The organism is Streptosporangium sp. NPDC050284 (assembly GCF_044459525.1).
Classification (GTDB): Bacteria; Actinomycetota; Actinomycetes; order Streptosporangiales; family Streptosporangiaceae; genus Streptosporangium.
In genome coordinates this window covers 1-55,085 of sequence record NZ_JBITIZ010000025.1, presented here as the reverse complement: position 1 = coordinate 55,085, position 55,085 = coordinate 1, and the positions used below count along the sequence as shown (strand labels likewise).

Genomic DNA, 55,085 nt, shown 5'->3' with positions numbered 1-55,085 from the left:
GCGAACCCCAACCCGAACCCCACCCCGACGGTGACCCCGACGGTCACGCCCCCGCCGGGCACCTCGTTCCGGCTGCGTAACGAAGCGGCAGGAAGGTGTGTGGACTCGCCGAACAGCGCCACCGCCAACGGCACCCAGCTGCAGATCTACGACTGCCACACCAACCCCAACCAGCAGTTCACCTACACCTCCGGCAGGCAGCTTCAGATCCTCGGCAAGTGCCTGGACTCCCCGACCGGTGCGGGCTCCGGCGCCCGCGTCCAGCTGTACGACTGCCACAGCGGCAACAACCAGCAGTGGAACCGTAACTCCAACGGCACCGTCACCAGTGTCGCCAACAACCTGTGCCTCAGCGTCACCGGCACCGGCAACACCTCCGGTGTGACCATCGCGAGCTGCAACGGCCAGTCCACCCAGAGGTGGAGCAGCTAGGACGCGATGCTCGGGAGACCCTGACACCACCCGGCACGTGAGCTCCTCGGAACCGGGGGAGCGGCGTCACGGCACGTGAGCAGGACCCGATGAAGTCGGCGCGGCGGGCTCGGTACAAGACCGAGCCCGCCGTGTCGCATGGAGGGCGTTCACGTCCGGAGAGGTGCGGCTCGCCTTCTCGGTGCGGGTCTGGGCGTCGTGGTCGACATGGACGAACCTCTCGGCCACCGAGGCGGCCCGTGTACGGAAGGGCGCCGGTGACGCTACGCTGCCGTGTCGTGCAGGAGACCCGTCTCGACACCGCTCGGATTCGGGCGGCTCGCCAGGTGATCGACCCGGTTTTTCTCGACACCCCGCTGTACCGCTGCGAGGCGCTGGAGCCCGGCCTCGGATGCGCGGTGAGCGTCAAGCTGGAAACGGCGAACCCGGTCCGCAGCTTCAAGGCCCGCGGCACCGAGGTGATCGCGAGCCGGCTCGCCGACGACGGCCCGCGGGCGGCGGTGTGCGCCAGCGCGGGCAACCTCGGCCAGGCCCTCGCCTGGTCCGGGCGCGGCAGAGGGCTCGACGTCACCGTCGTGGCCTCCCGTTTCGCGCCCGCGGTCAAGCTGGATCGCATCCGCGCGTTGGGCGCGAGACTGGAGCTGGTGGACGGCGACTTCGACATGGCGCGCGAGCGGGCCGTGGCCATCGCGCGCCACGACGGCATCCGGCTGGTCGAGGACAGCCTGGACGTCGAGACCTGTGAGGGCGCGGCGACAATCGGCCTGGAACTGGTGAACACCGCGCCGTCGTTCGACGCCGTCCTGATCGCTCTCGGCGGCGGGGCGCTGGCGACCGGTGTGGGGCATGTGATGAAAGCCCTCGCACCCGGAGTCGAGGTGATCTGCGTCCAGCCGCTGGGCGCACCGGCGATGACACACTCGTGGCGCCAACGGCGCGTCGTCACCACCGACTCGACCGACACCATCGCCGACGGCGTCGCCGGTCGGCGTCCCATCCCCGAGGTCCTGGACGACCTCCTCCTCGTCGCCGACGACGCCGTCCTCGTCCGGGAGTCGTCGATCATCGCCGGTATGCGGATGCTCCTCGACCACGCCGGCCTGGTCGTCGAACCGTCGGCCGCGCTCGGCGTCGCGGCGATCCTCGAAGACCGTGACCGTTTCGCGGGCCGGCACGTGGCCACCATCGTGTGCGGCGGCAACGTCGACATGCACGCCTATCACCGCTGGATCGGCGCGGCTCCCATCCGCAGACCTTGACGATCGCTCGTACGTCCTCGCGGATGGCCACCGCGACGGCCGGACCGCCTCCCCCGTGCCCTGCCGCACCTGGGATCACGAATGTCCCGGGCATGGGTCACCTCGACGCCTCGGTCAGTTCCGGGGACGTCTGCGGCGCGTCGGTCCTGCCCAGGCGGCTGGGCCACCAGGCCCGCGCGCCCAGCTCACGTACCAGCGCGGGGACGAGCAGGGAGCGCACCACCAGGGTGTCGAGCAGGACGCCGAAGGCGACGATGAAGGCGAGCTGTACGAGGAAGGTGAGGGGGATCACCACGAGCGCGGCGAAGGTGGCGGCGAGCACGACGCCCGCCGAAGTGATCACTCCGCCGGTGGTGACGAGCCCGCGCAGCAAACCCTCTCGCGCCCCGTGGTGCACGGTCTCCTCGCGCACCCTGGACATGAGGAAGATGTTGTAGTCCACCCCCAGCGCGACCAGGAAGACGAAGCCGTACAGCGGCACGGACGCGTCGCCGTCGGTGAATCCGAACACGTGCGTGAAGACCAGCGTGGAGACGCCGAGGGTGGCGAGGAAGTTCAGTGCGACGGTGGCCACCAGGAGCACGGGGGTCATCAGCGAGCGCAGCAGGACGACGAGGATGAGCAGGATGATCACCAGGACGACCGGGATGATGAGCAGCGTGTCGTTCTTCGCGGTCTCCGTCGTGTCGTACCGCTGGGCGCTGAAACCGCCGATCAGGACGTCGTTCTCGGAGGCGAAGGCGGCGCGCAGGCGCTTGACCGTGTCCTGGGCGGCGTCGCTGTCCGGGGCGTCGTTCAACGTCGCCTCCACCAGCACGAGCCCGTCGACGGTCTTGGGCGCGTCACCCGGCCGTCCGCTCTGGGACACCGCCGCGGCCTCGGACACGCCCTCGACGCCGCGTGCCGTCTCCTCCACGGCCGAGGCACGCTCCGCGGGGGCGACGATGACCGCGGGCTGCCCGGAGCCTCCGGGGAAGTGCTCGCTCAGCGCCGCCTGTGCCGCCACCGACGGGGCGTCGTTCACGAAGGTCTCGTCCAGCGGCACACCCCTCGCGCTCAGCTGCGGCGCGAAGAGGGCGAGGGCGATGAGAGGCAGGATGGTGGCGATCCAGAGCCGGCGCGGATGGCGGTCGACCACGGCGGCCACCCGGTGCCAGATCCCGTGTGCCGCGCTGTCGGCCGTACGCGGCTTCGACGGCCACAGGGCGGCGCGGCCCAGCAGGACGAGGGCCGCGGGCAGGAAGGTGAGCGCGCTGAGGGCGGCGCACGCGATGCCGATGGCGCCCACCGGGCCGAGCGCGCGGTTGTTGGTCAGGCCGCTGAGCAGCAGCGCGAGCAGGGCGAGGGCCACCGTGGCGGCACTGGCGACGATCGGCTCGAACGAGCGCCGCAGCGCGACGCGGCCCGCGGTGAAGCGGTCGCCGGTCGCGGCCAGTTCCTCGCTGAAGCGGGCGGTGAGCAGCAACGCGTAGTCGGTGGCCGCGCCGATGACCAGGATGAACAGGATGCCCTGCACCTGACCGTCGACCCGGACGATGTCGCGGTCGGCGAGGAAGTACACCACGGCGCATGCCAGGCCGAGCGCGAAGATCGCGCCGCCGATGATGACGAGAGGTAGCAGAACGCTGCGGTACACCGCGAGCAGGATGATCAGAACGGTGGTGAGCGCCACTCCGAGAAGCAGGCCGTCGATCCCGGCGAAGGCGTCGGACAGGTCGGCCCGGCTCGCCGCGGGTCCCGCGAGCTGAGCCCGCAGGCCGTCGACGGCCACCGCCGAGCCCACTTGGTCCAGGACCTCTCTGAGCGAGGTGTCGAGGTCGGGGCTGAGCTGGACCACGCCCTGCAGCGCCTGGCCGTCCTCGGAGGGGATGGAGGGCGTGGGCGTCCCGACGACGCCGTCCGTGCCGCGCAGCGAGGCGAGCGCCTGGGTCGCCGCGGTGTTCTGCTCGGGGGTGATGTCGCCGCCGTTCGCGGTCCACACCACGATGAGCGGCTGCGTCTCGTCCTGACGGAACCTCTCCTGCGCTTCCAGGACGCGTGTCGACTCCGCGCTCTCGGGCAGGAAAGCGGCCTGGTCGTTGGTGGACACCTCGGTGAGCTTGCCGGCGAACGGCCCCAGCCCTCCGCCGATGGCCAGCCAGACCAGCACCAGCAGCGCCGGCACAAGCCAGCGGATCGGTCGCCGCCCCATGACATCACCTTTCCGTGACATACTATAACTCAATCATCGAGTATCTCAATAGTTGAGTTAATGTAGCATGGCGTCATGAGCGGCGACAGCGGGGAGGGCATCGACCGGCTGGCCTTCGCGATGCGACTGCGAAGGATGACCGCCGAGTTCAACCGCATCGCCCACGAGTTCGCCCACCAGCACGGGCTGCACCCCACCGACGTCCAGGCCCTGATGAAGATCTTCGACGCTTCGTCGCCGATCACCCCGAGCCGGCTGGCGGAGCAGCTGAACCTCACCTCGGGGGCCGTCACCGCGTGCCTCGACAGGCTGGAACGGGCCGGGCACATCCGCAGGGTTCGCGACGTGCACGACCGGCGCGTGGTTCATCTGCACTACCTCGACGCGGCGCAGGAGTTCGCCGCGGTCTTCTTCCGCCCGCTCGGCCACAGCACGGACAAGGTCCTGCGGCGTTTCAGCCCGGAGGAACTGCGCACCGTGGCCGCCTTCCTTGACGCGATGAACGAGGAGCTTGACGTGTTGCGAGCCGCGCCGGGTTCTCGCTGACCCACTCTTCGAGCGCGCGGGCCTCACGGTTGCGTACGGCGTCGGTCTTCTCGGTCTTCTCGTTCGTCGTGGGCGTCGTGGGCGTCGTGGGCGTCGTGGGCGTCGTGGGCGACGGGGGCGGGCGGCGGGTTTCCTCCCCGTTCTCCGGACACCTGGCCCGAGGTCGTCCCTGGACGGGGACATCGGCCGGGGCGGCGCCCACGTGCCGGAATCCGGGCTCATGACCTGGCTCATGGTCTGGCTCATGGTCTGAGGTCATGCCTTCGGGGCATGGTCCGGGCTCATGACCCGGATGAGCCAGTCGTCGCGCGTCCGGCGTGCCGCGGCCGAGAGGCGTACCTGCGGATACAGCGCGTCGAAGCCGTGGAAGCCTCCCGCCCAGATGTGGAGTTCCGCCTGGCCCCCGGCCGCCCAGATCCTGGTGGCGTAGTCGACGTCCTCGTCGCGGAAGACCTCGGCGGTGCCGGCGTCGATGTAGGTGGGCAGGCCCGAGAGGTCGTCGGCCATCGCGGGTGAGACGTAACCGGGCACCTCCTGGCCGGTGAGGTCGCCGAGAACCGACCGCCACCCGTACTCGTTCATCTCGCGGGTCCAGACGCCGTGCCCGCCGGAGTACTGACGGCTGGAGGTGGTGACGTTGCGGTGGTCGAGCATGGGACAGATCAGCACCTGGGCGGCGATCGCCGGGGCACCGCGATGAGCCCCATCCAGTTCCAGAAGCAGATCCGGTTGCAGGAGGCCAGGCTCCTGCTCGCCACACGTCCCAACGACGTCACCGGCGTCGGTCACAGCGTCGGTTACGACAGCCCGTCACAGTTCAGCCGTGAGTACCGCCGCCAGTTCGGCGTGCCGCCGAGCGAGGACGCCGCCCGCCTGCGCGGTTCGACGCCCCGCCTGTCGCCGGCCCCCGCGTAGCCGCCGTCCGCGAGGTGGTCGGCCGTGAGCATGACGAAGGACCGGCCGCCGATGACGGGACCGGTCCGCTCGTCGCCCCGACCTGGGGGCCTCTATGTCGCCGGGAGTGGCGTCGTCCATGATGCGTGCCCCGGTACCCGTACCGTGGCGGGCCGTACCCCCTGGCAGGTGGGCATGGTCACGGTGGCCGTGACCATGCCCGGGTATTCGTACCGCGGCGGGGTTTACGGGTGCTTGCGCAGGTGTGCGCGCAGCAGGTTGGGGTCGGTGGCCGTGGTGTAGGCGGCGCTGAGGACGTATACGTCATTGCCGCGCAGTGCGACGGAGGTGGGGTTTTGGAGTCCGTCGCCGGTGTCCAGAACGGTGGTGCTGGTGCCGTCGGGCTGGATGCGCACGACCGTGCTGGGGGCGTTGAGAGCCGCGAGGATCTCGTCGCCGCGACCGGTGAAGGCGAAATCATCGATACCGGCCAGGCCCGATGCCTTGACCTGTGGCTTTCCCGCCCGGTTTCCTGGGCGGATCGGAATGCGCAGGAGGGTGCCCCGGTCGAGGTTGGTCACCCACAGGGCGCCGCCGCGTACCTTCACGCCGTTTGCCCCGAGGAAACCGGTGGAGGCGAGTTCGGGAGCGGTGGACCAGGCGGTGGGTGTGCCGCCGGTGACGGGGACGGTCCACACGGTGCCGAGCACCGAGTCGGTGATGTAGAGCCGCTCGCCCTTCCCGTCCAGTGCCAGCCCGTTGGGCAGGCCGTTCGCGGGCAGCGCGGCGATACGCCGAGGGGTCTGGCCGTGGCGCAGCCGCCACAGCCCCGTCAGGTCGGCCGTGCCAGTCGCGTACAGCACGTACACGGTGCCGTCCGAGGTGTGGGCGATGCCGGTGGCCAGGGGGAAGCCGAGGATCGGCGTGTTGATCCCGCCGTCGGCGGGCGCGGGCAGTGTCGCCAGGATGCGCGTCTTGCCCCGGGGGGTGACCTGGGCCACCTGGCGGCTGGCGGCGAAGGTGATGTTCGCCGTGCCGTCGGGCAGCAGGGCGATGTTCTCCGGCATCTGGCCCGCCGACAGGTCGAAGTGGGTGGCGATCCGCACGTCCGTCAGCGGTCCCTTGGGAGACGTCGCGTTGGCCGGCGCGGTCGCGGTCATGGTGGCCGCGGCCATGAGAAGGGCCGACATGGTGATCTTGATGCTTCGCTTGGACATGGTTCCTTCACTGTTTTCCGGCATGCGGCAGCCGCGGCGCGGCGCCGTGGTCGAGAGGGGGTTCGGATGGAGGTCGTGATCGTGCCGCCGACCGGCGGGCACGGGGGCGGCCGGAGACAGGGGCGGCAGGGAGGCGCTACGGATCGTGCCACCGGGTCGTCGAGCGCGAGGCCGGCCCTCGACGGGGGCGGCACGGTGGAGGGAGGGCGTGGTGGACACGCGCTGCGACCGGACGCACCCGGACGCCCACAGACACACCCGGACGCGCCCGGCCTCCTCGGCCGATGGAGGGGCTCGGGTCAGATGGTACGGGTCTCCGCGCCGAGGCGCGGCCGGGTCGCTTCCGGTGTCGTTTCCTGTGTCGTCTCTCGCGGTGCGATGGCCTGGGAGAGCAGGGTCAGAGCCGTCGCCGAGGGGGAGCCGGGGTCGGCTGTGGCCACCACCAGGGCCGGGCCGTTTCCCTGCGGGCTCTGCAGCGTCTGCTGGGTGACCGTCAACGTCCCGACCAGCGGATGGCGCATCTCGTAGTCGGCGACATCACAGGCCAGGACCCGGTGGTCGGCCCACATCGCGGCGAACTCAGGACTGCGCATGGTCAGCTCGCCGATCAGCTCGGCCAGCAGCGGATCGTCTGGATATCGCCCGGCCGTCAGGCGCAGGTTGCCCACCACGGCCCTGGCCTTGGCGGGCCAGTCGGCGTACAGGTCACGGGTGTGCGCGTCGAGGAACACCAGCCTGGCCATGTTCGGCCGCCGGCCGGGGACGTTCGGGCCGTCCCGGTCGAGATGGCCGGCGAACAGCCCGTGGCCCTCGCGGTTCCAGGCCAGGACATCACTGCGGCGGCCGATCACGATCGCGGGTGTGCTCCCGAGGGCCGCCAGCAGAGCGCCGGTCGCCGGGGTGACGCGTTCGGTACGCGGCCGGCCCGAGAGTCCGCCCCGTCTCGGTACGCGGGCCAGGGCGTGCAGATGGGCACGTTCGGACTCGTCCAGTCGCAGGGCGTTCGCTATGGCGTCGAGCACCTCGCGCGAGGCGTTGTGTGACTGGCCCTGCTCCAGACGCGTGTAGTAGGGCGCGCTGATGCCCGCGAGCATCGCGAGCTCCTCCCGCCGCAGCCCGGGAACCCGGCGCCGCTCGCCGTAGGTCCGCAGCCCGACGTCCTCTGGCCGCAGTTGGCCCCGGCGTGTCTGCAGGAAGTCGGCGAGATGGCCGTGCTTGTTCATGCAACCGAGTATGCGCGCGGCCGGCGACCCGCGCCTCACCCCGCCGGGGTAGGGATCGGCGGGGTCTGGCTCGCGCGAGCCCCGGCCTCCAGGATGAGCGCGTCCTCCTTCGACGATCCGGTTCTTCGCTTCGGGGAGAGCCCGTGAGCGTCGCTTCCGGTTCGCCGTCACCGGCTCCCGCGAGCGGACCGGTCGGCGACGGCGGCGTCATGGCGAGATGGCCGGCGGCGGAGCGGGGGTCAGCGCAGCCCGTCGTAGAAGGTGCGCAGGTCTTCGGCGAGTACGTCGGGCACGATGTGAGCGGCGTAGTGGCCGCCGCGGTCGTACGACTTCCAGTGCACGATGTTCGTGTGGTCGCGCTCGGCGAACGTGCGCATGGACACGAAGTCACCGTCGAACATCGCGAGGCCGGTCGGCGCCTTCGTGGGCTCGGTGGGGTGTTCGGCGCGCGCGTCCTCGTAGTAGAGCCGGGTGGCCGACGTCGCGGTGCCGGTCAGCCAGTAGAGCATCGTGTTGGTCAGGACGAAGTCGGCGTCGACGCTGTCGCCCAACAGCTGTGAGTTCCAGCCGAGCAGCCCGGCGGGCGAATCGAAGATCGCGTATGACAGGGTCTGCGGCTGCTGCGAGTGCAGGGTGTTGAACGACATCTTGGTGTCGTAGAACTCCTGCAGCACCTCCAGGGCCTTCTGGTCCTCCGGGGTGATCCTCTCGAACTCGGCCGGATCACCGGAGGGGAAGGAGAAGAGCTGGGTGACGTGCACGCCGACGACGTGTTCGGGGTCGATCCGCCCGACCTCGGGGGAGATGAGCGAGCCGCCGTCGTTGCCGACGGCGCCGTAGCGGTCGTAGCCCAGTCGCCGCATCAGCTCCGCCCACGCCCTGGCGATGCGGTACCGGTTCCAGCCCTTCTCCCTGGTGGGGCCGGAGAAGCCGAAGCCGGGCAGCGAGGGGATGACCACGTGGAACGCCTGCGCCGGGTCCTCGGGGTCGGTGAGCGGCTCGATGAGCTTCAGGTACTCCACGATCGAGCCGGGCCAGCCGTGCGTGAGGATCAGCGGCAGGGCGTTCTCGTGTCGCGAGCGGACGTGCAGGAAGTGGATGTTCTGCCCGTCGATCTCGGTGGTGAACTGCGGGTGCCGGTTGATCTCGGCCTCGCGGGCTCGCCAGTCGTACTCGTGGCGCCAGTATTCGGCCAGATTCCTCACGTACTCCACGGGGACGCCGTAGTCCCAGCCGGCGCCCGGCAGCTCGTCGGGCCAGAGGGTGCGATCGAGCCGGTCGTGGAGATCGTCCAGCCTGGCCTGCGGGACGTCGATGCGGAAGGGCTTGATCTCGGCGTTTTCGCTCATGATCGGAACACTACGGACCCTTCCGGTCAGCTTCTGTCCTGAAGTGCTGGCAGGGTTGGGGACATGCTGGAAACCTCGGCGCGGTTGCTGCGCCTGCTGTCGTTGTTGCAGGCCAGGAAGGACTGGCCCGGCGCGGCCCTCGCCGAGCGGCTGGGCGTGAGCGAGCGGACCGTGCGCCGCGACGTCGACCGGCTGCGCGAGCTCGGATATCCCGTGAACGCGACGCGGGGCACCGACGGGGGCTACCGCCTGGGCGCGGGGACCGTCATGCCGCCGCTCCTGCTCGACGACGAGGAGGTGGTCGCCGTGGCGGTCGGGCTGCGGACCGCCGCCGGTGGCACCGTCGCCGGCATCGAGGAGACGTCGGTGCGCGCTCTCGCCAAGCTTGAGCAGGTGCTCCCCTCCCGGCTGCGCCACCGGGTCAACGCGTTGCAGACCTACGTCGAACCCGTGCCCGCGGACAGCCCGGGCCCGGTGGTCGATCCGGAGGTGCTGACCGTGCTCGCCGCCGCCTGCCGCGACGGGGAACGGGTGCGGTTCGACTACCGCGCCCACGACGGATCGGCCAGTGTACGGATCGTCGAACCACATCGGCTCGTGGCGTGGGGACGCCGCTGGTATCTCGTCGCATGGGACGTCGACCGTCAGGACTGGCGCACCTTCCGGATGGATCGCGTCGAACCGCGCACTCCCACCGGCCCGCGCTTCCCGCCCCGCGAGCCGCCGGAGGGCGGCGCGGCCGCGTACGTCGCGCGCGGGGTCTCGGCGGCGGCCTGGCGCCACCGGGCACGGGTCGTCGTCCACGCGCCCGCCGATGTGGTGACCGAGCGCGTCAACCCCGCGGTCGGCGTGGTGGAGGCCGTGGACGAGCACACCTGCGTGCTGAACACCGGTGCGGACAGCCTGCACGTGATCGCCGTGTATCTCGGCATGCTCGATCTGGACTTCGAGGTCACCGAGCCCCCGGAGCTTGTCGAGCACATGCGGGCCCTCGCGGCCCGCTACGTCCGCTCCACGCCGGTCCACGCGGAGGGGTGATGTCTTAAGGAACCGCCTTCGGAAACCGCCGGGCGGTCGTCGTCGAGCGCGGCCTTTCGTGTTGGGTCGTCGTCGGAGCTGTCGTCGAGCTGTCGTCGAGCGCTGCCTTCCGCGCGGATCCGGTCGGAGTCCCCGATCGCCGGGGGCGTGTCGCCCCGGTCGTGGCCTCGGGGACTCCGGTCCGTTTCACTCGCTCGGGTTCACCCGGTCCGTTTCACTCGCTCGGGTTCACCCGGTCCGTTTCACTCGCTCGGGTTCACCCGGTCCGTTTCGCTCGCTCGGGTTCACCCGGTCGGGTTCACGAGTGCCGGGCTCACGAGTGGGCGACGAGGCACTTCTTGAGCGTGTCCCTGGAGTCCTGACGCTTCGGCGCGACCTTCATGAGGGCCGCGTCGCGCACCTGCACGTACTTGGCCCCGGCGGCGTTGTATGCCTCCACCATCTTCTTCGCGGCGGGGTCCAACGCCGGAGCCTTGACCCCGAGCTGCTGCAGGGCCGCCTTCTGGGAGAGCTGGTCGATGTTCGCGGCGGCACCGGCCTTCATCAGGGCGGTGTGGGCGGCCTTGACCTCCGGTAGGGCGTCGACGTTGCTAAGGGCGTCCTCGGCGTTCATCAGCGCGAGCTGCTCCTGCGCGCAGGGGGCCGGGGCGGTGGCGGCGACGGCGGTGGTGGCGGTGGCGCCGACGGTGGTCAGGGTGGCGAGAAGGCCGAATGCGGCCAGCGCCGTCGCGGTGGTGCGGGTGTGCATGGGGTGCTCCCGTGGGTGCTGAGGGTTGATTGGCATGTGACCTCATGCACCATAATCACTGTGGGTAATCACTCCACCGCTTCAAGTTAACGTCAAGGGTCGCGGGCCGTCCGATTCCCGAGGAGGCCTGATCGCCCGTGGCGCCGGCTCGGGGCGACGTCGGCCTCCTGCCATGACCTGTGAGCGGACTTCACCCCGGAGCGATGAGTGTGGAAAAGGGTGAAACCAATGGATTTCCATCGGTGCGACAGCGTCGAAATCCGACTCCCGACAAGCCATCCGACTTGCTGGGATCCAGTTTGCCGTTAGCAGGTAAGGCCGGTGTCAGCATCGTCGGAGAGTCATAACCGATCATGACATCTGGGGGAAAAATGCTTCGAAAACTGATCCCGATCCTGGTCGCGGTCGCGGCGGCCGGATCACCCGCCATCGCGACCAGGGCCTGGGCGGAGGTGGCGCCGGCCGCTTCGGCGGCCCGGTCGGTCGCCGCCGCGCAGACGGCCGGTACGTGTAGTCCGGGGTCGCCGTGCGCGGGGGTCTACTGCGGTCCGGGCCGCGTCTGCGTCCCCTCGCCCAAGCAGTGCTTCACCACGCCGTGCCCGCAGTACGACTGCGTGCCCGTGTCGGGTTACCCGGGTGGCTACCCCGGTAACCCGGTCGGATACCCGCCTCCGTATCCGGGCTGGCGTCCCCCCTACCCCGGCTGGCGGCCACCGTATCCTGGCTGGCGCCCCCCGTATCCATATCCGCGGCCACCGTACCCGTATCCTTACCCGCGGCCTCCGTATCCGTGGCCTCAGTATCCGGGTGCGCGGCCTCCGTACCCGGCCCCGATGCCTCCCGGACCGGGGCGGCCTCCGCACCTGGCTCCGATGCCTCCCGGACCGGGGCGGCCTCCGTACCCGGCTCCGATGCCTCCCGGACCGGGACCCAGGTCCATCGGTAGCTGACGGATCGCGGGTCGTTCGGGGAGCACCTCCATCGGCGGGCACCATGTGAGCCTGGCGCGTAGCGGTCCGGCCCTCACCTTCGTCGGTGGCTCGTCCGCGCCGACGATTCGTACGTCACATCCAGTGGTCCCGGCGTGCCCGGCGCCGCCCATCGCCGCCCCGGGCCGCCACGACGGCGGCCCGGGGCGGCAGGCGACGGCTTGTGGGGACACCGGGTGAGCTGGTCTGATGTGCGAAGGATGAGGTGAAGCCGGTACGGGGGTAACTTTCTGCCGTGGAGGCATCTGTCGAGCAGCTGGTGTACGTCCGCGAGGACGAGTACACGATCGCGCGGATGAGCGCCGAGGGCATGCCCGGCTTCGTCGCCTCCGGCCGGGCCCTGGGCGGGGTCCAGCCGGGGGAGACGCTCAGGCTCGTCGGCGAGTGGGGCGAGCACCCGCGGTACGGCAGGCGCTTCGAGGTCGTCGCGTGCGAGCGGCTGGTTCCGGCCACGGTCCGGGCCATCCGCATCTACCTGGGCTCCGGCCTGATCCGCGGCATCGGGCCGAGGCTCGCCCACGCCATCGTGAGCCACTTCGGCGAGGCGACGCTGACGGTCATCGACACCGAGCCAGGACGGCTCACCGAGGTCGTCAACATCGGTCCCGCGCGGCAGGCCCAGATCGCCGACGCGTGGCAGGAGCAGAAGGCGATCGCCGAGCTCATGGTGGTCCTGCAGGGCTTCGGGATCAGCCCGCTGCTCGCGGCGAAGATATACCAGGTCTTCGGTGCCGACTCGGGAGAGGTGCTCACCTCCGACCCGTACCGGCTCATCGGCAAGGTGAGGGGCATCGCCTTCACCACGGCGGACAGGATCGCCCTGCGCTCCGGAGTCGCGGAGGACAGCCCGCAGCGGGTCAAGGCGGCGATCCTGGACAGGCTGGAGACGGCGGCGAGCCGCGACGGGCACTGTTACGTACGCCTGATCGCGCTGATCGCCCAGTCCGCGGAGCTCGTCGAGCAGGACCACGACCTCGTCGCGCGGATGGTCGACGCCCTCGTCGCCGACCGACGCGTGGTCGTCGAGGCGTCGCCCGACGGCCAGGCGACGGCCGTGGTCTATCTGAAGGAGACCCACAGCCGCGAGCTCACGCTCGCCGCCCAGCTGACCAGGCTCTGGGAGGCCCCCTCGACGCTGCCCATGCGCACCTTCCAGGAGGATCCCGGGCTGGACGAGGACCAGCGGGCGGCGGTGAACATGGCGCTCACCAGTACCGTCTCCATCCTCACCGGCGGTCCGGGCTGCGGGAAGAGCCACACCGTCAAGACCATCGCGGCGACCGTGAGGGCGATGGGCGGCACGGTGACCCTCACCGCGCCGACCGGTAAGGCGGCCAAGCGCCTGTCGGAACTCACCGGCCTGCCCGCCATGACCGTGCACCGGATGCTGGCCCACCAGCCAGAGCCCGACAGCGGCACGCTGTTCGAGCAGACGCCCGCGCAGGCCGACCTGATCGTGGTCGACGAGGCGTCCATGCTGGACCTGAGCCTGGCCACCCGCCTCACCGCGGCCGTATCGCCCGGTAGCCACCTGTTGATCGTGGGCGACAGCGACCAGCTTCCCAGCATCGCCCCCGGCAGCGTGCTCGCCGACCTGCTGCGTGTCGAGGCGATCGCGCGGATGCGCCTGACCCGGGTCTTCCGCCAGGCGGAGGGCAGCGGGATCATCCGGGCCGCCCGCCGGGTGAGGGCGGGCGAGGTGCCCGCGACTCCCGGCGGGGGAGGCTTCTGGTTCGAGGAGGTCGACGACCCCGAGCAGGTCGCCGAGCGGGTGCTGCACCTGGCGACGGTGGCGATCCCCCGCAAGCAGGGGGTGAGCCCGGACCAGGTCCAGGTCCTGTGCCCGATGCGCAGGGGCCTGACGGGGACGGCCGAACTCGGCAGGATGATCCAGGAACGGCTCAACCCCGCTCGTGAGGGGGTCGCCGAGCACTGGTCGGGCGCCTCCGCCTTCCGGGTCGGCGACCGTGTCATGCCGATCCGCAACAACTACGACAAGGGCGTCTTCAACGGCGACACCGGTACGGTCACCGCCATCACCCCCGAGGAGAGGGTCGTCGAGATCCGCACCGACGACGGGCAGACCGTGAAGTACGGCTTCGGCGAGCTCGACGAGCTCACCCACACGTACGCCATCAGCGTCCATCGTTCCCAGGGCAGCGAGTATCCCTTCGTGGTCGCGCCGCTCGTCACCGAGTCCGGGGGTGTCATGCTGCGCCGCAAGCTGCTCTACACCCTGCTCACCCGGGCGCGGTCGTGGGTGGTCGTCGTCGGCGAGCGCAAGGCCCTGGAGATGGCCGTCAACCGGCTGGACCACCGCCGCAACACGGGGCTCGCCCGCAGGCTCGCGCTGAGCCTCGGCGCGGGTCTCCACTACGAGGTCGCCCTCGATTGACAGTGATGATGTAGATGAGCGCTTCCCGCCAGGGTCTGACCCATCGACCGACTGGCCTTGGGGCCTCAACGGGATCTGTCGTCCCCGGCAGGGAAACGCTCATGTGCCTTCGAGGACTTACCGCGGCCCGATGCCCCGAACCACGGCGGGAGGACGAATCTCGGCGCGAATGCCAGGAGGGAGAGGGCTCTAGGTATGAATATGCGAAGGTATGGTGATTGTTCGTGACGACGTTTCGGATCAGCGAGGCCGCCGCACTGCTGGGAGTGAGCCCCGACACCGTTCGCCGGTGGGTGGACGCCGGACGGCTCGCGGCCCGGCGGGACGAGCACGGCCACCGGACGGTGGAGGGGGTCGACCTGGCGGCGTTCGCGCGCGCCCAGATCGAGTCCGAGGAAGGCACGGGGCACTCCTCGGCCAGAAACCGTTTTCGCGGGATCGTGACCGAAGTGATCAAGGACGCGGTGATGGCCCAGGTGGAGATCGCCGCGGGACCGTACCGGGTGGTGTCGTTGATGAGCCGCCAGGCCGCCGACGAGCTTGGCCTGGAGGTGGGGGTGACGGCGGTCGCCGTGATCAAGTCCACCAACGTGGTCGTGGAGATCGCCGACCACGCCCGTACGACGAGTTGACGGCGCCGTGAGCGGTCCGTCCGACGGCGTGCGCGATGGCGCGGTGGCGGGCCGTCTGCCCTGGGTGCTGGTGCTGCCGGCCGTGGTGGGCATGGTCTTCCTGACGCTGCCGCTGGCCGGGCTGCTGATGCGCGCCCCCTGGTCCACCCTGGTGGAGAGGCTGGGCGAGCCGCGGGTGCTGGAGGCGCTGCGCCTGTCGCTGGTGAGCGCGACCGTGGCCACGCTGGTGTGCCTGCTGCTCGGTGTGCCGCTGGCGTGGCTGCTGGCCCGTGTCGACTTCCCCGGCCGCCGCCTGGTGCGGGCGCTGGTCACCGTCCCCCTCGTGCTGCCCCCGGTGGTCGGCGGGGTCGCCCTGCTGCTCGTGCTGGGACGGCGCGGCCTGGTCGGTCAGTGGCTGGACTCCGCCTTCGGCATCACTCTGCCGTTCACCACGGCCGGGGTCGTCGTCGCCGAGACGTTCGTCGCCATGCCGTTCCTGGTCATCAGCGTCGAGGGCGCGCTGCGCGCCGCCGACCTGCGTTTCGAGGAGGCCGCCGCGACGCTGGGCGCCTCTCGCTGGGTGATCTTCCGTCGCGTCACCCTGCCCCTGATCGTCCCGGGCATCGTCGCGGGAGCCGTGCTGTGCTGGGCACGCGCGCTGGGCGAGTTCGGGGCCACCATCACCTTCGCCGGCAACTTTCCCGGCCAGACCCAGACCATGCCGCTGGCCGTGTATCTCGCCCTGGAGACCGAGCCCGAGGCCGCGATCGTGCTCAGCCTCGTCCTGCTCGCCGTCTCGGTGATCATCCTGGCCGGCCTGCGCGACCGGTGGGTGAGCGGCCCGTGACCCTCGACGCCCATCTCGTCGTCACCCGGCCCCGCTTCCGCCTGGACATCGAACTGGAGGTCGCCGCCGGCCAGGTCGTCGCCCTGCTCGGTCCCAACGGCGCGGGCAAGACCACCGCGCTGCGCGCGCTGGCCGGACTCACCGCCCTGTCCGGCGGGCGGATCCTCCTGGACGGCGAGGCACTGCACCCCCTGGCGTCCGAACGTCGCCCGATCGGCATGGTCTTCCAGGACTACCTGCTCTTCCCACACCTGTCCGTCCTGGACAACGTCGCCTTCGGACCTCGTTGCCACGGCGCCTCCAGAGCGGAGGCGCGGCGCGGTGCCGCCGCCTGGCTGGAACGCGTCGGCCTGGCCGGGTACGCCGCGGCGAAACCCCGGCAACTGTCGGGCGGTCAGGCCCAGCGCGTCGCACTGGCCCGCGCCCTTGCCGTCGGCCCCCGCCTGTTGCTGCTGGATGAGCCGCTGGCCGCCCTCGACGCCCACACCCGCCTGGAGATCCGCTCCCGGCTTCGCCGCCACCTGGCCGACTTCGAGGGCGCGACCGTCCTGGTCACCCACGATCCGCTGGACGCCATGGTGCTCGCCGACCAACTGGTCGTCATCGAGAACGGCGCCGTCGTGCAGCGCGGCGCCCCCGCCGAGGTCGCCCGCCGCCCGCGCACCGACTACGTCGCCCGTCTGGTCGGCCTCAACCTCTACCGGGGACTCGCCGCAGGACGGCAGGTCAGCGTCGGTGAGGTGCGTTTCAGCGTCGCAGAGAACCTGGAGGGTCCCGCGTTCGTCGCCTTCCGGCCCGGCGCGGTCGCGCTCTACCGGACCCGTCCCGACGGCACCCCGCGCAATCTCTGGGAGGCCACGATCGAGGGTATCGAGCGGCACGGCGACAACGTCCGCATCCACCTGGAGGGACCCATCACCGCCTCCGCGGACGTCACCCCCGCCGCCGTGGCGGATCTCGACCTCATCCCCGGGCAGCGGATCTGGGCGTCGGTCAAGGCCACGGAGACCCACGCCTACCCGTCATGATCGGCAGCCGGACAGCCGGACAGCCGGACAGCCGGACAGCCGGACAGCCGGACAGCCGGACAGCCGGACAGCCGGACGGGCAGTCGGGCAGCCGGGCAGCCCGAGGACCGGGCGGGCAGCCGAGAGCCGGACGGTTGGGCGGGCGTGAGGCCGCGGTGAGCGAAGGCGAGAAGGAACCGTCCCGTGCTCGCCGCACATGACACTGTCCGCCGGGGCGAATCCCCGCCCCCTTGACGGGACTCGCCCCGGCGGACACCTGGACCGGCGGACGGCGGACGCTTAGACCGGCGGGCAGTTCTGCGGGCCACCCGAGGCCAGGGCGGCGAGCGAGCAGACCGAGACCTTCGGGTGGTACGGGCCCATCACGGCGGCGGCGGAGGCCGGGTCACCGTCCTCGGGGACATTCTGGACGGCCTCGGCGAAGTTCTCGTCCACCACCATGTTGCGGAGCAGGACGGTGTGCGCGGCCCTCGGCTGCATCGTGGAGAACGGCAGGAAGGTCACCCCGGGAATCCTCTCGATCGCCGCGCGCTGCGACTCCTTGCCGATCACGTACGTGTAGTGGCCGGTGGAGTCCAGCGTGGTCTCGTCGTCGCTGCGGCACCCGTAACTGACCGTTCCGCCTGGCAGGTTGTTCACCACCACGGGGAGCAGCGGGAAGGTGAGGTTCGTGCACATGGACCAGTAGCGCACGTCCTTGTCCGTCCTCGGCCACGGTGAGGGGTGGGAACCGACGGAGGCGCGCGGCGCCTTGCCCCGGACGACGACGACCTCGCGGTCGGCCGGCGGGGGGACGGTCGCGCTGAGGTAGGCGGCGTCCGCGTTCGGGAAGCCGCCGACGCGCCGCGTGTCGAGTTTCACGCGGGCGAACTTCATCGGCTCCGGTTCGGCGAGCGGCGGGTCCATGCGGAGTCCTTCGAGCGACTCCATCTGCCCCCGCGTGGGTGTGCCGGTGCTCTCACACCTGGGTACCGGCGTGGAGACGCCGTCGCGTTCGAAGGTGACCGACGGCAGCGGCACCCGCGAGAAGTCGCCGTCGGCCGGCAGGTAGGCCCGCAGGAGAACGTAGCCGTCCGCGCCCTCCGCGGTGCCCTCGGGAGCGAGGGGAAGCGTGTTGACCTGGCCAGGAGCCGCGTCGGAGCTCACGGTCACCGTGTAGCGCCCGCCGGGCTCCGCCTGCTGCTGCCACGGGTTGACGCTGCCCGGCTCCGGGTCGATGAGGTGGTCGGGCAGCGATGAGCCGACACCGTTGAACGTGAACGACCCTCCGCCGTCCTTGTACACGTTGAACGAGGTGTACCGGCTGTCCGCGTACTCACCCGAGAGCTTGATCCGCAGACGGTCCTGAACCGTGAACGGCAGGACCCAGTACGACGCCGCGGTGTCGGGGAAGAAGATGTTGACGGTGTCCGCGCTCACCCGGAGTTTCCAGGAGCAGTCCGGTGTCACCGGCGGTGCGGCGGTCGCGGCGGCGGCCTGTGGGAGCGGGGAGGCGATGAGCGCGCCGACTCCCAGTACTGTGAGCAGCCCTCGAAGGCGAAGAGAGCGACGAGGGCCGGATTTCGTGCTGGTCATGTGAGTTATCCCCCTGTTTGCGATAGGTGTGTTCGATGGCACGGGAAAGCCGGAGCCCTGATGCCGGACCTTTGGTCCGGAGCTCCGATGCCGGGGCTTCCAACGGGAAAGCCGGAGCCAGATATCGGAGCCCTGATGCCGGGCCTCCAGCGCAAGGCAGGAAGAACGCGCCGTCCCCCGGCCTGTCCTCGCGGTCGGCCCCCGGCCGATCCGGCTCCCGCCCCCGTGCGGGTGGCCGTCGTCAGCGGGTCTTCGCCACCTCGGTGGCCACGGCGCGGAACGCGACCAGCGCCTCGCGCTGGTCGTGGGCCGAGGTGGAGACGGTCGACTTGACGACGACCACGCCGTGCTTGGGAGAGACGTAGACGTACTGCCCGCCGAACCCGGCGGCCATGAAGTCGCCCTCGTCGCCGTCGCCGAGCCACCAGTGCAGCCCGTAGCCGGCGTTGAAGGAGGCGGAGGGCGTGGTCGACTTCTTCACCCAGGCGCTCGGCACGACCTGGCGCCCCGCCGCCTTGCCGTCACGGAGGTAGAGCAGGCCGAACCGGGCGAAGTCGCGGTCGGTGGCGTGGTAGCAGCAGTAGCCGAGGCTGTCGCCGGTGGAGTCCTTCTCGATGCGCGCCGTGGACTCCATGCCGGCGGGCTGCCAGATCTTCTTCTCCACGTACCGGTGGTACGGCGTGCCCGTGGCGCGGCTGACGATGTCGGCGAGCACGAAGGAGTTCATGCTGGTGTACTCGAACCTGCTGCCGGGCTTCCAGCCGCGCACCTGCCGCGCCGCCAGCTTCTCGACCGACTGGCCCCGCTTCACGGCCATCTGCACCTTGGGTATGTCAGAGCGCTCGTCCCAGGCGATCCCCGACGACATGCGCAGCAGGTTGCGGATGGACACCCCGTCGTAGCCGGAGCCGCGCAGTTCGGGAAGGTAGCGGGTCACCTGGTCGTCGATCGAGCGGATGTGGCCCTCCTGCAGGGCGATGCCGATCGCGGCCGATGTGAAGGATTTCGCCATCGACCAGGACTGGAACCGGGTGTTGCGGTTGGCCTCGACGTAGCGCTCGTCCACGATCTTCTGGCCGTCCAGGACGACAAAGCCGTTGGTCTTCGTGCGCGCGAGGAAGTCGTCGAGGGTGCGCTCGTCGCCCTCGTAGGTGTAGGTCACCGAGAGCTTTCTCGGGTCGCTCCGCAGTCTGACCGGATTCGCCGATGGTCGTACGAGGTCGAAGGCACCCGCCTCGGCGACGGCCGGTGCGGACGGCGACGAGGCCGGTGCGAGGGAGGCCGACGTCATGGCCAGGGCTCCGGCCGGAGCCGCCGAGCCGATCAGCGTGAGTGCGGCGACCGTCGCGATCGCGGGTACTCGCAGGCGATGGATGTTCATGTTTCCCCCGTGGGTTCGGTGGCGGGGTGAGCCGCTCGCGTACGGCGGGGAGCATGACGCACTTTCTTGGCAGATTTCTGGCACGGCCCACGGCGGGACTTCGGCATGCCCGGCGGCGGATCTCCGGGACGGGCGACGGCGGAGATTCAGCGGACCTCCGGCACGGCCTACGGCGGGGACCGGCGGGGCTCGGCGAGCCAGGAGCCGACATCCGAAGGACGCTCACCGGGTCGCGTCGGGGAGTGGGTGGAGAGGGGAGTCGAGGCGGGCAACCGTACTTCGACGCGCGTTCCGCGGCCCTGCTCGGGGTCGGTCACCGTGACCGTGCCGCCGTGCAGAGCCACCTGCTGGCGGATGAGGGTGAGACCGAGGCCCGAACCCGGGCTGCCGGGCCGGCGGTGGAACCTGGTGAAGACGGAGTCGCGTTCGGCGAGCGGTATCCCCGGCCCCGCGTCCTGGACGGCGAGCACGGCGACCGTACCGTCGGCGGACAGCGTCACCGTGATCGTGGCACGCTCGGTGCCGTCGGTGCCATTGGTGCCGTTAGTGCCGTCCATGGCACTCGTGCCGCCCATGCCGCTGTCTGCGTTGTCCGTTTTGTCCGCGTCGCTCACGGTGTCCGCGCTGTCCGCGCTGTCAGGACGGCCCGCCCCGTCCCTACCGTCAGGGAGGTCCGGGACATCCGTGCCGTGGATCGCGGCGTTGTCGAGGAGGTTGTCCACGATCATCCGGAGTCCTTCCGCCCATCCACGTACCGGCAGGTCGGCCGTGGGGGAGAAGGCGACCGCGGCCCTCGGGTGGCGACGCCGCGCCTCCTCGACGGCGACGGCGGTGATCTCCGCCAGATCGGTCTCGGTGAAGGCCGCCGGCTCGACCAGCTCGCCGCGCGCCAGCCGGCGCAGCATCGTGATCAGCCGCTGTGTCCGGCCGTGTTCCGCACTCAGGTCGGCGACGATCTCGGCGCGCTCCACCGGATCCAGTCCGGGGTGGCCGAGCAGTTCCAGGTTGGTGCCCATGCTGGTCAGCGGCGTCCGCAGCTCGTGCGCCACGGTGGCGGCGAAGGCGCGGGCGGTCTCCAGCGCCTCGCCGGTGCGCGTCACCGCCGCGTCACGCCGGTCCAGCAGATCGTTGAGCACGCCGGCCAGTTCGTCGATCTCGGTGACCCCGGAGGCGGTCTCCAGCCGTGTCTCCCCCACGGGGGACGCGCCGATTCCCCGCGCCTGGCCGCGGAGTACCGCCAGGGGGCGCACCGCGAACCTGCCGAGAGCGAGACCGGCCACGACGCCCACTCCCGCCGAGATCAGGGTGACCAGCGCCAACCGGCTGCGGAGTACCCCGAGTCGCCGGTCGAGGTGCTCCTCGGACTCGAACACCCACAGGCGGCCCGCGCCCCCTCGCGGGCCCAGGTCGGACACCACGAATCGCCATTCCCGTGCGCCTTCGCCGAAGGTGGCCGGCCCCTCACCGGCCACGGCGGGTGTCGTGACCGGTACCTCTCCCATGTCGAACGACTTGCTCCCCGGTATCTCGACGCGTATCCCGCCGGGGCTGCCGGCCCCCATGGCGGCGGCCCCGGCGAGTCGTTGCGCGATGAGGTCCGGCGGTAGGCGGGGGGTCATGCGGACGCGCCAGGAGTACGAGGTGGCGAGCGGCGCCAGCGCGTGCGCCCGCGTCGCCATCTGCTCGTCCCGCTCGGCGCGCAGGTCGCGGGAGACCAGGTTCAGTACGAGCAGGCCGCCCAGCAGCACCAGCAGCGGGACGAGCGCGGCCAGGCAGGCCGCGAACCGGGTGGAGAGCCTCACCGGTGCCCGTCCCGCACCACGAACCCGACCCCGCGCACCGTGTGCACCACGCGCGGCTCACCCCCGGCCTCCAGCTTGCGCCGCAGGTAGCTCACGAAGGTGTCCACGGCGTTGCCGGTCACCTCGAAGTCGTACCCCCAGACCCGTTCCAGCAGCACAGACCTGGACAGTACGACCCCCGCGTTGTACGCGAGCACCTCCAGCAGGTCGAACTCCCGGCGGGTCAGCTCGACCTCCCTGCCGCTCACGGTGACCCGGCGGGCGGTCGGGTCGACCGTGAGCGGGCCCACCCGGACCGTCTCGCCGACCGCCCGCCCGGCCCTGCGCAGCAGGGCACGCAGCCGCAGGACCAGCTCACCGAGGTCGAACGGCTTGACGACGTAGTCGTCGGCTCCCGCGGCCAGCCCCGCCACCCGGTCGGCGACCTCGTCCATCGCCGACAGCATCAGCACCGGAACCTCCGTTCCGCGTGCCCGCAGGCGGGCGCACACCTCGATGCCCGACAGTCCGGGCATCGAGACATCGAGGACGATCGCGTCGGGCGCGGTGCCTTCGGCCAGCTCCAAGGCCCGTTCGCCGGAGTCCGCGGTCTCCACGCCGAAGCCCTCCAGGCGCAGGCCGCGCCGTAACGAGCGCAGGATCGCGGGGTCGTCGTCGACGGCGAGGATCCGGTACCCGGTCATCGAGGGGCTCCCGTGCGTGTCAGTGGTCAGGATACGGGGGCGGAACCGGCCTCCCCGGGTGTGCCGATCCGCTCCGGGGGCGGGAGGCGGCGACAGACGGCATCCTGGCAGAAGTCCGCACGGACCGGGCAGCCCCGCCATGTCCCGGTCACGATCCGGGGCACGATCCGGGGCACGATCCGCCCGGTCGTCCCCGAGCCGTCGTCTGTCCGGCCACACATCCGCCGACCGACCCGCCCGGTCACGATCCGTTCGGCAGCCCGGTGCGCCCGTACACGACAAGGGCCCAGGTAAGGCAGCCGAAGGCGGCCACGCACGCCAGCGTGCGGATGAGGTTCCAGCGCACCCAGGCCGCCTCGAACCTCATCCGCACCGCCGCGAGGTCGGTGATGCGGTCGGGGTCCCCGGCCGCGTCGAGGGCGTTGTTGAGCGGCACGTTGATCCCCATCGTGATGGCGAGCATCACCACATAGAGGACGAGCGCGGCCGCGATCCAGGGCAGCACGGGCCGCGCGTCCTGTGAGAGGTGCAGCGCCGCGGCGAGGACGGTCAGTACCAGCGCGCCGCCGAAGCAGGCGGCGAACCAGCCGTTGAGGATCGCCACGTTGATCCGCTGCATCGCGCTCACGAAGGTCCGGTCGTCCGTCCGGGCCAGGCCGGGCATGACGGAGCAGGTGTAGGCGTAGAAGAGACCCGCCACGAGTCCCATGGTGATGGCCGCCGCGACCAGCGCGGGGCCTCGGAAGAGCGACATCGCAGTCATGGGACCAGTGAACCGGCGTGGATTGAGACGGGCCATGGTTGAGAAGCGCGATTCCATGTTTCAGCGTCTACGGTGAAGGTGTGGACGCACTCACCGACTTTCTGGACGGTCCGAGAGCCAGGGGAGCGTTCCTGCTCCGCTCGATCCTGAGCCCGCCCTGGTCCCTGCGCATCCAGGACCGGGCACCGCTCGCCCTGACGGCGATGGTCCGGGGCGAGGCGTGGGTGGTCCCCGACGACGGCGACCCGGTGCGCCTGGGGCCGGGGGACGTCGCGATCATCCTCGGTCCCGACCCCTACACGGTCGCCTGCGATCCGGCCACACCGCCCGATGTGGTGATCCATCCGGGCCAGCACTGCACCACCCTCGACGGGCGGAGCCTGGCTCAGGAGATGGACCTGGGCATCCGCACCTGGGGCAACAGCCCCGACGGGTCAACGGTGCTCCTCACCGGCGCCTACCAGATGCGCGGGGAGATCAGCAGCCGTCTGCTGGAGGCGCTGCCCTCACTGCTGGTCCTCCGGGAGGACGCCTGGGACTGCCCGATCATCCCGCTGCTCTGCGACGAGATCGTCAAGGACGATCCGGGCCAGGAGGCCGTTCTCGACCGGCTGCTCGACCTGTTGCTCATCGCCGTCCTGCGGGCCTGGTTCTCCCGCCCCGAGGCCGGGGCGCCCGCCTGGTATCGCGCCCACGGCGACCCCGTGGTGGGCAAGGCCCTGCGCATGCTGCACAACAACCCGGCCCACCCCTGGACGGTGGCCACGCTCGCCGCCGGGGCCGGTGTCTCCCGCGCGGCCCTGGCTCGCCGCTTCACCGAGCTGGTGGGCGAGCCGCCAATGACGTTCCTCACGGGCTGGAGGCTCGCCATGGCCGCCGACCTGCTGCGCGAGACCGACGCGACCGTCGGTGCGGTGGCCACGCAGGTCGGCTACGGCAGCGCGTTCGCGCTCAGCGTCGCCTTCAAGCGCGAACGCGGCGTCAGTCCTCAGGAGCACCGGGCCGGGGCCGGGAATTCCCGGCGGACCGTCTCCGAACGTTGACCGGTGTCGCCACCCGATGGCCGGCTCCCCCGGATCCGGTTTCTCCGGTCATGGTGGTGTGACGGCTTACCGGAACAGCCAGTCGAGCAGACCGCCGCCACCGCCACCGCCGCCACCGCCACCGCCGCCACCGCCACCGCCACCACCGCCGCCACCCGAGTTGTCGTTCGTTCCCGTGTCCTGCGTCGGCGGTGCCGTCGTCGGCTGCCGACTCGGTTCGGCGCTCTCGGTGGGGGTCTGGCCGGTCTGCGAGGGTGCGGGTTCCGAGGTGATCCGCGCTCGCGGAGCCGGGCTCTCCCGGGAGGTCTCCTCCTGCTCGCTCTCCTCGGCGGTCCGCGTCGGGCCGGTCTCCCTCGGCGGGGCGCTGCGGGTCGGCGACGGACGGGCGGGCTCCTGGGCCCGAGGTGCCCGGGTGGGGGCGGTCGTCGGCTCCTCGGCCGTGGGAGTCTCCTCCGACGGTTCCGTCGCCTCCTCCTCGGGGCGGGGGGCAGGCGTCTCGGAAGGCAGCTTCGGCATGTCGGCCACCGAGCATCGCGCGCCGGGTGAGCATGTGGTGTCGGGCTGCCCGTTCACGGAGGCGGAGAGCATCCAGCCGCCCGCGACCCCCGCGACCACGACGCCGCCCACGACCGCGAGCAGGATCCTGCTTTTGCTCCTGCCCTTGCGGCGGCGTTCCTCGTAGGGGTCGGGGTCCTCCCGCCAGCCCGACCCCAGGAAACCGCGCGTCGGCGTCTCCCCGTCCTCGTCGCGGTAGAGGGGGCCGTCGGACGTGACGTCGGTGTCCCCTGTCTCGCGACGCTCGTCGAGATAGACCATCTCCCGGGAGCCGTCGGTCCGGATGATCTCCCGGGACCCGTCGACGTGGACGATCACCTGGGATCCGTCGCCCGGTACGGGGTCCGGAAGGTCGATCTCGTTCCAGCCGTCCGACAGCACGTCGCCGGCGGGACGTTCGGGTTCCCGCTGGGCCGGTCCGAGGGGACCGGTCTGCTCGCGAGGATCCTCTTCGTACGATCCCTGGATGTCGTCGCGCCCCACGATGACCCTCTCTGATGTGAACCTTGGTCGGGCATCTTAATAGCAGATTCGACACAAGCATGTCCGAAAAGTTCACACACGACTGGGAATAATGTGACTTGTGAGACATTACTGAGAATCGTTTATGGACCGAGCCATCGCCCCCTGAGCGGCGGATATCCGGGGGAAAGACGTGCCTGAAAGCGGCAGCCGGGGTAGGAAGGGCGCCTGACGGTCCTCTCCGTTCGAAGGCGGAGGTCTCCAGGCTCAAGGAGAACTGATGACAGGGAATTCACCCGCGTACGCGCTGCCCGGCCCCTCCCCTTTCCCGCCCATCGCCGACTACGGGTTCCTGTCCGACTGCGAGACCACCGCGCTGGTCGCCCCGAGCGGGAACATCGAGTGGCTCTGCCTGCCCCGGATGGACTCCCCCAGCGTCTTCGCCGCACTCCTCGACCGGGGCGCGGGGGGATTCCGGCTCGGCCCCGCCGACCTGAGAGTGCCCGCCGCGCGCCGCTACCTGCCGGGCACCATGGTCCTGGAGACGAGCTGGGGCACCCCCACCGGCTGGATCATCGTGCGCGACGTGCTGCTCATGGGGCCCTGGCACCACGACGAGGAAGAGCTCTCCCATACGCACAGGAGGGCGCCGACCGACTACGACGCCTCCCACGTGCTGCTCCGCACGGTGCGGTGCGTCAGCGGGGAGGCGCAGGTCACGCTCGACTGCGAGCCGATCTTCGACTACGGACGCAGGCCCGCCGACTGGGAGTACACCGACAGGGGTTACCAGCAGGGCGTCGCGACGGCGGAGGGGGAGAGCCTGGAGCTGCGGCTCACCACCGACATGCGGCTGGGGTTCGAGGGCGGACGCGCGATGGCGCGCACCCTGCTCAGGGAGGGCGACACGCGCTTCTGCGCGCTGTCGTGGACCATGCACGAGCCGCCGTACACCTTCGAGGACGCCTACCACCGGCTCGTGTGGACCGCCCACCACTGGCAGCACTGGCTCGCCAGAGGCGCTTTCCCCGACCATCCCTGGCGGAGGTATCTGGAGCGCAGCGCCCTCACCCTCAAGGGCCTCACCTTCGCCCCCACGGGTGCCCTCATCGCGGCGGCGACCACCTCCCTGCCCGAGACGCCGCGCGGCGACCGCAACTGGGACTACCGCTACACCTGGATCAGGGACTCGACCTTCGCCCTCTGGGGCCTGTACACGCTGGGCTTCGACTGGGAGGCCGACGACTTCTTCTGGTTCATCGCCGATGTGGCGGAACGGGACGAGGAACTCCAGGTCATGTACGGCATCGACGGCGAACGGGAGCTGGACGAGTACGTTCTCGACCATCTCTCCGGGTACGAGGGCGCCAAGCCCGTCAGGGTCGGCAACGCCGCCTACCGGCACCGTCAGAACGACGTCTGGGGCGCGGTCCTCGACTCCTTCTACATCCACACCCGGTCGCGGGACCGCCTGGACGAGCGGATCTGGCCCATCCTGAAGCGGCAGGTCGAGTCGGCCATCAGGCACTGGCGGGAGCCCGACCGCGGCATATGGGAGGTACGCGGCGAGCCACAGCACTTCACCTCCTCGAAGGTCATGTGCTGGGTGGCGACCGACAGGGGCGCGAGGCTCGCCAGGCTCAGGGACGAGCCGGAACTCGCCGAGCGCTGGCAGGCGGTCGCCGACGAGGTCCACGCCGACGTGTGCGCCCACGGCGTCAGCGAGCGAGGGGTCTTCAGGCAGCACTACGACACCGACGCCCTCGACGCGTCGCTCCTGCTCATCCCGCTGGTGCGCTTCCTGCCGCCCGACGATCCCAGGGTCCGCGCCACCGTGCTGGCCATCGCCGACGAGCTGACCGCCGACGAGCTGGTCCTGCGCTACGAGACGAAGAGTACGGACGACGGCATGAGCGGGGAGGAGGGCACTTTCGCGATCTGTTCGTTCTGGCTCGTCTCGGCGCTGACGGAGATCGGGGAGCTCACCCGGGCCCGCAGGCTGTGCGAGAGGGTCCTCTCCTTCGCCAGCGCCCTCGGCCTCTACGCCGAGGAGATCGACCCGGTGACCGGGCGCCACCTCGGCAACTTCCCCCAGGCGTTCACCCACCTGGCGCTCATCAACGCGGTGATCCACATCATCCGCGCGGAGAGCGAGCAGACGCACCCGACCAGCTGGCCGTCATGATCTCGTACTCGCCCCTGGTGCCCCACCCGGGCGCTGACGTGCGGGACCATCCGGATGCCTGGCTAGGCTCTCAGGTATGAACCGTCGAGTGATTGCCATAGTGGTGGTCGTCGGCCTGCTCGCGACGAGCGGTCTGTCCGTGGTGCTGGCCTGGGGGTTGAGCGGCTGAGCGCCGCTTCGTCGTCGCGTACGCCCCCCGACGCCGCGACGACCCTCCGGAGAAGGTGCTAGGCGCCCACCATCGAGGTCTGGTTCGCGGGCTGCTGCTGAGGGTGGGCGGGCTGCCGGTGTGTGGAGGGCTGCTCCGCGGCGGGCTGGGGCTGGGACTGCTGCTGGGGAGCGGCCTGCTCGGTGGGGGCCTGCTCGGCAGGACAGGTGCAGTAGCCGTTGGCCAGGATCAGGCGTCCTCGCTGTGCGGTGTAGGTGCGGGAGTCGGTGGCGAGGAGAACGCCTGTGCATTTCTGGCAGACGACGGACTGTTGATCCATGGCCGGCTTCCTTCCTTGAGGGTAGCCGTCGAACGTCCTCGGTCCGGTCGGCTGGCTGCTCGTGCCCCGAGAGGAGGACTTGAATCTCCCTAACGAGGTTTTCATCTTACTTCGTAGCGCGCAGTGATCTTTTGGTGACACCTGATAGCGGGTGTGAACCTTGGTGGTGCTGCTTCACAACGGTCTCATGTGAAGCGGCCCAGCGGGTGGGGAATGTCCCTCTCTCACCCCCGCCGGGGCCCGCTTCAGCGATCTTCGCGACGCCCGGATCCCCGATGTGGCCGGGGATCGCTACGTGCTCAGAACTTTTTTCTTTTTCTCCTGCACCACCGGCCGGAACAGCAGTGCGTTGGCGGCCACCGCGATGCAGACCGCGCCGAGCAGGAAACCCCAGCTCACGTCGCTCAGGTGGTGCATGCCGCGATACATGCGCGAGTAGGCGATGCCCAGGGGAATGCCCAGACCGACCACCCACCACAGCACGTTCAGGATCTTGAAACGGTGGGTGTGGAGGGTCAGGACCAGGGCGACGCCGCAGTAGAAGGCGACCGCGGCGCTGGTGTGCCCGGAGGGGAAGCTGGAGGTGGGCGGGGCGGGGTCGAGGTGCTCGACGGCGGGTCGCTTGCGTTCGGCGAAGACGGTCGCGAGCAGGAAGATCGCCGACTGGGAGAAGACCGCGAGCGCGAGGAAGATCGACTCGTTCCAGCGCTTGAAGGCGAGCCGGAAGCCGATGACCAGCAGCGCGGTGGCAGTGATGATCACCGGGGTGTCGGACAGGCCCGACAGCACGTCGGTGATCGAGCTCAGCTGGGCCGTGCGGCCCTCGGCCATCTGCGCGTTGACCCCCTGGTCGTTCGCGATGAGGGTCGTCGTCTGCAGGACCCTGGTGATGAGGAGTCCGACGCCGATCGTCAGCACGGCCATGATGGCCAGCGGCGCCAGGATGAGACGTGTCACGCCTTTGAAATCCACCGACATTTTCGACATGGCGCGCCAGCTACCCCGAACGGGTCTCCCGGAACGCCTCGGGTTCGACGCCTTCCACGTGTGGTTCGGCGGGCCTGCGGCCCTCTCCGCGGCGCCAGGCCTCGAACCCCGCCGCCGCTCCCACCACGACCACCACGCCCAGCGCGACCCCCGCGATCACGTCGCTGGTCCAGTGGACGCCGAGCGCCATCCGGCTGTACGCGACGAACACCATGATGGCCGCGGCGACGGCCCAGGCGATGATCCGCGAGGCCGTGCTCCGCAGGAAGGGCAGCAGGAGGAGGACGAGGATGCACGTACCCAGCGCCGCTCCCATCGCGTGCCCGGAGGGGAAGGAGGCTCCGGGCGCCGAGGCCACGGGATTCGGCAGGTCGGGCCGGGCGCGGTCGACGATCTCCTTGACGGCGAGGTTCAGCAGGCCGCCGAAGGTGATCGTGGCGACCGCCCAGATCCCCAGGCGCGGCGCGCCTCGGCGCCAGAGCCAGACGGCGGCCAGCACCACCAGCACACGCCACGTCCAGGGGCCGAACACCTCGGTGGCCACGCTGAGGAAGGTGGTGTAGCCGGGGTTTTCCAGCGCCTGGGCGTGCAGGCTCAGGGCGACGCTCTCGTCGAGGCTCTTGAGCGGCGAGGAGGAGGTCTTCACGAGCACGAGCAGCACCACGAACGGCACCGTGAAGATCGCCACTGCCACGAGTGCCATCGTCAGGCGCACGCCCAACCGCAGGTCAGAAGCGTGGTTACCGGGTTTCCTGTGAGGCGAGGGCTTACCTTCGACAAATCTGACCATCATTCATGGCTACCCGATTCCTCGCGAATATTCCCGGCTGTTCCCCGCGCGACATGTGAACGTCCGGGCCGGAGGGGTCCTCAGGCCGCGTGGCGGGGTTCGCGCCGGGTCGTCCAGCGCAGGACGTCGCAGTGCCGCCGCTCGGCCTCGGCGAGCGCCGCGTCGTCGGTGTGGGCGTCGAGTACGGCCCGCAGCCACGGCATCTGCTCGCTGACGTCGTCCCACGCCTGGGAGGGGTCGTCGAGGCCCAGCTCGATCAGCGCGTCCAGGTGCGCGGCGTAGGCCGTCCACCACTGGCGGCTCAGCTCGGCCAGGAACCCGCCCAGGCCGCCGAACTCCCGCTGGACCTCCTCTTCCCACCAGGCGGGGAGGATGACGTCGCCGGTGTCCGCGAGGTCACGGAGCACGAGGTTCGCCAGGGTGCGCCGTCGTCGGGCGATGGCCGAACGTGACAGGATGTTCATGGGCCTAACCCTGCCGATCGTTGTTTGCCGAACGCTTAACGATGTATTGACGGTGATGTCCGGCCCCTGCGTATGGCCAAGTGTGATTCCCAGCGATAGTTGTCACTTCCCAGCGATAACTGTCACCAAGATCGTCTTGAGAGTGTTGCCTGAAGGCGTCGAAGACGATGTCGAGATCCGGCTCTCAAATTCACCTACAGGGCCAGACGAACCCCTGAGCTCGGATGTCCGTCAAACCGGATCAGGTCCAGACGAGGTGCCCGTCCTGCGGAGGGAAGCTCACGGCGGTCCCGGCCTGCGTGGAGGACCTGCTCAAGTCCGTGTCGGCGGATGGTGTCGACGACGCTGGCTTGGGGTTGCAGGACGGAATGGTTGACGTAGAGCTGGTTGAGAATGGCGAGTGTGGCGGCGAATTCCGGCTCCTTGAGGAGTCCTGTGCTGGACGAAACGCCGCGGTCGGATTCTCGTGCAGCGGTGCTGTATCTCACGTGCCCGGGCGACGTGTCGCAAGATAGGTAATTCTCGCCGATGTGCGGAGATCGGTCATCTTGGCACGATCGCATCCGCCGGGTGTGGATGTAACGACTCGCTCATGCCCGGCGTTCCCGATCGTCACTGACCGAGGAGAGAACATCACGATGGAGAACGTCATGGACGCCGAGGAGGCCGGCATTGACGAGTCGGCCCCGGTGGTCAGCCGCCACAGCGTCACGGTGACCGCGTCGGCGGACACCGTCTGGCGCATTCTCACCGACATCGACGCGTGGACAACGTGGCTGCCGGAGATTCCGTACGCGCATATCGAAACGCCCGGTCCGCTTGCGTCGGGCTCCGTGTTCCGTTGGTCCGCCGCGGGAATGGAGATCGAGTCGACGTGTGTTCAGGTGTGGCCGCAGGAACGCCTTGTGTGGCGAGGCTACGGTGGCGGGCCGGACGGCGTCCTCGGCGTCCACGTCTGGGCGCTCACCCCGGCCGGCGACGGCGTCGAGGTGTCCACCGAGGAGTCCTTCGCCGGCCCGCCCGTCGATGCCGACCCCGCGACGTTCCAGGCAGGCCTCGACACGACGCTCGCCACGTGGCTGCGTCGGCTCAAGACCACGGCCGAGGCGGCGACCGCATCATGAGGAACCGTGTGAGCGCCGTCACGGCGATAGTCGTCGTCGGCGGGCTGATGGGCGTTACGGGCGCACCGGCTCGGGCCGAGGCCACGCCCGTCGGCGGCTCCGACCGCACGGCGCTGCGATGCGTGGGAAAGACCGTCGACACCTCGGCGAAGATCCGCTACCGGACGGAGACGGTGATCGCCGCTCCGCTGCGTACCGTCTGGAGGATTCAGACCGACGTGGAACGCTGGCCGTCGTGGCAGAAGCCGGTCCTCTCCAGCAAGCGGCTCGATCGTGGCCCGTTGCGTCCCGGTTCGTCGTTTCGATGGACGACGCCGATACCCGAGACCGAACTGAACCCCGCCACGACCCTCGTGGTCACCTCCACCGTCCGGCAGCTGCGGCACCAAAAGTGCCTTCGGTGGGACGGACCGGCGATCGGTGCCGGGCTGAGAATCGACAAGGGGGTCCACGTGTGGACCTTCACCGAGGTAGGCGGCCGGGTTGTCGTGCGCACCGAGGAGACGTGGCGCGGTGACCAGGTGGAGCAGGACGTCGGGTTCTCCACCGCCGCCCTCGGCGCGGGTCTCGAAACATGGCTGAAGGAGCTGAAGACCGTGGCCGAACGGGAGGGTAAGCGCGCCCGTCATCCAGCACCGAGGTAACCCGGCGGCCCCGCCGGTCTCCTCCGGCGGGGCCTTCCGCTGGCCTGTCGGGGTGGCACCGTCATCGGAAGAGCTCACGCAACTGGCGGCGTGAGGTGATGCCCAGCTTGCGGTAGAGGTTGCGCAGATGGGCGTCGATCGTTCGCGGGCTGACGAACAGCAGGGCCGCGACCTCCTTGGTGCCCGCGCCGGAGGCGACCTTGCGGGCGACGAGGAGTTCCCGAGCGGTCAGCCCGGCCGGCGAATCCGAGTCGCCGGCTAGGGCCTGCTCGCCGATTGCATCCAGTTCGCGGGCGGCGCGGGCGACGAATCCACGCGCGCCGATGGTGGACAGCAGATCGTGTGCGGCACGAAGTTCCACCCGCGCCTCGGTACGGCGGCCGACCCGTCGCAGCCACTCCCCATGGAGCAGGCGGGCACGCGCGTAGTGGACCCGCATTCCACTTTCGGCCAACCGGCTGATCGCTTCACGGTAAAGGTCCTGTGCGCCCAGCCCCGGGTCGAGCAGCGCACGGGCCAACAGGTGCGCGCCTGTCGTCCAGGCGTTCGGATTGACCCGTGCGAGACTCTCGATCCATTCGGCGGAGTCTTCGGCTTCTTCGGGACGTCCGGTGGCCGCGGCGGCTTCGACGAGTTCGCCGTGGAAAGCGGTGACGACGTACGAACCGCGCCGGTGCTGGTCCTGCGCGACCAGCAACGCCTCGAGCGCGGCCTCATGGTCGCCGTTCCCGTTGTGCAGCACACCGCTCGCGTAATGCAGCGGGGTGAACTCCACTCCGACCCGATTGTGCAGCATCTCTCGTATCTCGCGGAACCGTTCGGCGTCGCCGCTCAACGCGGCGAGCATCAGGTCGGAGCCGACGAGGTTGGACGTCCCCGCGGCCTCGTCGACCGCACGCGCCTCGATGATGCAGACGTGCGCGTCGGCGAAGCGGCCCACGATTGTCCGGGCAACCGCCTGAAAGCGCAGTGCGTGCGGCAGTATCGCGTAGGCGCCCTGCGTCCGGGCCAGTTCGACCTGACGATCGGCGATCTGCTCCATGGCGGCGCGGTCACAGAGGTCGATGCTCAACACGCAGGCGCGTTCCATCCACCACGGATCCGCGTCGGGCGTGCGGGCATGATTTTGAAAGGCGTCGACCGCACGGCGCATCGTGGGCACGGCCTCGTCCACCGCGCGGAGGTTTTGGTCGACCAACGCCTCCAGCAGCAGGTCGACCGGACGTGGCGGCCTGCGCTGGTGTACCCGTTCGCGGAGGTGCAGGGCGAGCCGCCGCAGTCTGCCTGGCTCGTCGATGCTGAACATCAGCGATGCGAACGCCTCCAGGTAGGTCTCGCCGGCTTCATCGGGTTCCATGCCGTCGGCCGCGTCGATGAGCGCGATCGTCGCTGGAATACTCCGTTCGACGTGATAATCGATCATGGCGCGCAGCAGACGTGCCGCGGAACGGCCGGCCGGATCCAGCTGATGACGCTCAGCTTGATCCGCCAGTTCCCGAGCGCCGGAGGGCGCTCCCGATTTCAACCGCGCCTGGGCCGCGGACAACAACCGGCGTGCCTGCCGCGAACCGCTCGGCGTCAGCCGTGCGGCGCGCTCGAAGAACGCGGCCGCGGCCGCGAACCCGCCGCGTCGCTGCGCCCGGTCCGCCGAACGCTCCAGTTCCGTCGCGATCCTCTCGTCAGGACCGGCGACGGCGTTGGCCCGGTGCCATGCGCGGCGGTCGGGATCGATGTCGGCGTCGGTGCCGGCGGCCAGCGCCGCGTGCGCATGCCGTCGCGCCTCGGCACCGGTCGATCGGTATACCGCCGAACGCGCCAGCGGATGCCGGAAGTGCACCCGTGGACCTGTCAGCAACAGGCCGCTGTCCTCGGCCGCGGCCAGATCCGCGCCGCTCAGCCCTTGAAAGGTCATGGCACGCCGCAGCAGAGCGAGGTCGCCCGTCGGCTCCGCCGCGGCCAGCGCCAGCACCGAGCGCGTCGATGCGGGAAGCTGGAGGAATCGATGCGCGAACCGCTGTTCCACAGCACGGTGCCTCGCATCCCCCGGTAGGCCGAGAGGCCCGGCGTCGCGGGCGAACTCGACCAGTGCGAGGGGGTTGCCGGCCGCCTCGGCGAGGATCCGTTGCACGATCCAGGCGTCATGGCCGAACGGTGCCAGGTAGCGCAGCAGTGTGAGGGCTTCGGAGTCGGTGAGTCCGGCGAGAGTGCGTGTGGGCACGCGGACAAGCTCGGGGACCGAAGCGACGTCACGGGCGGCGAACACCATGGCGATCCGCTCTGATGCGATGCGCGCCGCGACGAAGGCCAGCACCTGCCTCGATCCGGCGTCGATCCACTGCACGTCGTCGATCGCGCAGAACACCGGCCGGTCTTGGCCCGCGGCGCCCAGGAGGCCCAGGACAGCCAGACCGACCAGCATCGGGCTCGGCGTGACCCCGGCATGGAGGCCGAACACCGCCTCGAGCGCGCGCCACTGCGGTGCGGGCAGGTCGGCGCGGTGTTCAAGGACCGGCATACACAGTTGGTGCAGGGCCGAATAAGGCAGTTCGCTCTCGAACTCGACACCACCGGCGCGCAGCACCTGCCAGTCGTCGAGCGGCACAGCGGCCTCGTCGATGAGCGTCGACTTGCCGATCCCCGCTTCGCCCAGGACAAGCATCGCGCCGCCACGGCCTTCCGCCGCGGCTACCGTCACCGCCGCGATCTCGCTCAGCTCCATCTTCCGGGCGACGAAACACCCCGACCTGATATCGGCCATCAGCTTCCGCGCGTGTCCGGACGAACGGTCGCCGGGGGCGGGGCGGCGCTTGCGCGCACCACGAGAGTGGTTTCGAGCTCGCGCCGGTCTGGTGCCGGTTGCCGGCCCGCGGCGAGTGCCGGCGCGAGCTGCGCGGCGGTCGCGCCCATCTCCGAGGAGTGCTGTCGCACCGCGATCAGAGGTGGCGCGACCCAGGTGGCCCGGTCGACATCGGTGAATCCGACCACGCTCAGATCGTCCGGAATCCATAGACCGGCCCGGCGAGCGACTTCATAGACCCCCGGGGCCTGGAGATCGTCGCCGCACACGGTCGCCGTGGGACGGCCGGGCAGGCTCGACAGGTCGGCCCCCGGTGTCACGCCCCGCTCAAAGGTGAGAATGCCGTGGCGCCCCATACCGTCGTCGTACGGGATGCCGACGTTGTCGATGGCAGCACCGAAGCCGTCGAGCCGGGCCCGCGCGGAGAGGTCACAGAGCAGGGCTGCCACCCGCCGGCGGGTCATGGGCCTACGCCGCCGCGGCCGTCGAGCACCTCGGACACCGTAGGGGGACGACACGCCGGCGAACTCGGCGATCGTCGTGATCGGTACGTCACCACGGCACGCCTTCCCATATGGCGGTGTTCGGACTGGTTCGACCACAAACGGAGTTTAAGCTCAGCCCGCGACCGGTGATGCGATCGCGGGGGTATCGATCTACCGCCGGGTCCCGCGTCGGTCGACGGCGCCGGTGCAGGCCCAGAGGAGACGGTGATGCCGTTGGCGGTGGCCGCGTTGTCGACGCCGAGGCACAGCCCCGACTGCCGGCCGCTGATGGTGCCGTCGGCATCGTGACCTGGCCGTACCGGCCGCAGAGGTCTGCCGCACCTCTCCGGCCCCGACCGGAGCGGCAAGGTCCTGCGCCATCACCGGCGATGTGATCGGCTCACCTCACCCGGCCGAGGCCGCGGTCCGCCAGCTGGTCCAGCCGCGGCACAGCACGTACGCCACTGCGGTCGTCACCATGACGAAGAGGTCGATGAACGCGGTCTGCACCGCACGAGGCGTAGGCGCGGCCTTCTGCTCGGCAGACAGAAATTCCGCGACCGGTAGTCGGCTCTCCCGTCGATCGGGGCAAGAGAGCCGGCGTTTCTAGTCGGGCAGCTCGAACAGTTCCAGCTGGATGCCGTCGGGGTCCCGTAGGTACAGAATCTTCGTTCCGGCCAGCGTCCCCGCGTCGACGCCATCGCCGTCCTGCAGCACGACCGGATCGGCGTTGACGTGTACGCCTCGCTCCACCAGGTCACGGTGCGCCGCGTCGAGGTCGTCGACCTCGAAACACAGGTGCATGACCCCGACGTCGCAGTTGCGCCCGGTGAAGGGCTTCGGCCGCGGGTTGTCGTATTGGATGAGTTCCAGGAGGACGTTGTCGCCGGCCAGTGCGAACGATGCCCGCATCGACGGGTTCTCCAGCTCGACGACCGCACCGATCGCGGGGTTCTTGGCCGAGATCGTCACGCCGTTCGGCGCGATGCCGAGAACGTCTTCGTACCATTTCACCGACCGCGCGAGATCGCTGACCGGCACCCCGATGTGGTTCATTCTGGTCACTCTGCTCATGATCTCCATCATGAAAGGCAGGACCGGACGGTGGAAGGCACAGATCTGCCGCGTACGACCTGTACCACCCAACTAGGCTGACCAATAGGGGATCCTGTGGTAATAAACGACTTCGGTGCCGCGCTGCGGGCCTGGCGGGACCGCGTAGACCCGGCCGCCGTCGGTCTGAAGACCGCATCCTCCCGCCGCGTCGCAGGGCTGCGACGCGGCGAGCTGGCGACACTGGCCGGCATCTCCCCCGAATACGTGGCGCGCCTCGAACAGGGCCGGGCCGCCACACCCTCGGCGCAGGTCTGCACTTCCCTGGCTCGCGCGTTAAGACTCTCCGACGATGAGCAAGCGCACCTGATGCGCCTCGCCGGCTTCGCCCCTGCCCCAGACCGGATTCCCTGCCTGATCCCCAGTAGCCTGCACCGCGTCATCGACGAACTCGGCGACATCCCGGTGGCCGTCTACGACGCCGCCTGGCGGCTGCTGCACTGGAACCGGCTGTTCGCGGCCGTCTTCGGTGATCCCGCCGACGCGACCGTCGACGATCGCAACGCCCTGATCATCCAGTTCGAATCCCGAAACCCCCGGGTCCGCCAGACCGACACCGAGCGTGCGTACTTTGAGCAGTCATTGGTCGCCGACCTGCGCAGCACCAGCGCCCGCTATCCGAACGACCCCGACGTGGCGGCGCTGGTCTCCCGCCTAGCCGGGAACGATCGGTTCCGCCACCTGTGGGCGCTGCGCGCGGTGGCCGTCCACGAGAGCGCCCACAAGACCGCTGTACATCCGGTAGTGGGCGCCATCCCCCTGGACGCCAACGTCTTGACCACGCAGAACGCCGACCTCCGTGTCGTGGTCCTGACGCCTCGGCCCGGCACCGGCGCTCGTGAAAAGCTGGACCTCCTGGCTTGACGAGGCCAGGCTGGCACTGCCCTGGGCCGAGACCCCCAAGACCTCGCCGAGTTCGGCCCAGCTCACGGCCTTGGGCGGGCTCGCAGCCGGGAGTGCTCGAAGCCCAATGCTCGCAACTCGGCGACCTTGGCGTGGCGGCGTTGCGTCAGCGTGGTGAACGCCGGATCATAGGACGGCCTCGGCTCACCTGGACCGGGCCGCTCGGGGTCTCCACTGCGATAGCCGGTGGCGACCTCCAGCAGGTGCGCCATCCGCAGCGCCACCAGATCCTGCTGATGGGGCGTCAGATCGGTGAGCACTTTCGGCTGACGGTCACCCCTCGTCGCCGGTCCCGCAGGCCGCGCATCTGACTCGAACCCGGCGTGATTGATCAGAAACCGGATACTGGTGCACTCGCGCTGCCCGCCTTCATCGATCAGCACGACCTGGCCGCGGTGAGGTTCAGGCCGCTCCACCAACCAGTGGGTGCCGCGCAGCTCCAGGCCCGAGCCCACCGCCAGATCCAGCAAGGCCGAGGTCATTGCGCGTTCACCTCCGCGGGGTAGACGATCGAGTCGTCGGTGAGCGGGCGGGCCAGGTCAACACCCACCTGACGCGACCACACCAGATGCAGCAGCTGCGCGCGGGCGACCGCCGGCGCGACCGTGCCGGCCACCAGCGTTCCGAATGAGCACGGCCCAGATCGCAGCCTGTCCACGATGAGCGGGCGCAGGCCCAACGGATCGGTCAACGGCCGGCGCTGCGAGGAAATGGTGTCCAGTGTCACCATGACCTGTCGCTGCCAGCCGGCGACCACCAGATACCGCCACCCGCAGGCCAGCGCGGCCTCCGCCGCGGCGGCGAACTTCACCCGATCCTCTGTATCAATCCGGTCTCGGGGGCGGACGTCGATCAGCCACGTCCCGCTGGTGGTGGCGACCAGAACATCCGGGGCGTGTTTCCTCACGCCGTCCGGGGTGGAAAACCGCAGCCAAAACGGCTGGCACAGCAGCGCGACGATCTCGCCTAGAAAGTCCAGCACGAGCAAGAGCTTGGCTTCTTCCAAGCTCTCAAATCCCGGCTGTTGGCCCGTGCTGACCATGAACGCCAGTCCGGGACGGTGTTTTTGCCCTTTTCGCCAGGTGAACCGGCGCACGGGCTCGCCCCGGTGAACATCGAACGAACCCATGTCACGTACCGGGCAGATAACCTCAGTTCCGTTGACCTGCCACGACGTCGTCCATTCCCGGGACCAGGCCGACGACAACGTCCAGCCCAGGTCATTCCATGAGATTGCTCCTGGGTCATTGGCGACCAGATCCAGCAGGTCACAGCGGTGCGAGAGAATCATGATGTCCGCACGTTCTCGTCTCAACTGCGCCATCGCACCACGGTAGAAATCACCATGGGTATACATCTATATACTCAAAGTGACAGTTGTGTTCCTGGTGGAGCGATCATGGTGACAACAACGCTGGGAAGCCCTCGTAGGTGACATTTATCTCTGGGAGCCGGTGACAGGTACCGTTAGGAGCGAGTCTTCGAGTGCCAGCACAGGCCATACGGCTGGTGACAGTTACCTCTGGGGGTCGCACCAAGGGGGAACCGCTTGGCCGGAGTCATCGGGCGGCACTAGGCTTTGATTCGCAGATCATTCCGCCCTGTGTCCGCGGAGCTACCTCGACGTGGAGGAAGCTCGCCCATGACCCAGGTTCTTGAATTCTCTCGGCTCGTCGACCGTACCCTGAGCGCCCTCGCCGACGTTCTCGGCTCCGACGGGGCCGCACTCATGCTGATAGACGACCACGACCGGTTGCGTGCGGTCGGAGGCTCCGACGACCGGGGCCGACAACTGGAGCTGATCCAGGAGCAGATCGGCGCCGGGCCCGCCATCGAGACCCTGAGCCGCGGCGAGGACGTCGTGGTCGACGACCTGCGGGCGGCCAGGCCCCTCGGCTTCCCCGGCGTCGCCGCGCGGGTCTCGGAGGTCCGGGCGGTGCTCTCCGTGCCATTGCGGGCGGAGAAAAGGTTGATCGGCACCCTGAATTTCTACGACCGGACGAGCCATGAATGGCAACCCGCGAAAGTCCGGACGGGAGAACGCCTCGGTGAGCTCATGGTGATGCTCCTCCAGAGCATGGCTCATAGATCTTCTCGTTGAGGGAAGTCGTAGTGTGCACGTCAAGTAACCAGGTCGACGCTGAAAGGCGCTTCACATATGACTCACATTGATCCGGAAGCGCTGGTCGCGAGCCTGAGAAGGCTTCAGACGGCCTCGTCCACCACAGGCATAGTTCAGCAGTTGGAGCGTGCCGTGGATGTGGTGAACTCGCTGTTCGGATATGCGGGTGCGGGGTTGATGTTCGCGGAAGAAGGTAAAGATCTTCGTTATTTGGTCGCCACCGATGAGCGGGGCCGCAGTCTTGAGGGCGCGCAACTCCATCTCGGTCAGGGACCGTGTGTTTCCGCGTATGAGCAGAATTCCGCGGTGACCTCAAGCGATGTGCGGGTCGATCCTCGTTGGCCGATGCTCGCCGATCGGCTCCACCCCGAGGTGCGGGCGGTGGCCGGGGTGCCGGTGCGTCTTGGAGGCGAGCCCGTGGGCACGCTGAACGTCTACCAGGCGAAGTTGTACGAATGGGACGAGTCAGATGTCCAGGCGCTTTACGGCTACGCGGAGGTGATCGAGCAGCTTCTCACCGTCGCGATGGCCGCCGAGGAGAAGAGCGCCCTGGCCGACCAGCTCCAGTACGCCCTCGACTACCGCGTGGTCATCGAGCGGGCGATCGGTTACCTGATGGGAAAGCACGATCTGACCGCCACCCAGGCCTTCACCGGCCTGCGCAAGCAGGCCCGTGACAGCCGCCGCCGCGTCGCCGACCTGGCGGCCGAGGTGCTCGGTGAAGGGGCGGGCGAAATACGGTGATTCTGCTCACGTCGCCGGAGCCTTCGGAGAACAGCGTCGAGATCACCGTTCACGGTGATCTCGACGCTGTCGGAGGCGCCGAGCTGCGACGTGTCCTCGGCACGATCACCGCGAAGACGGTGGAGTTCGACCTGGCCCACGTGGGCTTCATCGACTGCGCGGGAGCCCGGACCCTGCTCCGGGCCGACGAGCACATGCGCGGCCTGGGCCGCGAGATGATCATTCTGCGGCCCTCGGACACGGTGCTCCGCCTACTGCGGCTGCTTGAATTCGACCGATACCTCCTGATCAGACACCTCGGGGACGCGGTCGGCGCGAGCGGCACCCCGCCGGGGCACTAACCTGATCGGTGATGTATCGATTCGTCTTCTCGCAGGTCCTCGGCCGCCTCGACCCGGAGGACGCGCACCATCTGACGGTGCGCGCCCTGCGCGTCCTCTCGGTGACGCCCGTGGTCAGACGGCTGGTCCACCGCCGTCTCGCGCCACGCGACCCCGCGCTGCGCGTGCAGGCCTTCGGCGTGCACTTTCCCGGCCCGTTCGGGCTGGCGGCCGGCTTCGACAAGGACGCCGGCTGCGTGGAGGCCGTGTCCGCGCTCGGCTTCAGCCACGTCGAGGTCGGCACGATCACCGCCCACGCCCAGCCGGGCAACGCCAGGCCCCGCCTGTTCCGCCTCGTGAGAAACCGGGCGATCATCAACCGGATGGGCTTCAACAACGCGGGCGCGTCCGCCGCGGCCCGGCTGCTGGCCAGGCCCAGAGGCGTCCCCGCGATCGTGGGCGTCAACATCGGCAAGACCAAGGTCGTTCCCGAGTCGGGTGCCGTCGCCGACTACGTGGCCAGCGCCAAAGAGCTCGCCCCCCTGGCCGACTACCTGGTCGTCAACGTCAGCTCGCCCAATACCCCCGGCCTGCGCGACCTTCAGGCCGTGGAACTGCTGGGCCCGCTGCTGCGGGCGGTGAAGGAGGTCGCCGACGCCACGCCCAAGCGCACCCCGCTGCTGGTCAAGATCGCCCCCGACCTGGCGGACGCCGACGTGGACGCGGTCGCAGACCTCGCCCTGGAGCTCGGGCTCGACGGCATCATCGCCACCAACACCACGATCGGCAGGCAGACGCTGACCGTCGCGGAGCCCTCGGGCCGTGACCACAGCCGCGAGAGCGGCGGCCTGTCGGGACGCCCGCTGAAGGCCAGGTCGCTGGAGGTGCTGCGCAGGCTGCGCGCCAGGGTGGGCGACCGCCTGGTGCTCGTCTCCGTCGGCGGTGTCGAGGACGTGGACGACGTCTGGGAGCGCCTGCTCGCCGGGGCCACGCTCGTCCAGGGATACAGCGCGCTGATCTACGAGGGGCCCCTCTGGGCCTATCACGTCAACCGTGACCTCTCTCGCCGCCTGCGCCGTCACGGCGTGGTCGACCTCCGCCAGATCATCGGCCGTACCGCGGACCGAAGTGTCACGGCCTGACGTTATACCCTGGGTGGGTAACCTCACGGCTTTGGAGGCACGATGAGCACGATCACATACACCGTCACCGGCATGACCTGTGGTCACTGCGTGAGCTCGGTCAAGGAGGAGGTCGGCGAGGTCCCGGGTGTCACCGGTGTCGACGTCGACCTGGAGACCGGCAGGGTCGACGTCTCCGGCGACGCCTTCGACGACGCGGCCGTCCGCGCCGCCGTCAAGGAAGCGGGCTACGAGGTCTCCTGACCGGTCGGAGCCCAAGCCCCGCCGTGGGACTCGTCAAGGGCAGGGAGGCCCGTCACATGCTGGGACGGGTCGAGTCGGCCTCGTGGGTCAGCTCCTCCAGGTGTTTCATCGCCTCGTCCACCTTGACGACCCCCGGGCGGTGGCGTCGGCGGCCGGTCCCCCCACGCTGCCAGGGGTGCGGGCCGGTCAGCGGCCGATACTCGACGCCGAGCGCGTCGAGGCGGGTCAGGTGCGCCTCCAGCCGGGTGTCGAACCCGGCCCCGGCCGAGCCCGACCAGGTGATCTCGGCCAGCGCGCACCCCCGGGGCCAGGCCCGGTAGTCCACCGCCCGCGCGTCGGGCAGCCGTTCGCTCCACAGCTGGAACTGTGCCCCGAGCACGTGTTCCCGTTCCCCGGCCGTCCACGACTCCGGCGCCGGAGCGTAGGCCGCGACGTCGGAGACGGTGATCGCGTCGCCCATCGCGAGGGGCTCCTCCTCGTCGGGGGCCTCGGAGTAGTCGAAGTACAGGGGGAAGACCGGGGTCTGCACCACGTCGTGCCCGGCGGCGGCGGCGCGCCTCGCCACCCCGGGACCGCGCCAGGGCATCACGATCGTGTCGGGCCTGAGCATGCCGCTCACGAACGCCTCGTCCCACACCACCGCCCTGCTGCCGCGTTCGGCCAGCTCGTCCGCGAGCCGGCGCAGGAACCAGGCGTGCAGGTCGCTCAGGCTCCCCAGCCCCAGCTCCGCCTGGAAGGCGACGATCTCGGGGGAGTCGGCCCAGTCGTCGAGCACGCACTCGTCCCCGCCGATGTGGACGTACGGGGTCTCGCCCAGCGCCCCCGTGATCTCCTCGATCACGCCGGTCAGGAAGTCGATCGTCTCCGGCAGGGGGGACAGGATCGCGGGGGAGATGCCCCAGCGATCCAGCACCGTGAAGGGCTCGGGGCTCCGGCCGCCGGTGGCGCGGGCGTCGAACTCGGGGTAGGCGGCGAGGATCGCCGAGGCGTGTCCCGGCACGTCGATCTCGGGAACGACCGTCACGGCTCGGGCCCGCGCGTAGGCGCCGATCTCCGCGAGGTCCTCCAGCGTGTAGTAGCCGCCGTGCGGTACCTCGTCGAAGGCGAGATCCTCCCGGTAGTGGCTGGTGACCGTACGCGGCCGGTGCGCGCCCACCTCGTGCAGCCGGGGGTACCGGCGGCTCTCGACCCGCCACCCCTGGTCGTCCACCAGGTGCAGGTGGAGGCGGTTCAGCTTGTGGACCGCCATGATGTCGACCATCCTGAGCACCTCGCGCTTGGGCATGAAGTGCCGCGCCACGTCCAGGTGCACCCCGCGCCAGGAGAACCGGGGCGCGTCCCGCACCCGGCCCAGGGCGACGCTCCAGTCCGCCCCGCCGTCGGCCACCGCGCGAAACGCCGCCGAGGGCAGCAACTGCCGCAGCGTCTGACCCGCGTAGAAGGCGCCGGCGCGGTCTCCGGCCGCGATCCGCACCCCCTCGCCCGTCACCTCCAGGACGTACGCCTCGGCGCCGAGTGAGGTGTCCGACTCCACCGTGATCGTTCCCGCCTCGCCGGGGCGCGGGTCGAGGACGGCGAGCGCGAGACGTACGGCGTCGACCGGCTCGCTGGGGCCGGAGACGACGACCCCGCGGGGAAGGCCGAGGACACCGCCGGCAGGTGTGAAGGCGGAAGGAGACGGCAGGAGGTCAGTCATGCTGTAGATCATGCCAAATCGCCGGAATCGCCGGAGAGGCAGGGTTTTTACGTCGGCGAGCCCGGACACGGGGCCAAGAACCGCCCAAGTACCGCGCGGGAGAAGCGGGGGAGACTCCCCGCCCGGACATGCTGCTGCTCATGTTCCAACCTTCCAGGGTGTCCAGGCGTCCGGCCCGCACACCGTCGGCGATCCTGGTGACGATCATGCTGGTCACCGGGTGCGCCGCCACCGTCGAGAACCCCTCGTCCTCGCCCTCGTCCACTCCCACGGTGTCCTCCTCCGCAGTGAGAAGCGCCGAGGGGGACGACACCACCGTGGCGGAGAACGCGAGGGAGGGCGATCCCGGCTGGCGGGTGCGCAGGCGCGGCGCCGAGCACGAGATCGAAGGCTTCGCCGACCGGGTGAGCGTGCTGCCCGGCGAGAACTTCCGGCTGTACGTCTCGACCACCGCCGACCGCTACACCGCGAGGGCCTTCCGGATGGGCTGGTACGGCGGGGCCGGGGCGAGGCAGGTCTGGCGGGCGGCCGGGCTGCCCGGCAGCAGGCAGGCTCCACCCAGGACGATCGCCGCCACGGGAACGGTGACCGCCGCCCACTGGAAGCCCGGCCCCGAGGTGGACACCTCGGGGTGGCCGGAGGGCTCCTACCTGATCAGGCTGGACGCCGCCACCGGGGGACGGCGCTACGTCCCCCTCACCGTGAGGTCCGCCTCCACCAGGGGACGCCTCGTCGTCGTGAACGCGGTCACCACCTGGCAGGCGTACAACGACTGGGGTGGCCGCAGCCTCTACCACGGCCCCGGCGGCTTCGAGGACAGGTCACGGGCGGTCAGCTTCGACCGTCCGTACGACACATCGGGGGCGCGGCTCTTCCTGGACATGGAACGCGACGCCATCGAGCTCGCCGAGCGTCGCGGCGTGCCGCTCGCCTACGTCACGAGCCTGGACCTGGACCGCGACCCGCACGTCCTCGACGGGGCCAGGGGGCTGGTGTCGCTGGGCCATGACGAGTACTGGTCGCCGGGCATGCGCCGCACCGTCGAGGCCGCCCGTGACCGCGGCACCAACCTCGCCTTCCTCGGTGCCAACGCCGTCTACTGGCGGATCCGCCTCGCCGCGACGCGCCTGGGACCTCGCCGCCTGGTGGTCTGCCACAAGGACGCCGCAGAGGACGCCCGGACGACCCTGTGGCGGGCCACGGCCAGGCCGGAGAGTTCGCTGACCGGCCCGATGTACGACTGCTTTCCCTCAGAGTCCGCCTACGTGGTCAGGCGCCCCGGCAACTGGATCTTCAAGGGGACCGGGGTGCGGCGCGGCACCGTCTTCCCCGGGATGGTCGGCGTCGAGACCGACAGGGTCGGCGCGGGCGTGCCGCGCCCCATGGAGATCCTGTCGGTCTCCCCGGTCGACTGCGGCGGTCGCGCCACGGTCGCGCACAGCGCCTACTACACCGTGCCGAGCGGCGCCGGGGTGTTCAGTTCGGGCACGATGCGCTGGGTGTGCGCGATGCGGGGCGCCCGCTGCGGCCACGGCGTCACGCGGGAGGCGGGAGCCTTCGTCCGCAGGGCGACGGGGAACATCCTGAAGGTCTTCGCGGCCGGACCGGCCGCACGCAGCCATCCGGCCCGCGACAACCTGAGGTCCCTGGGCCTGGAAGGCCCTCGGGGCCGCTGAGGCGCCCTCTCCCCGTCGGACACTCCCGCACGCTCGGAATGGCCGCTGTAAGCCGCTGAGGCGCATCTGCGCGCCGCCGGAGGTCCCTCCGGCGGCGCGGGAACCCTCCGCGTCCCGGCGGTAACGCCGGAAGTCGCCGAGGGTCTTCTCCACGCCCCCGGGATACCGCCGGAGCCCGCCCGAAGTGCCCCGCCGTCCCGTCCTCGCCTACCTCTTGAGGTACTGCTGGAGCCCGTTCGCGAGAGAGAGCGCGATCTTCTGCCGGAACGCCGACTGCTGGAACTTGGCCGCCTCGGTGGGGTTCTTCATGTTGCCCGACTCGATGAAGATCTTGGGAACGGTGGAGAGGTTCAGCCCGCCGAGGTCGTTGCGGTAGTCGAGGGCGTTCTTACCGATGTAGGTGGAGTACGACAGTCCGGTGCCGCGCGCGAAGGCGTTGCGAACATCCAGGCCGAGCTTCTTGGAAGCCCCGACCACCGGGTCGACCGGGCCGCCGATCTTCTCCGGCATGATCACGTGGAAGCCGTGGTCGGCGGTGCTCGACCCGTCGGCGTGGACCGAGATCGCCGCGTCCGCCTTCGCGTCGTTGCCGATCGCGGCTCGCTCGGTGATGCACGGCCCGACGCCGGAGTTGTCGGCACGGGTCAGCTTCACCGTCGCGCCGCGGCTCTTCAGGATCTTGGCCAGGCGCTGTGAGACGTCCCAGGTGAAGGCCGCCTCGCTGTAGCCGTTCGCGGTGGCGGTGCCCGTGGTGTCGCAGGCCTTCCACTGGGTCAGAACGTTGACCTTCTTGTTGATCTCCGCGGGGTGGCGGTAGTTCTGCCCGTTGTGGCCGGGGTCGATGACCACGACCTTGCCGCTGAGCGGCCTGTCGCTCTGGACGCTCCGCCCCGCCGCGGGACTCGCGGTGGGATCGCTCGCCGCGCCGGTCGCCGGGCCGCTCAGGCTGTCGGCGGCCGGCGCCGCGGCCGTGTCGGCGGTGGCGGGAGGGACGGGTCCGCGCTCTCGCGCGAGGTCGGCGCCCGTGGCGGTGCCACCGCAGGCGGCGGCGCCGAGTCCGCACAGGACCAGGGTCGCCGCGAGTGCTTTGCCGGTCACGCTCATCGCCCCCAAGGAAGTCGTCAATCACCCAACTTACGTGGCTCGGATGTGTGACTCAGCCGATGTCGCGATATGTGCTCGCCCGCCGCGAGGCGTGACGCACTCCCTCCTCAGGAGGGCTCTCCCGTCACGGGACGGGCGAACGCCCCCTTCACCAGACGTGCTCGCCGACCTCCTGCTTCTGCAGGAGCGAGGCGAGCTCCCTGGCGTCCTCGGCGTCCAGCCCGAGGACCACGCGCGGCCGTCCCCATGGATGGTCGATCGAATGAGCCACGTAACTGGCCACGGACTCGGCTCCGGCGTCGCCGCCGCGGCCCCGGGCGGCCCGCCAGTGCGCCCATGCCCGCTCAAGCTCGGCCGCGGCCCGCTGGGCGCATGACACAAGTTCCGGATCACGCATCGTTACCCCCTCGTCTCGGCCAGAGTCAACACCGGCGGCACGCGGACGCCCGCGATGTTGACCCGGATTTGAGGAGGTCATGGAGCCTGCCTGGGCGGACTGTAACGCTCCAGGCAGGCTCTTCAGCGTTCGGTGGGGCCCGTGCTGTTCCGTACGACCAGCTGCGGCGTGACCTGACGCAGACGCGAGGCCTTGCCGGGGTCTCCGATCCGGTCGTTCAGCAGCGCGGCGGCGGAGCGTCCCATGGCGCGGCGGGGCTGGTCCACGGTGGTCAGCGAGATCGGCTGGGTGCCCGCCCGGTGGATGTTGTCGTACCCGACCACGGACAGGTCCTCGGGAACCCGCAGCCCCAGCTCGGTGGCCGCGGAGAGCACGCCCATCGCCACCCGGTCGTTGGCGGCGAAGATCGCTGTCGGCCGGGGGTCGCGCGTGAGCAGGCTGTGCGCCGCCCTGGCGCCGCCCTCCTCGCTGGACTCGCCCTCCTCGACCATGATGTACGGCGCCAGGGAGTGCCTGCGCATCGCGACCAGGTAGCCCTCGCACCGGAAGCGCCCCGAGGAGATGCCCGCGGCCTCGATGTGGGCGATCCTGCGGTGACCGAGCTCCACGAGGTGGTCGACGGCGAGGCGGGCACCGAGCTGGTCGTCGTCGACGACGATGTCCACGCCGCCGAGGTCGATGTCGCGCTCGCCCACCACCACGGTCGGCGTGTAGCCGGTGGCCTCGATGAGCGTCCCGCTGGTGGGCGCGATGCCGAGCAGGACGAGCCCGTCGACGCGAAGTTCGAGGAACGCCTCGACCGCCTCGTCCTCGAAGGCGGGGTCCCACTGGCTGTTGCCGATGAGGAGTCTCAGCCCGTCGCCGTGCAGGCTCTCCTGCAGGCCGTCCAGGAACTCCGCGTAGAACGGGTTGTGCAGGTCGGCGACGAGCGCCCCGACCAGGTGGGTACGGCCCTCGACCAGGCTGCGCGCGACGGCGTTGGGCCGGTAGCCGAGGTCTCTGGCCGCCTGGAGCACGGCCTGCCTGCGGTGCTCGCTGACGTGGGGCGATCCGCGCAGGACGAGCGAGACCAGTGATTTGGAGACACCGGCTCGTTCTGCCACGTTGCGGATCGTGGGTCTCGGGCGTGGCCCGCCCCCGTCGGATAAGACGGGCTCGGCGAACCCGCGGGCTCGGGTGACGGTGGTGTTGACTGACGGTCCTGACATGGCTCTCCCCCGCGATGGTGGATGGGCACCTGTCACTCAAAACGATCGAGTTCCGAATGGGGTACGGGTTGGAGGGAAGGGAACTCCGATCTTGACCAAGCGGCCGGGCGGAACGGCTCCGATAGTCTTCACGATGTGAGGTCGAGATCCGGAGCCGCCGAACGGGCGAAAACCGTGCCGGGGGACACGCGACCGGCGCGGCGCAGGCTCAGTGTCGACCGGCGTCGCGAGGAGCTCATGGCGGCGGCACTGGAGCTGTTCAGCAGGCATGACGCCGAGCACGTGTCGATCGACGACGTGGCCTCCGCGGCCGGCGCGTCGCGGGCTCTGGTCTACCACTACTTCGGTGGCAAGCAGGAGCTCTACGTCGCCGCGCTGAGAAGCGCCGCGGCCCAGCTGGAGGCGAGGCTCAGGCCCCAGGGGGCGGGCACCCCGCTGGACGAGCTCGCCGGAGGGCTCACCCGATACTTCGACTTCGTCGAGGAGCACGCGACGGGCTTCGCCGCGCTGCTCAAGGGCGGTCCCGCCAATCGCAGCGGTGAGATCGGGGAGGTCGTCGACTCGGTCAGGCGCCGGCTGCTCAGGCTGATCATGAAGCAGATGCGGATCGAGGAGCCGGGACCTGTGCTCCGGGTCGCGCTGCGCTCGTGGATCGCCTCCGTCGAGACCGCGGGCCTCGACTGGCTGGAGCGTCGCGACATCGAGCGGCCGACGCTGGAGCGGATGCTGATCGGTCAGCTGGTGGCGCTGCTCGGCGTGGCGGCCGAGCACGATTCGCGCGTCGGCGAGTTGCTGGACGACCTGTTCAGAGAACAGGCGAGTCGTCCCGTGGACCTGGAGAGGTCCGGGACGGACGGCTGAAGCAGGCCCCTGGGGCACCGCTGAGCCGTTCAGGAGCATGTGCTGGGGCGGCGCCGGGCGGGCGACGCCGCTCCCCACAAAACCGTGTGGCCTACACGCTCAAAGGGTGAGCGCGCACCAATCCCCCTAGGTCAGTGACGGCCCCCGTCTTACTCTGAGCGCTGCTGCGGAATCCCCGCGAGCAGCGCGCGAACCTCGGTCTCCCGGTATCGGCGGTGTCCACCCAGGGTGCGGATGGACGTCAACTTGCCCGCCTTCGCCCACCGGGTCACGGTCTTGGGATCGACGCGGAACATGGTTGCGACCTCCGCCGGGGTGAGCAGCGGCTCTGCCTCGGGTGTACGAGCTGACATTTGTGCGGCCTCTCCTCCATGTGGACCGGCGACAGCGATCCTGCGACTTGACGCTTGTCACGGATGTCCGCCTATGGCCCTTGCGTGCGGCTGTTTGGGCCATATGCGGCATCACCCGATGTGACCATACAGCCACGTAGAGCGATTGGCGAGCCTTTGAGCGACTCATCTCTCTTGTGCACGTGTTGTTGTCACGCTCGGTGATTCTAGCGACACGTTTCGTGGTATCGCAGTGAAAACGGCAAACTACTCAGTTCGTAGGTGCATCCCCGGTCATCGACGGACCTACTTACGCAGGTCGAAGGGATGATTTGCGACTCAGTTTGCTGATTCGAGAAGTTGTATTGATCGCCAGCGGAGGATGACGCGCTGGTACATGGCGAACGCCAGTTCTTCCTCGCCTTTTTCCAGACCTGTCAGCGCCGCCGCGAGTTCCGCCACGGACTCGTCGGCCTGGAGTGTCTCGTCGTCCATGAGGTTGACGATGCCGCCGTAGTCCAGCTCGACCAGGGAATGCGGGTGGAACTCCTCCAGCCAGCGTGCCACGTCCTCGACCTCGGCCGTGACCGAGGCGTCGCCCACCTGTCTCTTGATGATCTGCAGGGCGCGGGCGCTGCGGCGCCTCGCGTGGGCCATGGAGGTGACGTAGATCAGGTTGCGCGTGGTGGTCGTGCCTCCCTGCCCCTCGCCGCCGTCGATCACCAGCCAGCGCTCGTTGCCGTCGAAGGGGACGAACCACGAGGTCGGAACGTGCCAGGTGGAGCCGCGGATGTGCGTACGCAGCGCGGCGGAGTCGGTGCTGCGCTTGAACCGGTCGAAGTCGTCGGCCGTCCGCTCCGCGACGGCCGGCGGGAAGAAGCGCTCCATCAGCTTGGGCGGGGTCGCCCCGCGAAAGCGCGAGAAGGCGAGCCACGACCTCAGCCTGCTCTGCCAGGGGCAGACGTACAGGACCTCCTCCACGCGCCTCAGATAGGCGTTGGGGCTCTCCTGGGCGGGTGCCGGGGTCGGTGGTACCCCGAGGAGGCGCCGCACCGCCTCGCCGTGTTCGGCGTGCAGGGCGCTCGCTCGGCGCGGCCGGTCGGTCGTCTCGGAGTAGGCGGACCACGAGACGCGCTCCGCCGGGGCGAACGCGACCAGCGGTTCGTAGACGCGGAGGTACGCGGCATAGGGCAGCACGACCGCATCGTGTCACGAAGGACCGACCGTTGTCCGTAGCGAGCCCGCTTCCGCGGTGGTCGTCTCGGTCACTGAGATGGGACGTTCGCGCACGTCGTCCCTGTTGAGGACTTGTGGTTACGCTGAGGGTGATCCCCGTCGCAACGGTGCGGCGGTAACGAACGACTGGGAGTCACCACAGTGACCGACGTCTTCGGGCTGTCCCACAAGGACGCGGGCCCGGTAACCGGCCAGGCGAGGCACGAACAGGTCGTTTTCTGCTCCGACGAGCGAAGCGGCCTCCACGCGATCATCGCCATCCACAACACCGCCCTGGGCCCAGGCCTGGGCGGCACCAGGTTCTACCCCTACGAGAGCGAGCAGGCCGCGCTGACGGACGTGCTCAACCTCTCGCGGGCGATGGCCTACAAGAACGCCCTGGCGGGACTCGACCTCGGTGGCGGCAAGGCCGTCATCATCGGCGACCCGGCGAAGGACAAGAGCGAGGCGCTGCTGCGCGCCTACGGCAGGTTCGTCCAGTCGCTCGGGGGCCGCTACTACACGGCGTGCGACGTCGGCACCTACAGCGAGGACATGGACGTCGTGGCCCGCGAGTGCTCGTACGTTACCGGCCGCACCCCGGCCAACGGCGGGGCCGGCGACTCGTCGATCCTGACCGCGCTCGGCGTGTTCCAGGGCATGCGCGCCGCGGCCGAGCACGCGTACGGGACGCCCACGCTGCGCGGCAGGCGCGTCGGCGTGGAGGGCGTGGGCAAGGTCGGCCACCGCCTGGTCGGCCACCTGATCGAGGACGGCGCGGAGGTCGTGGTCTGCGACGTGAGCGAGCGGGCCGTGGAGCGGCTGCGGCGGATCCACCCCCAGGTCGAGGTCGTCGCCGACCGGCTGGAGATCACCTCCGCCGACATCGACGTCTACGCGCCGTGCGCCCTCGGCGGGGCGCTGGACGACGAGACGGTGGCCAGCCTGCGCGCCACGATCGTCTGCGGCGGGGCCAACAACCAGCTCGCCCACCCCGGCGTGGAGAAGCGGCTCGCCGACCGCGGGATCCTCTACGCGCCCGACTACGTGGTCAACTCCGGCGGTGTGATCCAGGTCGCGGACGAGATCAGGGGGTTCAACATGGAGCGGGCGCAGGCAAAGGCCACCCAGATTTACGACACGACTCTCAAGATCTTCTCCAGTGCGGCGGAGGAAGGCGTTCCCCCGGCTGTCGCAGCCGATAGGCTGGCTGAGCGCAGAATGTCGGAAGTCGGGCGAATTAGGGGCATTTGGCTGGGCCACTAGCCCCACACGCCCATACGACGTACCGAGCCGGGCGTAAAACGGGTACGGTTGTAGGCGAACGAGAGCTGACGCCTAAGTCAGGTGGCGTCAGTGCGTGGTGCGTTAGCGACGAGGGGTCGGGCACGACCCCACACGAGGGGGTCGAGCCAATGGGGCGCGGCCGAGCAAAGGCCAAGCAGGTCAAGGTTGCTCGCCAGCTGAAGTACAACAGCGGTGGCACTGATCTTGAGCGTCTGCGCGACGAGCTGGGAGTCAGAGACGACTCCAACCACAATGACGACTCCGACGACGCCTACGACGAGCTGGCGGATCGGTACGCCGATTACGCCGATGACTTCGGCTCCGGAGATGACCGCGACGACGGGAAATCCGGCCGCCGCTAGGCGGATTTCAGGTTGATGTGAGCAGGGCACCCGGCGGTGGGCACAAGCCGCCGGGTGTTCTTCTCGCTGCGGGTCGACCATATGCGGCGCTTCGGTGGGTCCGGAGCGCCTTTCGTCGTACCCGCCTCCCATGCGGTTCCTCCTCCCCTTCGTGAGGGGAGGAAAGCGGCGCGGAGGTTTCCCGGAGAAAAGCGCGGATCAGCGGAAACGCGCCTCGCCCGAGCCCTCGACGATCTCACCGAGCACCCAGGCGGGGAGGTTCCGCTCGCCGAGCAGCGCGAGGGCGGGCCCCACGGCCTCGGCGGGGACGATCGCGGCCATGCCCACGCCCAGGTTGAACGTCCGGTCCATGTCGGCCTGGGCCACCCCGCCGTGCCCCGCGAGCACCTCGAAGACGGCGGGCGGGGTCCACGACGAGCGGTCGAGCAGCGCGTCCAGCCCCGGAGGCAGTGAGCGGGACAGGTTGCCCGCCAGGCCGCCGCCCGTGATGTGGGCGTACGCGTGGACGTCGACCGCGCGGGCGAGCTCCAGGCAGTCGAGAGAGTAAATTCTGGTCGGCTCCAGAAGCTCCTCGCCCAGCGTCCGCCCCAGCTCGGGCAGCTCGGCCTCCAGCGAGAGCCCTGCCCGGTCGATGATGTGCCTGACCAGCGAGTATCCGTTGGAATGCACGCCCGAGGACGCCAGCGCGAGGACCACGTCGCCCGCGCGGACCCTGTCGCGGCCGAGCATCATGTCGGCCTCCACCACCCCGGTGGCGGCGCCCGCGAGATCGTACTCGCCGGCCTCCATGGCACCGGGGTGCTCGGCGGTCTCCCCGCCGATGAGGGCGCAGCCCGCGAGGCGGCAGCCCTCGGCGACGCCGCCCACGATCTCGGCGATCCGCTCGGGGACCACCTTGCCGCAGGCGATGTAGTCGGTCATGAACAGCGGCTCGGCACCGCAGACCACCAGGTCGTCGACGACCATGCCGACCAGGTCGATCCCGATCGTGTCGTGCTTGTCCAGCCGCTGGGCCAGCATGACCTTGGTGCCGACACCGTCGGTCGACGTGGTGAGCAGCGGTCGTCTGTACGACAGCAGGGCCGAGGCGTCGAAGAGGCCGGCGAAGCCGCTGGCGTCGTCCACGACCTCCGGTCTGCGCGCCCGCGCGACCTTCGACTTCATCAGCTCGACGGCGCGCTCGCCCGCGTCGATGTCCACTCCGGCGGCCGCGTAGCTGGTCATGAACCCTCTCCTCGCGTGCCGGGCCCGCTCAACGCTTGGCCTCGAGCACGTACTTGCCCACGTTGTCCTGGTCGATCGGGATCGGATACCTACCGTCGAAGCAGGCGCGGCAGAGCCGGTCCTCGGGGATCGTGGTGGCCGCGGTCAGGCCCTCCAGCGAGATGTATCCGAGCGAGTCGGCGCCGAGCGAGGCGCGGATCTCCTCGACGCTGAGCGAACCGGCGATCAGCTCGGCCCGGGTGGCGAAGTCGATGCCGTAGAAGCAGGGCCAGCTGACCGGCGGGGAGGAGATCCGGACGTGCACCTCGGTGGCACCCGCCTCGCGCAGCATCTTCACGATCGCCCGCTGCGTGTTGCCCCGCACGATCGAGTCGTCCACGACCACCAGGCGCTTGCCCGCGACGACCTCCTTCAGCGGGTTGAGCTTCAGCCGGATGCCCAGCTGCCGGATCGTCTGGGACGGCTGGATGAAGGTGCGGCCCACGTAGGAATTCTTGACCAGACCTTGACCGTAGGGGATCCCGCTCTCCTCGGCGTAGCCGACGGCGGCGGGGGTGCCCGACTCGGGCGTCGGGATGACCAGGTCGGCCTCGATCGGGTGCTCGCGGGCCAGCACGCGGCCGACCTCGACGCGCGTGGTCTGCACGCCGCGCCCGGCGATCGTGGTGTCGGGGCGGGCGAGGTAGACGTACTCGAACAGGCAGCCCTTGGGCTCGGCGAGCGCGAACCTGCGCGAGCGCACGCCGCGCTCGTCGATGGTGATCAGCTCGCCCGGCTCGATCTCGCGGACGAACGTGGCGCCCACGATGTCCAGCGCCGCGGTCTCCGAGGCCACGACCCAGCCGCGCTCCAGGCGCCCCAGGACCAGCGGGCGGACGCCCTGCGGGTCACGGGCCGCGTAAAGGGTCTTCTCGTCCATGAAGACGAGCGAGTAGGCGCCCCTGACCTGCGGAAGCAGGTCGGCGGCCGCGTCGTCGATCGACCGGTCGCGGTCCTGGGCCAGGAGTGCGGCCAGCACCTCGGTGTCGGTCGTCGCCCGGGTGGAACCCGGGGACAGCCGCCTGGACAGCTCCGGGGTGTTGATCAGGTTTCCGTTGTGGGCGAGCGCGAGCCCGCCCGACTCGGTCGAGCTCAGCGTCGGCTGCGCGTTCTCCCAGACGCTCGATCCGGTGGTCGAGTAGCGGCAGTGGCCGATCGCCAGATGGCCGCGGAGGGTCCCGAGCACGGACTCGTCGAAGACCTGGGCCACCAGGCCCATGTCCTTGTAGACGAGGATCCTGCTGCCCTCGCTGACCGCGATGCCCGCGGACTCCTGGCCGCGGTGCTGCAACGCGTACAGCCCGTAGTAGGTGAGTTTGGAGACTTCCTCCCCGGGGGCCCACACTCCGAAGACGCCACATGCGTCCTTCGGAGGCCGGTCGCGGGAGTCGAGGTCATGGCTCAGATGGCCGTCGCCCTTCAGCACATGCTTCATTCTAGGTCGGCTTCTTCCCTGCTCGTACCCAGGGTCCTTTCCGTGGCATGTCGCACCCTGACCGAACGATCATCGGTGTTTTGCCGTGTCAGCCTGTTTCGTCGGTGACCGACAGGGGAGTGTGAGATATCCGGCTTGCCCGAGCGTCGGGAGACGAGACGTGACAACACCTGTGGACCCTGTGGACCCGAACCAGCCCGGCCCGCGGCGAGTGCCGCAGGACAGGGGCTCCGACCAGGAAGGGTCTGGCGCGGAGGAATCGCGGGACACCTCCGAGGAGGCGGCAGTCCCCGGCGAGCAGGCGCCCGCCGCCTCGGAACCGAACGCCTGGCCCGTCCCTCCCTCGAACGAACCGCCCACGTGGCGGGAGCCCGCCGCCCCGGCGAGCGAGTCCACCGGGTGGACCGAGCCTTCCGGTGGTCGGGCCGAGCCTCCTGGCAGGGCCGCGTCGACCGGGTGGACGGAGATCCCCGGCAGGGCCGAGCCGCAGGGCGGGGCGCCCGGCGAGGAGGCCGTGTGGGGGTCGGGGGGGGGGGCGCCCCCCCCCCCCCCCCCCCCCGCCGGGGCCCCCCCCGGGGGGGGCCCGCCCCCCCCCACAACCCCCCCCCCAACCCACCCACCCCCCCACCCGCCCCCCCCCCACCCCCCACCCCACCCCCAGGCCCCC

Annotated in this window: 53 protein-coding genes (1 of these 53 running past the window's edge); 23 read left to right on the top strand and 30 right to left on the bottom strand. The window is 70.0% G+C overall.

The window, feature by feature from the left end; genetic code table 11:
* Both ACIBH4_RS36575 and ACIBH4_RS36570 read left to right on the top strand, forming a co-directional pair.
* Positions 1 to 432, top strand: the 3' portion of a protein-coding gene (locus ACIBH4_RS36575; RefSeq protein ID WP_364232295.1) for an endo-1,4-beta-xylanase. Its footprint begins 1,065 nt before the window's first position; only the last 432 of its 1,497 coding nucleotides appear in the window; the start codon falls outside the window, past its left edge; its stop codon occupies positions 430 to 432.
* A gap of 278 nt (positions 433 to 710) precedes the next feature.
* Positions 711 to 1,691 carry a pyridoxal-phosphate dependent enzyme gene (locus tag ACIBH4_RS36570; RefSeq protein WP_362510715.1) on the top strand — a complete coding sequence of 327 codons (981 nt, stop codon included), beginning with the start codon at positions 711 to 713 and terminating at the stop codon, positions 1,689 to 1,691.
* 97 nt (positions 1,692 to 1,788) lie between these two features.
* Here the strand turns inward: ACIBH4_RS36570 and ACIBH4_RS36565 are convergent, their stop codons facing one another.
* On the bottom strand, positions 1,789 to 3,882 hold the full coding sequence (locus ACIBH4_RS36565) for an MMPL family transporter (protein ID WP_362769526.1): 2,094 nt from the start codon (positions 3,880 to 3,882) through the stop codon (positions 1,789 to 1,791).
* Positions 3,883 to 3,957: 75 nt separating this feature from the next.
* Between ACIBH4_RS36565 and ACIBH4_RS36560 the strand changes: the two genes are divergently transcribed.
* Positions 3,958 to 4,428: a MarR family transcriptional regulator gene (locus ACIBH4_RS36560; RefSeq protein ID WP_362769528.1), complete on the top strand. Its 471-nt coding sequence runs from the start codon at positions 3,958 to 3,960 to the stop codon at positions 4,426 to 4,428.
* 255 nt (positions 4,429 to 4,683) lie between these two features.
* Here the strand turns inward: ACIBH4_RS36560 and ACIBH4_RS36555 are convergent, their stop codons facing one another.
* Entirely contained in the window at positions 4,684 to 5,097 is a 414-nt protein-coding gene (locus tag ACIBH4_RS36555; protein ID WP_362510724.1) for an alpha/beta hydrolase fold domain-containing protein, read from the bottom strand.
* Positions 5,098 to 5,124: 27 nt separating this feature from the next.
* Between ACIBH4_RS36555 and ACIBH4_RS36550 the strand changes: the two genes are divergently transcribed.
* Positions 5,125 to 5,343 (top strand): helix-turn-helix transcriptional regulator, encoded by a 219-nt coding sequence (locus tag ACIBH4_RS36550; protein ID WP_362769530.1) that lies wholly within the window; start codon positions 5,125 to 5,127, stop codon positions 5,341 to 5,343.
* Between the two features lie 224 nt (positions 5,344 to 5,567).
* Here ACIBH4_RS36550 and ACIBH4_RS36545 read toward each other — a convergent pair whose 3' ends face one another.
* The 3 genes from ACIBH4_RS36545 to ACIBH4_RS36535 form a co-directional block, all read right to left on the bottom strand.
* Positions 5,568 to 6,539: a hypothetical protein gene (locus ACIBH4_RS36545; protein WP_362510730.1), complete on the bottom strand. Its 972-nt coding sequence runs from the start codon at positions 6,537 to 6,539 to the stop codon at positions 5,568 to 5,570.
* A 299-nt stretch (positions 6,540 to 6,838) separates the two neighbouring features.
* The gene (locus ACIBH4_RS36540; RefSeq protein WP_362769532.1) at positions 6,839 to 7,762 is read right to left on the bottom strand and encodes a helix-turn-helix transcriptional regulator; all 924 of its coding nucleotides are present in this window, start codon (positions 7,760 to 7,762) and stop codon (positions 6,839 to 6,841) included.
* Between the two features lie 239 nt (positions 7,763 to 8,001).
* On the bottom strand, positions 8,002 to 9,111 hold the full coding sequence (locus ACIBH4_RS36535) for an epoxide hydrolase family protein (RefSeq protein ID WP_362510736.1): 1,110 nt from the start codon (positions 9,109 to 9,111) through the stop codon (positions 8,002 to 8,004).
* Positions 9,112 to 9,174: 63 nt separating this feature from the next.
* Here ACIBH4_RS36535 and ACIBH4_RS36530 point away from each other — a divergent pair, with 63 nt between their 5' ends.
* Positions 9,175 to 10,149 (top strand): YafY family protein, encoded by a 975-nt coding sequence (locus ACIBH4_RS36530; RefSeq protein ID WP_362769534.1) that lies wholly within the window; start codon positions 9,175 to 9,177, stop codon positions 10,147 to 10,149.
* Positions 10,150 to 10,462: 313 nt separating this feature from the next.
* Here the strand turns inward: ACIBH4_RS36530 and ACIBH4_RS36525 are convergent, their stop codons facing one another.
* Positions 10,463 to 10,933 (bottom strand): hypothetical protein, encoded by a 471-nt coding sequence (locus tag ACIBH4_RS36525; protein ID WP_362510741.1) that lies wholly within the window; start codon positions 10,931 to 10,933, stop codon positions 10,463 to 10,465.
* Positions 10,934 to 12,121: 1,188 nt separating this feature from the next.
* On the opposite strand from ACIBH4_RS36525, the gene ACIBH4_RS36520 reads away from it, so the two are divergent.
* The 4 genes from ACIBH4_RS36520 to ACIBH4_RS36505 all read left to right on the top strand — a co-directional run bounded on the left by ACIBH4_RS36520 (position 12,122) and on the right by ACIBH4_RS36505 (position 16,767).
* Complete coding sequence (locus ACIBH4_RS36520) at positions 12,122 to 14,281, top strand: ATP-dependent RecD-like DNA helicase (protein WP_362510743.1); 2,160 nt, start codon at positions 12,122 to 12,124, stop codon at positions 14,279 to 14,281.
* A gap of 224 nt (positions 14,282 to 14,505) precedes the next feature.
* On the top strand, positions 14,506 to 14,913 hold the full coding sequence (locus tag ACIBH4_RS36515) for a helix-turn-helix transcriptional regulator (RefSeq protein ID WP_362510746.1): 408 nt from the start codon (positions 14,506 to 14,508) through the stop codon (positions 14,911 to 14,913).
* Between the two features lie 91 nt (positions 14,914 to 15,004).
* Positions 15,005 to 15,739, top strand: a complete 735-nt coding sequence (locus ACIBH4_RS36510) for an ABC transporter permease (RefSeq protein ID WP_362510877.1) — start codon at positions 15,005 to 15,007, stop codon at positions 15,737 to 15,739.
* On the top strand, positions 15,736 to 16,767 hold the full coding sequence (locus tag ACIBH4_RS36505; RefSeq protein ID WP_362510749.1) for an ABC transporter ATP-binding protein: 1,032 nt from the start codon (positions 15,736 to 15,738) through the stop codon (positions 16,765 to 16,767). The genes ACIBH4_RS36510 and ACIBH4_RS36505 overlap by 4 nt, the downstream gene beginning before the upstream one ends.
* Before the next feature lie 279 nt (positions 16,768 to 17,046).
* Here the strand turns inward: ACIBH4_RS36505 and ACIBH4_RS36500 are convergent, their stop codons facing one another.
* The 5 genes from ACIBH4_RS36500 to ACIBH4_RS36480 form a co-directional block, all read right to left on the bottom strand.
* The gene (locus ACIBH4_RS36500) at positions 17,047 to 18,342 is read right to left on the bottom strand and encodes a hypothetical protein (RefSeq protein ID WP_362769536.1); all 1,296 of its coding nucleotides are present in this window, start codon (positions 18,340 to 18,342) and stop codon (positions 17,047 to 17,049) included.
* 241 nt (positions 18,343 to 18,583) lie between these two features.
* Positions 18,584 to 19,723, bottom strand: a complete 1,140-nt coding sequence (locus tag ACIBH4_RS36495) for a serine hydrolase (protein ID WP_362769538.1) — start codon at positions 19,721 to 19,723, stop codon at positions 18,584 to 18,586.
* Between the two features lie 167 nt (positions 19,724 to 19,890).
* Entirely contained in the window at positions 19,891 to 21,525 is a 1,635-nt protein-coding gene (locus tag ACIBH4_RS36490) for a HAMP domain-containing sensor histidine kinase (protein WP_362769540.1), read from the bottom strand.
* Positions 21,522 to 22,208: a response regulator transcription factor gene (locus ACIBH4_RS36485; protein WP_362510766.1), complete on the bottom strand. Its 687-nt coding sequence runs from the start codon at positions 22,206 to 22,208 to the stop codon at positions 21,522 to 21,524. The genes ACIBH4_RS36490 and ACIBH4_RS36485 overlap by 4 nt, the downstream gene beginning before the upstream one ends.
* 241 nt (positions 22,209 to 22,449) lie before the next feature.
* Positions 22,450 to 22,971 (bottom strand): anthrone oxygenase family protein, encoded by a 522-nt coding sequence (locus ACIBH4_RS36480; RefSeq protein WP_362510769.1) that lies wholly within the window; start codon positions 22,969 to 22,971, stop codon positions 22,450 to 22,452.
* Positions 22,972 to 23,051: 80 nt separating this feature from the next.
* On the opposite strand from ACIBH4_RS36480, the gene ACIBH4_RS36475 reads away from it, so the two are divergent.
* The gene (locus ACIBH4_RS36475; RefSeq protein ID WP_362510772.1) at positions 23,052 to 24,014 is read left to right on the top strand and encodes an AraC family transcriptional regulator; all 963 of its coding nucleotides are present in this window, start codon (positions 23,052 to 23,054) and stop codon (positions 24,012 to 24,014) included.
* A gap of 66 nt (positions 24,015 to 24,080) precedes the next feature.
* Here the strand turns inward: ACIBH4_RS36475 and ACIBH4_RS36470 are convergent, their stop codons facing one another.
* Positions 24,081 to 25,052 carry a hypothetical protein gene (locus ACIBH4_RS36470; protein WP_362769542.1) on the bottom strand — a complete coding sequence of 324 codons (972 nt, stop codon included), beginning with the start codon at positions 25,050 to 25,052 and terminating at the stop codon, positions 24,081 to 24,083.
* Between the two features lie 259 nt (positions 25,053 to 25,311).
* Here ACIBH4_RS36470 and ACIBH4_RS36465 point away from each other — a divergent pair, with 259 nt between their 5' ends.
* The gene (locus tag ACIBH4_RS36465; RefSeq protein WP_362769543.1) at positions 25,312 to 27,216 is read left to right on the top strand and encodes a glycoside hydrolase family 15 protein; all 1,905 of its coding nucleotides are present in this window, start codon (positions 25,312 to 25,314) and stop codon (positions 27,214 to 27,216) included.
* A gap of 227 nt (positions 27,217 to 27,443) precedes the next feature.
* Here the strand turns inward: ACIBH4_RS36465 and ACIBH4_RS36460 are convergent, their stop codons facing one another.
* The 4 genes from ACIBH4_RS36460 to ACIBH4_RS36445 form a co-directional block, all read right to left on the bottom strand.
* The gene (locus tag ACIBH4_RS36460; RefSeq protein WP_362510781.1) at positions 27,444 to 27,704 is read right to left on the bottom strand and encodes a hypothetical protein; all 261 of its coding nucleotides are present in this window, start codon (positions 27,702 to 27,704) and stop codon (positions 27,444 to 27,446) included.
* 291 nt (positions 27,705 to 27,995) lie between these two features.
* Entirely contained in the window at positions 27,996 to 28,661 is a 666-nt protein-coding gene (locus ACIBH4_RS36455; RefSeq protein ID WP_362510784.1) for a phosphatase PAP2 family protein, read from the bottom strand.
* A 40-nt stretch (positions 28,662 to 28,701) separates the two neighbouring features.
* Positions 28,702 to 29,394, bottom strand: coding sequence for a phosphatase PAP2 family protein (locus ACIBH4_RS36450; protein ID WP_362510786.1), 693 nt, complete (start codon positions 29,392 to 29,394; stop codon positions 28,702 to 28,704).
* A 167-nt stretch (positions 29,395 to 29,561) separates the two neighbouring features.
* The gene (locus tag ACIBH4_RS36445) at positions 29,562 to 29,945 is read right to left on the bottom strand and encodes a hypothetical protein (RefSeq protein WP_362510789.1); all 384 of its coding nucleotides are present in this window, start codon (positions 29,943 to 29,945) and stop codon (positions 29,562 to 29,564) included.
* Between the two features lie 638 nt (positions 29,946 to 30,583).
* On the opposite strand from ACIBH4_RS36445, the gene ACIBH4_RS36440 reads away from it, so the two are divergent.
* Positions 30,584 to 31,069, top strand: coding sequence for an SRPBCC family protein (locus tag ACIBH4_RS36440; RefSeq protein WP_362510792.1), 486 nt, complete (start codon positions 30,584 to 30,586; stop codon positions 31,067 to 31,069).
* Positions 31,070 to 31,077: 8 nt separating this feature from the next.
* Entirely contained in the window at positions 31,078 to 31,713 is a 636-nt protein-coding gene (locus ACIBH4_RS36435; protein ID WP_362510795.1) for an SRPBCC family protein, read from the top strand.
* Positions 31,714 to 31,774: 61 nt separating this feature from the next.
* Here ACIBH4_RS36435 and ACIBH4_RS36430 read toward each other — a convergent pair whose 3' ends face one another.
* From ACIBH4_RS36430 to ACIBH4_RS36420, 3 genes are all read right to left on the bottom strand, one after another.
* Positions 31,775 to 34,471 (bottom strand): AAA family ATPase, encoded by a 2,697-nt coding sequence (locus ACIBH4_RS36430; protein ID WP_362510798.1) that lies wholly within the window; start codon positions 34,469 to 34,471, stop codon positions 31,775 to 31,777.
* A complete protein-coding gene (locus tag ACIBH4_RS36425; RefSeq protein WP_362510801.1) occupies positions 34,471 to 34,959 on the bottom strand; it encodes a substrate-binding domain-containing protein in 489 nt (162 codons plus the stop codon). The genes ACIBH4_RS36430 and ACIBH4_RS36425 overlap by 1 nt, the downstream gene beginning before the upstream one ends.
* A gap of 642 nt (positions 34,960 to 35,601) precedes the next feature.
* Positions 35,602 to 36,069, bottom strand: a complete 468-nt coding sequence (locus ACIBH4_RS36420) for a VOC family protein (protein WP_362510805.1) — start codon at positions 36,067 to 36,069, stop codon at positions 35,602 to 35,604.
* Between the two features lie 96 nt (positions 36,070 to 36,165).
* On the opposite strand from ACIBH4_RS36420, the gene ACIBH4_RS36415 reads away from it, so the two are divergent.
* Positions 36,166 to 36,972, top strand: coding sequence for a helix-turn-helix transcriptional regulator (locus tag ACIBH4_RS36415; RefSeq protein ID WP_362510808.1), 807 nt, complete (start codon positions 36,166 to 36,168; stop codon positions 36,970 to 36,972).
* Positions 36,973 to 37,034: 62 nt separating this feature from the next.
* Here ACIBH4_RS36415 and ACIBH4_RS36410 read toward each other — a convergent pair whose 3' ends face one another.
* Together ACIBH4_RS36410 and ACIBH4_RS36405 are read right to left on the bottom strand one after the other, a co-directional pair.
* Complete coding sequence (locus tag ACIBH4_RS36410) at positions 37,035 to 37,493, bottom strand: hypothetical protein (RefSeq protein ID WP_362510811.1); 459 nt, start codon at positions 37,491 to 37,493, stop codon at positions 37,035 to 37,037.
* Positions 37,490 to 38,335: a TnsA-like heteromeric transposase endonuclease subunit gene (locus tag ACIBH4_RS36405; RefSeq protein WP_362510814.1), complete on the bottom strand. Its 846-nt coding sequence runs from the start codon at positions 38,333 to 38,335 to the stop codon at positions 37,490 to 37,492. The genes ACIBH4_RS36410 and ACIBH4_RS36405 overlap by 4 nt, the downstream gene beginning before the upstream one ends.
* Before the next feature lie 318 nt (positions 38,336 to 38,653).
* On the opposite strand from ACIBH4_RS36405, the gene ACIBH4_RS36400 reads away from it, so the two are divergent.
* Positions 38,654 to 39,112 (top strand): GAF domain-containing protein, encoded by a 459-nt coding sequence (locus ACIBH4_RS36400; protein ID WP_362769545.1) that lies wholly within the window; start codon positions 38,654 to 38,656, stop codon positions 39,110 to 39,112.
* 51 nt (positions 39,113 to 39,163) lie between these two features.
* Here the strand turns inward: ACIBH4_RS36400 and ACIBH4_RS36395 are convergent, their stop codons facing one another.
* Entirely contained in the window at positions 39,164 to 39,394 is a 231-nt protein-coding gene (locus tag ACIBH4_RS36395) for a hypothetical protein (RefSeq protein WP_362510883.1), read from the bottom strand.
* Here ACIBH4_RS36395 and ACIBH4_RS36390 point away from each other — a divergent pair.
* The 4 genes from ACIBH4_RS36390 to ACIBH4_RS36375 are packed head-to-tail and all read left to right on the top strand — an operon-like array spanning position 39,311 to position 41,582.
* Entirely contained in the window at positions 39,311 to 39,877 is a 567-nt protein-coding gene (locus ACIBH4_RS36390) for a GAF and ANTAR domain-containing protein (RefSeq protein WP_362510880.1), read from the top strand. The genes ACIBH4_RS36395 and ACIBH4_RS36390 overlap by 84 nt on opposite strands.
* On the top strand, positions 39,874 to 40,218 hold the full coding sequence (locus tag ACIBH4_RS36385; RefSeq protein ID WP_362510820.1) for an STAS domain-containing protein: 345 nt from the start codon (positions 39,874 to 39,876) through the stop codon (positions 40,216 to 40,218). The genes ACIBH4_RS36390 and ACIBH4_RS36385 overlap by 4 nt, the downstream gene beginning before the upstream one ends.
* 11 nt (positions 40,219 to 40,229) lie before the next feature.
* Entirely contained in the window at positions 40,230 to 41,339 is a 1,110-nt protein-coding gene (locus tag ACIBH4_RS36380) for a quinone-dependent dihydroorotate dehydrogenase (protein WP_362510823.1), read from the top strand.
* 42 nt (positions 41,340 to 41,381) lie between these two features.
* Positions 41,382 to 41,582, top strand: a complete 201-nt coding sequence (locus tag ACIBH4_RS36375) for a heavy-metal-associated domain-containing protein (protein ID WP_362510826.1) — start codon at positions 41,382 to 41,384, stop codon at positions 41,580 to 41,582.
* Between the two features lie 52 nt (positions 41,583 to 41,634).
* On the opposite strand, the gene ACIBH4_RS36370 is transcribed toward ACIBH4_RS36375, so the two are convergent.
* Entirely contained in the window at positions 41,635 to 43,278 is a 1,644-nt protein-coding gene (locus ACIBH4_RS36370) for a beta-N-acetylhexosaminidase (protein ID WP_362769547.1), read from the bottom strand.
* A gap of 140 nt (positions 43,279 to 43,418) precedes the next feature.
* Here ACIBH4_RS36370 and ACIBH4_RS36365 point away from each other — a divergent pair, with 140 nt between their 5' ends.
* The gene (locus tag ACIBH4_RS36365) at positions 43,419 to 44,954 is read left to right on the top strand and encodes a N,N-dimethylformamidase beta subunit family domain-containing protein (RefSeq protein ID WP_362510832.1); all 1,536 of its coding nucleotides are present in this window, start codon (positions 43,419 to 43,421) and stop codon (positions 44,952 to 44,954) included.
* Between the two features lie 207 nt (positions 44,955 to 45,161).
* On the opposite strand, the gene ACIBH4_RS36360 is transcribed toward ACIBH4_RS36365, so the two are convergent.
* From ACIBH4_RS36360 to ACIBH4_RS36350, 3 genes are all read right to left on the bottom strand, one after another.
* Positions 45,162 to 46,079 carry an N-acetylmuramoyl-L-alanine amidase gene (locus ACIBH4_RS36360; RefSeq protein WP_362510835.1) on the bottom strand — a complete coding sequence of 306 codons (918 nt, stop codon included), beginning with the start codon at positions 46,077 to 46,079 and terminating at the stop codon, positions 45,162 to 45,164.
* Between the two features lie 127 nt (positions 46,080 to 46,206).
* On the bottom strand, positions 46,207 to 46,455 hold the full coding sequence (locus ACIBH4_RS36355) for a hypothetical protein (protein ID WP_344978307.1): 249 nt from the start codon (positions 46,453 to 46,455) through the stop codon (positions 46,207 to 46,209).
* Positions 46,456 to 46,577: 122 nt separating this feature from the next.
* On the bottom strand, positions 46,578 to 47,663 hold the full coding sequence (locus ACIBH4_RS36350) for a LacI family DNA-binding transcriptional regulator (RefSeq protein WP_389779761.1): 1,086 nt from the start codon (positions 47,661 to 47,663) through the stop codon (positions 46,578 to 46,580).
* A gap of 135 nt (positions 47,664 to 47,798) precedes the next feature.
* Between ACIBH4_RS36350 and ACIBH4_RS36345 the strand changes: the two genes are divergently transcribed.
* On the top strand, positions 47,799 to 48,524 hold the full coding sequence (locus ACIBH4_RS36345; protein WP_362769549.1) for a TetR/AcrR family transcriptional regulator: 726 nt from the start codon (positions 47,799 to 47,801) through the stop codon (positions 48,522 to 48,524).
* A 149-nt stretch (positions 48,525 to 48,673) separates the two neighbouring features.
* On the opposite strand, the gene bldC is transcribed toward ACIBH4_RS36345, so the two are convergent.
* Positions 48,674 to 48,877 carry a developmental transcriptional regulator BldC gene (gene bldC / locus ACIBH4_RS36340; protein WP_013133571.1) on the bottom strand — a complete coding sequence of 68 codons (204 nt, stop codon included), beginning with the start codon at positions 48,875 to 48,877 and terminating at the stop codon, positions 48,674 to 48,676.
* Positions 48,878 to 49,195: 318 nt separating this feature from the next.
* On the bottom strand, positions 49,196 to 50,053 hold the full coding sequence (locus ACIBH4_RS36335; RefSeq protein WP_362510841.1) for a hypothetical protein: 858 nt from the start codon (positions 50,051 to 50,053) through the stop codon (positions 49,196 to 49,198).
* Positions 50,054 to 50,233: 180 nt separating this feature from the next.
* Here ACIBH4_RS36335 and ACIBH4_RS36330 point away from each other — a divergent pair, with 180 nt between their 5' ends.
* Both ACIBH4_RS36330 and ACIBH4_RS36325 read left to right on the top strand, forming a co-directional pair.
* Positions 50,234 to 51,337 (top strand): Glu/Leu/Phe/Val dehydrogenase dimerization domain-containing protein, encoded by a 1,104-nt coding sequence (locus ACIBH4_RS36330; RefSeq protein WP_362510844.1) that lies wholly within the window; start codon positions 50,234 to 50,236, stop codon positions 51,335 to 51,337.
* Between the two features lie 149 nt (positions 51,338 to 51,486).
* Entirely contained in the window at positions 51,487 to 51,720 is a 234-nt protein-coding gene (locus ACIBH4_RS36325) for a DUF3073 domain-containing protein (protein WP_362510847.1), read from the top strand.
* A gap of 198 nt (positions 51,721 to 51,918) precedes the next feature.
* Here the strand turns inward: ACIBH4_RS36325 and purM are convergent, their stop codons facing one another.
* Positions 51,919 to 52,944, bottom strand: coding sequence for a phosphoribosylformylglycinamidine cyclo-ligase (gene purM / locus ACIBH4_RS36320; protein WP_362510850.1), 1,026 nt, complete (start codon positions 52,942 to 52,944; stop codon positions 51,919 to 51,921).
* Positions 52,945 to 52,972: 28 nt separating this feature from the next.
* The gene (gene purF, locus ACIBH4_RS36315; RefSeq protein ID WP_350941240.1) at positions 52,973 to 54,418 is read right to left on the bottom strand and encodes an amidophosphoribosyltransferase; all 1,446 of its coding nucleotides are present in this window, start codon (positions 54,416 to 54,418) and stop codon (positions 52,973 to 52,975) included.
* Positions 54,419 to 55,085 lie beyond the last annotated feature (667 nt).

What these genes read in the sequence shown, in the direction of transcription:
- ACIBH4_RS36465 (WP_362769543.1), top strand. Translation starts at nt 25,312, where the DNA reads ATGACAGGGAATTCACCCGCGTACGCGCTGCCCGGCCCCTCCCCTTTC.
- ACIBH4_RS36440 (WP_362510792.1), top strand. Translation starts at nt 30,584, where the DNA reads ATGGAGAACGTCATGGACGCCGAGGAGGCCGGCATTGACGAGTCGGCC.
- ACIBH4_RS36530 (WP_362769534.1), top strand. Translation starts at nt 9,175, where the DNA reads ATGCTGGAAACCTCGGCGCGGTTGCTGCGCCTGCTGTCGTTGTTGCAG.
- ACIBH4_RS36395 (WP_362510883.1), bottom strand. Translation starts at nt 39,394, where the DNA reads ATGGAGTTGCGCGCCCTCAAGACTGCGGCCCCGCTCATCGGTGGCGAC.
- ACIBH4_RS36545 (WP_362510730.1), bottom strand. Translation starts at nt 6,539, where the DNA reads ATGTCCAAGCGAAGCATCAAGATCACCATGTCGGCCCTTCTCATGGCC.
- ACIBH4_RS36350 (WP_389779761.1), bottom strand. Translation starts at nt 47,663, where the DNA reads ATGTCAGGACCGTCAGTCAACACCACCGTCACCCGAGCCCGCGGGTTC.
- ACIBH4_RS36565 (WP_362769526.1), bottom strand. Translation starts at nt 3,882, where the DNA reads ATGGGGCGGCGACCGATCCGCTGGCTTGTGCCGGCGCTGCTGGTGCTG.
- ACIBH4_RS36450 (WP_362510786.1), bottom strand. Translation starts at nt 29,394, where the DNA reads ATGGCACTCGTGGCAGTGGCGATCTTCACGGTGCCGTTCGTGGTGCTG.
- ACIBH4_RS36380 (WP_362510823.1), top strand. Translation starts at nt 40,230, where the DNA reads ATGTATCGATTCGTCTTCTCGCAGGTCCTCGGCCGCCTCGACCCGGAG.
- ACIBH4_RS36370 (WP_362769547.1), bottom strand. Translation starts at nt 43,278, where the DNA reads ATGACTGACCTCCTGCCGTCTCCTTCCGCCTTCACACCTGCCGGCGGT.
- ACIBH4_RS36550 (WP_362769530.1), top strand. Translation starts at nt 5,125, where the DNA reads ATGAGCCCCATCCAGTTCCAGAAGCAGATCCGGTTGCAGGAGGCCAGG.
- ACIBH4_RS36540 (WP_362769532.1), bottom strand. Translation starts at nt 7,762, where the DNA reads ATGAACAAGCACGGCCATCTCGCCGACTTCCTGCAGACACGCCGGGGC.
- ACIBH4_RS36355 (WP_344978307.1), bottom strand. Translation starts at nt 46,455, where the DNA reads ATGCGTGATCCGGAACTTGTGTCATGCGCCCAGCGGGCCGCGGCCGAG.
- ACIBH4_RS36510 (WP_362510877.1), top strand. Translation starts at nt 15,005, where the DNA reads ATGGTCTTCCTGACGCTGCCGCTGGCCGGGCTGCTGATGCGCGCCCCC.
- purF (WP_350941240.1), bottom strand. Translation starts at nt 54,418, where the DNA reads ATGAAGCATGTGCTGAAGGGCGACGGCCATCTGAGCCATGACCTCGAC.
- ACIBH4_RS36430 (WP_362510798.1), bottom strand. Translation starts at nt 34,471, where the DNA reads ATGGCCGATATCAGGTCGGGGTGTTTCGTCGCCCGGAAGATGGAGCTG.
- ACIBH4_RS36390 (WP_362510880.1), top strand. Translation starts at nt 39,311, where the DNA reads ATGTTCGCGGAAGAAGGTAAAGATCTTCGTTATTTGGTCGCCACCGAT.
- ACIBH4_RS36375 (WP_362510826.1), top strand. Translation starts at nt 41,382, where the DNA reads ATGAGCACGATCACATACACCGTCACCGGCATGACCTGTGGTCACTGC.
- ACIBH4_RS36410 (WP_362510811.1), bottom strand. Translation starts at nt 37,493, where the DNA reads ATGACCTCGGCCTTGCTGGATCTGGCGGTGGGCTCGGGCCTGGAGCTG.
- purM (WP_362510850.1), bottom strand. Translation starts at nt 52,944, where the DNA reads ATGACCAGCTACGCGGCCGCCGGAGTGGACATCGACGCGGGCGAGCGC.
- ACIBH4_RS36500 (WP_362769536.1), bottom strand. Translation starts at nt 18,342, where the DNA reads ATGACCAGCACGAAATCCGGCCCTCGTCGCTCTCTTCGCCTTCGAGGG.
- ACIBH4_RS36480 (WP_362510769.1), bottom strand. Translation starts at nt 22,971, where the DNA reads ATGACTGCGATGTCGCTCTTCCGAGGCCCCGCGCTGGTCGCGGCGGCC.
- bldC (WP_013133571.1), bottom strand. Translation starts at nt 48,877, where the DNA reads ATGTCAGCTCGTACACCCGAGGCAGAGCCGCTGCTCACCCCGGCGGAG.
- ACIBH4_RS36445 (WP_362510789.1), bottom strand. Translation starts at nt 29,945, where the DNA reads ATGAACATCCTGTCACGTTCGGCCATCGCCCGACGACGGCGCACCCTG.
- ACIBH4_RS36405 (WP_362510814.1), bottom strand. Translation starts at nt 38,335, where the DNA reads ATGGCGCAGTTGAGACGAGAACGTGCGGACATCATGATTCTCTCGCAC.
- ACIBH4_RS36325 (WP_362510847.1), top strand. Translation starts at nt 51,487, where the DNA reads ATGGGGCGCGGCCGAGCAAAGGCCAAGCAGGTCAAGGTTGCTCGCCAG.
- ACIBH4_RS36495 (WP_362769538.1), bottom strand. Translation starts at nt 19,723, where the DNA reads ATGAACATCCATCGCCTGCGAGTACCCGCGATCGCGACGGTCGCCGCA.
- ACIBH4_RS36485 (WP_362510766.1), bottom strand. Translation starts at nt 22,208, where the DNA reads ATGACCGGGTACCGGATCCTCGCCGTCGACGACGACCCCGCGATCCTG.
- ACIBH4_RS36400 (WP_362769545.1), top strand. Translation starts at nt 38,654, where the DNA reads ATGACCCAGGTTCTTGAATTCTCTCGGCTCGTCGACCGTACCCTGAGC.
- ACIBH4_RS36535 (WP_362510736.1), bottom strand. Translation starts at nt 9,111, where the DNA reads ATGAGCGAAAACGCCGAGATCAAGCCCTTCCGCATCGACGTCCCGCAG.
- ACIBH4_RS36460 (WP_362510781.1), bottom strand. Translation starts at nt 27,704, where the DNA reads ATGGATCAACAGTCCGTCGTCTGCCAGAAATGCACAGGCGTTCTCCTC.
- ACIBH4_RS36525 (WP_362510741.1), bottom strand. Translation starts at nt 10,933, where the DNA reads ATGCCAATCAACCCTCAGCACCCACGGGAGCACCCCATGCACACCCGC.
- ACIBH4_RS36560 (WP_362769528.1), top strand. Translation starts at nt 3,958, where the DNA reads ATGAGCGGCGACAGCGGGGAGGGCATCGACCGGCTGGCCTTCGCGATG.
- ACIBH4_RS36365 (WP_362510832.1), top strand. Translation starts at nt 43,419, where the DNA reads ATGTTCCAACCTTCCAGGGTGTCCAGGCGTCCGGCCCGCACACCGTCG.
- ACIBH4_RS36420 (WP_362510805.1), bottom strand. Translation starts at nt 36,069, where the DNA reads ATGAGCAGAGTGACCAGAATGAACCACATCGGGGTGCCGGTCAGCGAT.